This is a genomic window from Methylacidimicrobium tartarophylax, assembly GCF_902143375.2.
Lineage (GTDB): Bacteria > Verrucomicrobiota > Verrucomicrobiia > Methylacidiphilales > Methylacidiphilaceae > Methylacidimicrobium > Methylacidimicrobium tartarophylax.
Window position 1 is genome coordinate 1 of sequence record NZ_CABFVA020000015.1, and the last position, 47,523, is coordinate 47,523.

At 60.9% G+C, this 47,523-nt stretch carries 42 protein-coding genes and 1 tRNA gene; 16 read left to right on the plus strand and 27 right to left on the minus strand.

Annotation, left to right across the window (positions count from 1 at the left end; genetic code table 11):
* The 3 genes from MAMT_RS02210 to MAMT_RS02220 form a co-directional block, all read right to left on the minus strand.
* On the minus strand, positions 1 to 594 hold a 594-nt coding region (locus MAMT_RS02210; protein WP_281289090.1), incomplete at its 3' end, for an N-acetylglucosamine kinase.
* Positions 595 to 624: 30 nt separating this feature from the next.
* Entirely contained in the window at positions 625 to 1,299 is a 675-nt protein-coding gene (locus MAMT_RS02215) for a hypothetical protein (protein WP_142659317.1), read from the minus strand.
* Between the two features lie 8 nt (positions 1,300 to 1,307).
* A complete protein-coding gene (locus MAMT_RS02220; protein ID WP_142659318.1) occupies positions 1,308 to 2,573 on the minus strand; it encodes a M20 family metallopeptidase in 1,266 nt (421 codons plus the stop codon).
* Between the two features lie 170 nt (positions 2,574 to 2,743).
* Between MAMT_RS02220 and MAMT_RS02225 the strand changes: the two genes are divergently transcribed.
* Positions 2,744 to 4,312, plus strand: coding sequence for a TldD/PmbA family protein (locus MAMT_RS02225; RefSeq protein ID WP_142659319.1), 1,569 nt, complete (start codon positions 2,744 to 2,746; stop codon positions 4,310 to 4,312).
* A complete protein-coding gene (locus tag MAMT_RS02230; protein ID WP_142659320.1) occupies positions 4,309 to 5,643 on the plus strand; it encodes a TldD/PmbA family protein in 1,335 nt (444 codons plus the stop codon). Before MAMT_RS02225 ends, MAMT_RS02230 begins: the two co-directional genes overlap by 4 nt.
* 57 nt (positions 5,644 to 5,700) lie before the next feature.
* Here the strand turns inward: MAMT_RS02230 and leuS are convergent, their stop codons facing one another.
* The 6 genes from leuS to MAMT_RS02260 all read right to left on the minus strand — a co-directional run bounded on the left by leuS (position 5,701) and on the right by MAMT_RS02260 (position 12,659).
* On the minus strand, positions 5,701 to 8,172 hold the full coding sequence (gene leuS, locus MAMT_RS02235) for a leucine--tRNA ligase (protein WP_142659352.1): 2,472 nt from the start codon (positions 8,170 to 8,172) through the stop codon (positions 5,701 to 5,703).
* Between the two features lie 117 nt (positions 8,173 to 8,289).
* A complete protein-coding gene (locus MAMT_RS02240) occupies positions 8,290 to 8,616 on the minus strand; it encodes a HesB/IscA family protein (RefSeq protein WP_178086862.1) in 327 nt (108 codons plus the stop codon).
* Complete coding sequence (locus MAMT_RS02245; protein WP_142659322.1) at positions 8,606 to 9,325, minus strand: phosphorylase family protein; 720 nt, start codon at positions 9,323 to 9,325, stop codon at positions 8,606 to 8,608. The genes MAMT_RS02240 and MAMT_RS02245 overlap by 11 nt, the downstream gene beginning before the upstream one ends.
* Entirely contained in the window at positions 9,322 to 11,325 is a 2,004-nt protein-coding gene (gene shc / locus MAMT_RS02250) for a squalene--hopene cyclase (protein ID WP_142659353.1), read from the minus strand. Before shc ends, MAMT_RS02245 begins: the two co-directional genes overlap by 4 nt.
* A gap of 134 nt (positions 11,326 to 11,459) precedes the next feature.
* The gene (locus MAMT_RS02255) at positions 11,460 to 12,332 is read right to left on the minus strand and encodes a polyprenyl synthetase family protein (protein WP_178086864.1); all 873 of its coding nucleotides are present in this window, start codon (positions 12,330 to 12,332) and stop codon (positions 11,460 to 11,462) included.
* A 36-nt stretch (positions 12,333 to 12,368) separates the two neighbouring features.
* A complete protein-coding gene (locus MAMT_RS02260; RefSeq protein WP_142659324.1) occupies positions 12,369 to 12,659 on the minus strand; it encodes a hypothetical protein in 291 nt (96 codons plus the stop codon).
* 235 nt (positions 12,660 to 12,894) lie between these two features.
* On the opposite strand from MAMT_RS02260, the gene pstS reads away from it, so the two are divergent.
* From pstS to pstB, 4 genes are all read left to right on the plus strand, one after another.
* A complete protein-coding gene (pstS, locus tag MAMT_RS02265; protein WP_246186477.1) occupies positions 12,895 to 13,890 on the plus strand; it encodes a phosphate ABC transporter substrate-binding protein PstS in 996 nt (331 codons plus the stop codon).
* A gap of 97 nt (positions 13,891 to 13,987) precedes the next feature.
* Complete coding sequence (gene pstC / locus MAMT_RS02270; RefSeq protein ID WP_142659326.1) at positions 13,988 to 15,016, plus strand: phosphate ABC transporter permease subunit PstC; 1,029 nt, start codon at positions 13,988 to 13,990, stop codon at positions 15,014 to 15,016.
* Positions 15,013 to 15,924: a phosphate ABC transporter permease PstA gene (pstA, locus tag MAMT_RS02275; protein ID WP_142659327.1), complete on the plus strand. Its 912-nt coding sequence runs from the start codon at positions 15,013 to 15,015 to the stop codon at positions 15,922 to 15,924. Before pstC ends, pstA begins: the two co-directional genes overlap by 4 nt.
* Positions 15,921 to 16,748 (plus strand): phosphate ABC transporter ATP-binding protein PstB, encoded by an 828-nt coding sequence (gene pstB / locus MAMT_RS02280; RefSeq protein WP_246186478.1) that lies wholly within the window; start codon positions 15,921 to 15,923, stop codon positions 16,746 to 16,748. The genes pstA and pstB overlap by 4 nt, the downstream gene beginning before the upstream one ends.
* A gap of 31 nt (positions 16,749 to 16,779) precedes the next feature.
* Here pstB and MAMT_RS02285 read toward each other — a convergent pair whose 3' ends face one another.
* The 6 genes from MAMT_RS02285 to MAMT_RS02310 form a co-directional block, all read right to left on the minus strand.
* Entirely contained in the window at positions 16,780 to 17,853 is a 1,074-nt protein-coding gene (locus tag MAMT_RS02285) for a bile acid:sodium symporter family protein (protein ID WP_142659328.1), read from the minus strand.
* 59 nt (positions 17,854 to 17,912) lie between these two features.
* Complete coding sequence (locus MAMT_RS02290) at positions 17,913 to 18,683, minus strand: succinate dehydrogenase/fumarate reductase iron-sulfur subunit (protein WP_142659329.1); 771 nt, start codon at positions 18,681 to 18,683, stop codon at positions 17,913 to 17,915.
* Entirely contained in the window at positions 18,684 to 20,600 is a 1,917-nt protein-coding gene (locus tag MAMT_RS02295) for a fumarate reductase/succinate dehydrogenase flavoprotein subunit (protein ID WP_142659330.1), read from the minus strand.
* Positions 20,601 to 20,631: 31 nt separating this feature from the next.
* Positions 20,632 to 21,321 carry a succinate dehydrogenase cytochrome b subunit gene (locus tag MAMT_RS02300; protein ID WP_246186479.1) on the minus strand — a complete coding sequence of 230 codons (690 nt, stop codon included), beginning with the start codon at positions 21,319 to 21,321 and terminating at the stop codon, positions 20,632 to 20,634.
* A 76-nt stretch (positions 21,322 to 21,397) separates the two neighbouring features.
* Entirely contained in the window at positions 21,398 to 22,105 is a 708-nt protein-coding gene (locus MAMT_RS02305) for an HAD-IA family hydrolase (RefSeq protein ID WP_142659331.1), read from the minus strand.
* Positions 22,059 to 23,333 (minus strand): bifunctional folylpolyglutamate synthase/dihydrofolate synthase, encoded by a 1,275-nt coding sequence (locus MAMT_RS02310; protein ID WP_246186480.1) that lies wholly within the window; start codon positions 23,331 to 23,333, stop codon positions 22,059 to 22,061. Before MAMT_RS02310 ends, MAMT_RS02305 begins: the two co-directional genes overlap by 47 nt.
* Positions 23,334 to 23,540: 207 nt before the next feature.
* Here MAMT_RS02310 and MAMT_RS02315 point away from each other — a divergent pair, with 207 nt between their 5' ends.
* The 7 genes from MAMT_RS02315 to lepB all read left to right on the plus strand — a co-directional run bounded on the left by MAMT_RS02315 (position 23,541) and on the right by lepB (position 32,261).
* On the plus strand, positions 23,541 to 24,887 hold the full coding sequence (locus MAMT_RS02315; RefSeq protein ID WP_142659333.1) for a hemolysin family protein: 1,347 nt from the start codon (positions 23,541 to 23,543) through the stop codon (positions 24,885 to 24,887).
* Positions 24,884 to 25,600, plus strand: a complete 717-nt coding sequence (locus MAMT_RS02320) for a lysophospholipid acyltransferase family protein (RefSeq protein ID WP_142659334.1) — start codon at positions 24,884 to 24,886, stop codon at positions 25,598 to 25,600. Before MAMT_RS02315 ends, MAMT_RS02320 begins: the two co-directional genes overlap by 4 nt.
* A gap of 121 nt (positions 25,601 to 25,721) precedes the next feature.
* On the plus strand, positions 25,722 to 26,702 hold the full coding sequence (locus MAMT_RS02325) for an aldo/keto reductase (protein WP_142659335.1): 981 nt from the start codon (positions 25,722 to 25,724) through the stop codon (positions 26,700 to 26,702).
* Between the two features lie 58 nt (positions 26,703 to 26,760).
* Positions 26,761 to 28,278 carry a circularly permuted type 2 ATP-grasp protein gene (locus tag MAMT_RS02330; protein WP_142659336.1) on the plus strand — a complete coding sequence of 506 codons (1,518 nt, stop codon included), beginning with the start codon at positions 26,761 to 26,763 and terminating at the stop codon, positions 28,276 to 28,278.
* Positions 28,275 to 29,180: an alpha-E domain-containing protein gene (locus MAMT_RS02335; protein WP_142659337.1), complete on the plus strand. Its 906-nt coding sequence runs from the start codon at positions 28,275 to 28,277 to the stop codon at positions 29,178 to 29,180. The genes MAMT_RS02330 and MAMT_RS02335 overlap by 4 nt, the downstream gene beginning before the upstream one ends.
* Positions 29,181 to 29,307: 127 nt before the next feature.
* Positions 29,308 to 31,116: a translation elongation factor 4 gene (gene lepA, locus MAMT_RS02340; protein WP_142659338.1), complete on the plus strand. Its 1,809-nt coding sequence runs from the start codon at positions 29,308 to 29,310 to the stop codon at positions 31,114 to 31,116.
* Positions 31,113 to 32,261, plus strand: coding sequence for a signal peptidase I (lepB, locus tag MAMT_RS02345; RefSeq protein ID WP_142659339.1), 1,149 nt, complete (start codon positions 31,113 to 31,115; stop codon positions 32,259 to 32,261). Before lepA ends, lepB begins: the two co-directional genes overlap by 4 nt.
* Here the strand turns inward: lepB and MAMT_RS02350 are convergent.
* Both MAMT_RS02350 and MAMT_RS02355 read right to left on the minus strand, forming a co-directional pair.
* Positions 32,255 to 32,725: a universal stress protein gene (locus tag MAMT_RS02350; protein ID WP_142659340.1), complete on the minus strand. Its 471-nt coding sequence runs from the start codon at positions 32,723 to 32,725 to the stop codon at positions 32,255 to 32,257. The two genes, lepB and MAMT_RS02350, sit on opposite strands and share 7 nt — an antisense overlap.
* Positions 32,726 to 32,858: 133 nt before the next feature.
* Positions 32,859 to 34,538 carry a formate--tetrahydrofolate ligase gene (locus MAMT_RS02355; protein ID WP_142659341.1) on the minus strand — a complete coding sequence of 560 codons (1,680 nt, stop codon included), beginning with the start codon at positions 34,536 to 34,538 and terminating at the stop codon, positions 32,859 to 32,861.
* A 123-nt stretch (positions 34,539 to 34,661) separates the two neighbouring features.
* Between MAMT_RS02355 and MAMT_RS02360 the strand changes: the two genes are divergently transcribed.
* The 3 genes from MAMT_RS02360 to ileS are packed head-to-tail and all read left to right on the plus strand — an operon-like array spanning position 34,662 to position 40,383.
* Positions 34,662 to 36,572, plus strand: a complete 1,911-nt coding sequence (locus MAMT_RS02360; RefSeq protein ID WP_142659342.1) for a cytochrome c biogenesis protein ResB — start codon at positions 34,662 to 34,664, stop codon at positions 36,570 to 36,572.
* 56 nt (positions 36,573 to 36,628) lie between these two features.
* The gene (gene pheS, locus MAMT_RS02365; protein WP_142659343.1) at positions 36,629 to 37,669 is read left to right on the plus strand and encodes a phenylalanine--tRNA ligase subunit alpha; all 1,041 of its coding nucleotides are present in this window, start codon (positions 36,629 to 36,631) and stop codon (positions 37,667 to 37,669) included.
* Positions 37,670 to 37,719: 50 nt separating this feature from the next.
* Positions 37,720 to 40,383: an isoleucine--tRNA ligase gene (ileS, locus tag MAMT_RS02370; protein ID WP_246186481.1), complete on the plus strand. Its 2,664-nt coding sequence runs from the start codon at positions 37,720 to 37,722 to the stop codon at positions 40,381 to 40,383.
* Positions 40,384 to 40,387: 4 nt separating this feature from the next.
* On the opposite strand, the gene MAMT_RS02375 is transcribed toward ileS, so the two are convergent.
* From MAMT_RS02375 to MAMT_RS11745, 10 genes are all read right to left on the minus strand, one after another.
* On the minus strand, positions 40,388 to 41,116 hold the full coding sequence (locus MAMT_RS02375) for a L,D-transpeptidase (protein ID WP_142659345.1): 729 nt from the start codon (positions 41,114 to 41,116) through the stop codon (positions 40,388 to 40,390).
* Positions 41,117 to 41,192: 76 nt separating this feature from the next.
* Positions 41,193 to 41,264 (minus strand) — tRNA-Cys (locus MAMT_RS02380).
* A 50-nt stretch (positions 41,265 to 41,314) separates the two neighbouring features.
* Positions 41,315 to 41,998: a tetratricopeptide repeat protein gene (locus MAMT_RS02385; protein WP_142659346.1), complete on the minus strand. Its 684-nt coding sequence runs from the start codon at positions 41,996 to 41,998 to the stop codon at positions 41,315 to 41,317.
* On the minus strand, positions 41,995 to 42,678 hold the full coding sequence (gene pgl, locus MAMT_RS02390; RefSeq protein ID WP_142659347.1) for a 6-phosphogluconolactonase: 684 nt from the start codon (positions 42,676 to 42,678) through the stop codon (positions 41,995 to 41,997). The genes MAMT_RS02385 and pgl overlap by 4 nt, the downstream gene beginning before the upstream one ends.
* Positions 42,679 to 42,680: 2 nt before the next feature.
* Positions 42,681 to 44,237 carry a glucose-6-phosphate dehydrogenase gene (zwf, locus tag MAMT_RS02395; protein ID WP_142659356.1) on the minus strand — a complete coding sequence of 519 codons (1,557 nt, stop codon included), beginning with the start codon at positions 44,235 to 44,237 and terminating at the stop codon, positions 42,681 to 42,683.
* A gap of 104 nt (positions 44,238 to 44,341) precedes the next feature.
* Positions 44,342 to 44,767, minus strand: coding sequence for a DUF420 domain-containing protein (locus MAMT_RS02400; protein WP_142659348.1), 426 nt, complete (start codon positions 44,765 to 44,767; stop codon positions 44,342 to 44,344).
* The gene (locus MAMT_RS02405) at positions 44,764 to 45,459 is read right to left on the minus strand and encodes an SCO family protein (RefSeq protein WP_142659349.1); all 696 of its coding nucleotides are present in this window, start codon (positions 45,457 to 45,459) and stop codon (positions 44,764 to 44,766) included. The genes MAMT_RS02400 and MAMT_RS02405 overlap by 4 nt, the downstream gene beginning before the upstream one ends.
* Positions 45,456 to 46,256: an ABC transporter permease gene (locus MAMT_RS02410; RefSeq protein WP_142659350.1), complete on the minus strand. Its 801-nt coding sequence runs from the start codon at positions 46,254 to 46,256 to the stop codon at positions 45,456 to 45,458. Before MAMT_RS02410 ends, MAMT_RS02405 begins: the two co-directional genes overlap by 4 nt.
* Positions 46,246 to 47,232 carry an ABC transporter ATP-binding protein gene (locus MAMT_RS02415; protein ID WP_142659351.1) on the minus strand — a complete coding sequence of 329 codons (987 nt, stop codon included), beginning with the start codon at positions 47,230 to 47,232 and terminating at the stop codon, positions 46,246 to 46,248. Before MAMT_RS02415 ends, MAMT_RS02410 begins: the two co-directional genes overlap by 11 nt.
* Positions 47,233 to 47,302: 70 nt before the next feature.
* On the minus strand, positions 47,303 to 47,425 hold the full coding sequence (locus MAMT_RS11745; RefSeq protein WP_281289091.1) for a hypothetical protein: 123 nt from the start codon (positions 47,423 to 47,425) through the stop codon (positions 47,303 to 47,305).
* Between the last annotated feature and the right edge of the window lie 98 nt (positions 47,426 to 47,523).

Consider the following 47,523-nt stretch of genomic DNA (forward strand, 5'->3'; position numbering starts at 1 on the left):
CCGATCCTTCGAAGGATCGGAAAGGATGTGGAAGAAGAGCTCATCCAAGCCATTCTGGCCGGTCGTTTGCAGAAAGGACATGCCCAGCGGCACGACCTCCCCCGTGGCATCGAAGGCATCATAGATGCGCTGGAGCCCGATGTGGGCCAAGTCGTACGCGCTGCCCGGGTCCCCCAGGATGTGCCCCCAGCCTCCGGCTCGCGCCCAGCGCCCTTCCCGATACCCCAGAACGTTCGAGCCCGTTCCCGCGATGACGATAATTCCCTCTCCGGAGCCGAATGCCCCCGCAAAGGCCGAACGGGCATCTTCGGCGACTACGACGCGGACCGCCGATGGCCACAAGGCGCGGAGCATCTCGGCAATCGGCTGCCGCTGCTCCGGCAGACGACAGCCCGCAAAGGCTGCTCCAATGGAATGGATCTCCCCTCCAACCTCCGACCGAATTCCGGCAAGCAGCTTCCGGATCTCGTCCTCCTGCAGCAGGCTGACATTTCCTGGCCCGGCCAGGCCTTGCCGGCGCACCTCTCCTCCCGAATCCAGAAGAATCCAGGTCGTCTTGGTGCCTCCTCCTTCGATTCCCAGCGTGCCTTCCACAAGCTCCCTCCCGTTCCTCCACCGCCTGTCTCATCTTGGGATGTAAACGGTTCCTCCCCGAAAGGGAATGTAGGACTTCACAATCGCGTTAAAAGCGGAGAGAGATCTCTCATAGAAACCCTTGTCCTTTGCCCTGAGGACCACATAGTCGATCGTCGTCGCGCTCGGGATACAACCTACCCTCTCGAAGAGCGATTCTCCGCCCGACTTTGAAACCAGGCCGTAGATCTGTGCATGGAAACCTTTCCCGACTCGGGCCTCCTCGAGGGGCACGGCCTTGACCCCCTCTCCACGAGGGGGCGACAACGACTGCGCCATTTCCTCCAAGAGATTCTCGATTCGGCTGGGTCTGCCCGGCTCGGCACGTTTCGAGCCCGCCCAGATGAGCGTGGGGGTGTCTTTCGCCGTAAAACCGACTGGATAGAAGACCGGCTCCCATCGGCCCTTCCCTCGGGATTCCCGGTCGAGAATCCATCCCTCGGGCGCTTTCAGGATGAAGGCGTGCCCGGGAGCGTAGACGACCCCGACGCCCGCTTCGAATGGATGCTGTTGCGGGTAAGCCCGCGACAGGCAGACGACTGCCGATCCCACGAAAAGAAGAAGGAGGAAACACCACCATACGCGAGGAAATGCCTCTAGCGAGTTCGCTTGATCGCGTAAACCGGCTCCTTCCCTACCGCTTCCTCGGCTACGAAGGTTCCTCATCCGGCCGCCTATCCGCCTTCCCGGGAGCCCGGCACAAAATCGTGCAGGAATCGAGCGTATACTTTGGCGGTGGTCACGAGATCCGCAACGGAGATCCGCTCCTCGATGGCATGGATGTTTTTCCCTTCGACCCCGTAGCCGATCGTGTCAATCCCTCGTTTCCGCGCATAGTAGTGCATGTCGGTCGCGCCCCGGTTCACGGTGAAGCGCGCACGCCCTCCCCGCACCCCTTGCACCGCTCTTCGGAACGCCTGAGGCAATGCGGAGAGGGGAGAGAGAGCACACGGGGCCGTCGTGTGAATCTGCCGAATCCGAATCCCCATGCGGCATTTCGCAGCGGCCGATTGGATGATCTCGCGCAACTCCCGCTCGACCACGTTCAACTCCTCGGACGGAGTGAGCCTCCGATCGACCGTGAAGCTCGCCTCTCCCGGAATGATATTCACCTTTGCCGCCTTCCCGGGGCCAAAGACCCCGCCCAGGTTGACCACGGGCTCCAGTTCTTCGCCCGACGGAGTCACAAAGCGCTTGCGAGGATCAGCCAGAGTCCGCTTGATCTCCGGTTCGATGCGCGAGACAAGCGCGATCATCTCCTCGAAGGCATTCACGGTCCGGCTTGGATAGGCGGAGTGACCTCCTTTGCCGAGCACCGTCACTTCCCACTGAACGATGCCATTGTGGCCGATGCCGATCTTACCCGCAGCTCCCCCTTCGCAAACGACGGCAAAATCCGGGGTTCTCCTCCGCTGGCTGACGAGATAGCCTGTGCCGAGTTCTCCGCCGATTTCCTCATCGGCCACGAAAGCCAACTCCACGTTGACATGAGGTTTGAGCGCCGTCCGCCGCAACGCCTCCACCGCAAAGAGGCTAGCGACCAGGGAGCCTTTCATGTCGGCGGTTCCGCGACCGAACAACCAGCCACCCTCGCGCTTGCCCGAAAAGGGAGGATGTTTCCAAATTCCCGCCGCGGGAACGACGTCGTAATGGGAGTTGAACTGGACGGTCTTTTTCGCGCCAACGTCCCAGCGTCCGACCAGATTATGACGAGGAAAGTCCGCAAAGTCCGCCCGGAGAGTTTTGGCGACGATCTCCCGAGGCACCGTTACGATTTCCGTGGAAAGGCCCATCTCCCGAAGCTTGGCATCTAACCTCTCGACCAGATCCGTATAATGTTCCCCCGGGGGATTCACGGTCGGGATGCGCACGATCTCCGCGAGAAACGCACAGAGATCTTCCTCGTGTTCGGCAAGCCAGGTTTCCGCATCAGTATTCACTTCTTGTCTCCCTCCCTCTTTTTGTTTTACCACGACCGCCGGCAACGGCAGCCTTTTTCGCTGCGGGCGGCGCAGCCCGTCACCTGCCGATTCCTTGCCCAAGTAACGCTGCCCTTGCCGCGACCCAGGCGCTCTTGCTATGGGTAAATCGAGGATAGGTCCGGCATAGCATGAGCATCTCCCGCAGAAAATTCCTGCAAAGCCTGGCTGCCGGCCTCCTCGGGGGCGGCGCGCCGCTGGCCGCCGCAACGTCGGAAGGACGATCTTCCCGTCGGGAGGAGGCCGCCCGGCTCGCGGAGGCCGCGCTGGATGCAGCCAGAACCGCCGGTGCCGGATACGCAGACGTTCGCGTCCTTTTTTCCGAATCCGAAGTGCTCTCCGCTCGGGAAGAACGAATCGAGAACGTCGAGGTCTCCGCCAGCAGCGGTCTTGGGGTGCGGGTTCTTGTGAACGGCGTTTGGGGATTCAGCTCCGCAAGCGTGCTCGACCCAGCGCACGCGAGCGCGTGCTCGCGCAGCGCGGTGGAGATGGCGAAATCCAACCGTGCTCTGGCCACGCAACGGGTCGAGCTGGAGCGGGTCGAAGCGAGGATCGACCGTTGGCGCGTGCCGATCGAGCAGGATCCTTTCTCCATCCCCTTGGATCAAAAGGCAGAGGAGCTTCTCGGAATCAATGCGGCGGCCAGGGCGGCAGGCGCTCCTTTCTGCCGAAGCTTTTTCCTCTTCGTCCGGCAGGAAAAGTTTTTCGCCTCGAGCGGCGGCTCGTTTCTCGAGCAGCTCTTTTTCCGCACCTATCCGCGTCTCACCGTCACCGCAACCGATCCTGGTACCGGGCGCTTTGCCAACCGCTCTAGTTTCCTTCCGCCGCGGGCAGCCGGTTATGAATATATCCGTTTGCACGACTGGAAACAGGAGGCACGTCAGGCAGCCGAGGATGCGAGCCGAAAGCTCAAGGCCAAGCCTGTCGCCGCAGGCAAGAAGGACCTGGTTCTCCATCCCACCAACCTATGGCTTACCCTCCACGAAACCATCGGCCATTCCACCGAACTCGACCGCGCGTTCGGCTATGAGGCGGGTTTTGCCGGCACGACATTCGTCAAGCCCGCCGACCGGGGCCATTTGCGCTTTGCCAGTGAGATCGTCACGGTGATGGCCGACCGCGATCAGCCGGGCGGCCTGGCCACGGCGGCCTATGACGATGACGGGATGCCGGCTCGTTACGCCCGATTCCCGATCATCTCCCGCGGGAGGTTTGAAAATTTTCAGATGGCCATCGGCCAGTCCCGCTGGATCGGCCTCCCTCACTCCAACGCCTGCTCCTTCGCGGAAGGACACGCCTACTTTCCGATCCAGCGCATGCCCAACATCTCTCTACAGCCCTCGCAACAGGATGTCTCCCTCGAGGAGTTGATCGCAGGCGTCGAGGACGGGGTCTATATCGTCGGGGACGGAAGCTGGAGCATCGATCAGCAGCGCAAGAACTTTCAGTTCGGCGGACAGCTCTTCTACGAGATCCGGAAGGGGAAGCTCGGCGAGATGCTCCGTGATGTTGCCTATCAGAGCACGACCGTCCCTTTCTGGAATGCTTGCGATGGGCTCGGTGGGGTAAAGGAATACTGGCTCGGCGGAACGCTCTCCTGCGGCAAGGGTCAGCCGGTCCAGTCCGCACCCGTCTCGCATGGAGCCGTCCCCGCCCGCTTCCGGGGAATCCAGATCCTCAACACCGGGAGAGGCATATGATTTTGTCGGAAGGGGAGGCCCGGGAGCTCGGAACCAAACTTCTCTCCTATTCCCGAGCGGAAACCGCTGTCGCCGAAATTTCCGGCTGGAGCCGCCTCAATGTGCGCCTCGCCTGCAACACGGTCACGACGGACGGAGAGGACGAGGGCTTCCATTGCCGCGTCGAGTCCTCCTTCGGAAAACGGAGAGGGGAAGCAGCGGGAAACAAGGCGGATCCTAACGACCTTGCCGCGCTCGTCCGCCGTTCGGAGGAGGTGGCTCGCGTTTCTCCGGAAGATCCGGAATTTCTCCCCCCGCCCGGAGCACAGACCTATCCTCCCGCCAAGGGCTATTCCTCCGAGGCAGCCCGCCTTTCAGCAAAGGATCTGGCAGAAAAGGGGCAGACGGTCCTCGCCGCGGCGCAAGCCAAGCGAGTCGTTGGGGCGGCTTTCCTAGAATGCGAAAGCAGCTTTTCGGCCTATACGGCCACAACCGGCCTTTGGGTCTTCCAGCAGGCGACTCGCCTTCAATATACGGTCTCCGCCCGCACTCGGGACGGAGAGGGCGCGGGCTGGGCGGCGAGCGCAGCCTATTCTCCTAATGAGATCTCCCTCCCCGTCCTCGTCGAACGGGCAATGGAGAAGGCGCTCCGCTCACGCCATCCTCAACCTCTTGCACCGGGAAGTTACACCGTCCTGCTCGAGCCTTCGGCCGTATGCGACCTGGTCGGCATGCTCCTGTTTTCGCTCCACGCCCGTCCCGCGGACGAGGGGCGCAGCTTTCTTTCTCGCCCGGGAGGAAAAACGGCTTTGGGAGAAACGCTCTTCTCGGACCTGATTTCGCTCCGCTCCGATCCGGAAGACGCGGTGGCTCCCGGCTCCATCTATTCGACGGATGGTCTTCCGGCAACACCCAGGGTCTGGATCGACCAGGGCAAGCTCCAAGAGTTGATTCGCCCTCGTTTTTGGGCGCAAGAGAAGAAGGCCCCAACGATTCCCGAACCAACCAATCTGCTCCTGTCCGGCAGCGACCGCTCGACCGAAGAGCTGATCCAACGCATCGATCGAGGCGTGCTCGTGACCCGACTCTGGTATATCCGAACGGTCGATCCTCGCACGCTCCTGCTCACCGGGCTCACTCGCGATGGGACCTTTTGGATCGAGAAGGGGAAGATCGCCCACCCGGTAAACAACTTCCGTTTCAACGAAAGCCCGGTGACCCTTCTCAAGAATGCCCTGGCTCTCGGAAAGCCCGAGGCTACCGTAGGATCGGAGGTCGACGATCTCCCCGCTCGGGTGCCCGCGCTGGTCGCAAAGGAGTTCACCTTCTCGTCGGTCTCGCAAGCCTCCTAAAGAAGGCAGAGGGAGGTTGGACCTTCCGACCCGGGGACCGCAGGCTCACGGCATCGCCTATTTCCGGCCCAGCACGAAGTTCAGGAGCTTCCCAGGAACGAAGATCACCTTCTGCACGGGCTTTCCTTCGAGCCATAACTCGATCTCCGGTCGTTGGCGTGCCAGGGATTCGACTTCCTCCTGACCGAGATCCCGCGCCGCCGTCATCCGGCTTCGAACCTTGCCGTTGACCTGGATGACCCATTCCGCTTCCTCCTCGGTCAGAAGTAGGGGATCGGCTTCCGGCCATGGCCCATAGGCCAGGAATTCGGGATGACCCAGCACCGACCAGAGTTCTTCGCAGAGATGGGGAGCGAAGGGCGAAAGGAGCAAAATCAGCGTCTCGAGAGCGATCCGGGAGGGGACCGGCTGGCGCGTCAGGGCATTGACCAGAATCATCATCTGCGCGATCGCCGTATGGAAGGAGAGGCGCTCCAGATCCTCTGTGACCTTGCGGATCGTACGATGAAGAAGTCGCTGGATCGCGAGGGGAGCCTCCTCCGTCGAAATGTCCGAACGTGGCATCCAGCGGCCCTCGGCGTTCTCCTCCATCACCAGTCGCCAGACGCGAGCCAGGAAGCGGTGAGGCCCTTCGAGCCCTTGCGAAGACCAGGGCTTCATCTGCTCCAATGGTCCCAGAAACATTTCGAAGAGCCGCACGGTATCGGCTCCGTATTCCCGCAGCAGGCTCTCCGGGTTGACGATATTCCCAAAAGACTTGGACATCTTCCGGCCGTCTTCTCCCAGGATGATGCCCTGGTTGACGAGACGGTGAAACGGCTCGGGCGTCGAAGCCACTCCGATATCGTAAAGGAACTTATGCCAGAAGCGGGCATAGAGCAGATGAAGCACCGCGTGCTCTGCTCCGCCGATATAGAGGTCGACTCCTTCGGGTCCCATCCAGTATCGTTCCGCTTCCCGAGACACCGGTTCTCTGTCGTTTCCGGGATCGAGATACCGCAAGTAGTACCAGCAAGAGCCCGCCCACTGAGGCATCGTGTTAGTCTCTCTGCAGGCTCCGTCCGGTAGCTCCACCCAGCCCTTTTCCTGGGAGAGCGGAGCAAAGCCGCCCGCCTCGGGAGAAAACTCTTTTCGCTCCGGCAGGAGAACGGGAAGCACCGTCTCGGGAACCGGCTGCGCCTCCCCGTTCCGCCAGACAATCGGAAAGGGCTCTCCCCAATATCGCTGCCGGGAAAAGAGCCAATCGCGCAGCCGATACTGGACGGTCCGCTTGCCTAGACCCTTTTCCTCGAGCCAAGCCGTCATCGCCTTCTTCGCTTCCGCTGTGGGCAAGCCGTCCAGAAACTGGGAGGAGCAGGCGATTCCCTCTCCGGGAAAGCAGCGTGCTGGCAGAGATGCCGACTCCTTTGGATGCACGACCGAGCGCACCGGGAGACCGAAGAGGGAAGCAAACTCGAAGTCACGTTCGTCATGCGCCGGTACGGCCATGATCGCTCCCGTCCCGTAAGACAAAAGGACGTAATCGGCGATCCAGACGGGAATTCTCTCTCGGCTTGCCGGATTGATCGCAAAGGCCCCGATAAAGACACCCGTCTTCTCCTGGATGAGCTCCGTCCGCTCCAAGTCGCTCTTCTTGGCAACCTCCCGTTGATAGGCTTCCGCAGCCTCCCGGCATTCCGGGCGAGTGATCTGGGCAACCAGTGGATGCTCAGGCGCCAAGACCAGATAGGTCGCGCCGAAGAGCGTATCGGGACGAGTGGTAAAGACCTCGAGGGAACTCTCGCTTCCCTCGATCGGAAATCGGATGAGGGCACCTTCGCTGCGCCCGATCCAGTTCCGCTGCATCTCCTTGATCGATTCCGGCCAATCGACGAGATCCAAGTCGGCGAGAAGCCGCTCGGCATAGGCGGTGATGCGAAGCATCCATTGCCGCAGCGGTCGTCGCTCGACCGGGTGGTGGCCTCGCTCGGAAACCGGGCCTTCCGGTGAGGGGAGAATCTCCTCATTGGCCAAGACCGTCTGGAGCGCCGGGCAATACCAGACCGGCGCTTCGGCGACGTAGGCAAGCCCGCGTCGGAACAGCTGGAGAAAGATCCATTGGGTCCAGCGGTAGTAGCGAGGATCGGTCGTGTTGATTTCCCGCGACCAATCGTAGGAAAAGCCCATTGCCGCAATCTGCTCGCGGAAGTTGGCAATATTGCGTTCCGTGGTGATTCGCGGATGGATGCCCGTCGCTACCGCATGCTGCTCTGCAGGCAAGCCGAAGGCGTCCCAGCCCATCGGATGCAAAACGTTGAATCCGCACATCCGCTTGTAACGGGCCACGATATCGCTCGCAGTATAGCCTTCGAGGTGACCAACGTGCAGTCCCCGGCCCGAGGGATAGGGAAACATGTCGAGCACGTAATACTTCGGTTTTCCCGCACCCGGTTCTCCGGGATTGGCCGCACGGAAGACGCCACGATTCTGCCAGGCTCGCTGCCATTTCGCCTCGATGCGGTCGAAAGGGTAAGCCCTACGAGCTTCCATGACCGCCTCTACGCGATTTTCCACCGAAGGAAGCAAAAGGGATTTGCGCAGGCAAAGCCTTTGACGGCAGGAGAGAAGGAAATAAACACATTCCAGTGCGTACGGCTCCCTGACCGGCTATGCCTCGAAGGAGGTCCCGCAGCCGCACGTTCCCCGCGCATGGGGGTTCCGAAACCGGAAACCCGCCCCGGAAAGTCCGCCTTGATAATCGAGGACCGCTCCTTCCAGCCTCGCCACACTTTCGCGATCGACGGCGATCCGAATTTCACCATCCTGCCACTCGACGTCACCCGGTTGCGCCGTCGAAAACTCGATCCGGTATTCCCAGCCGGCGCAACCGCCCCGCAGTACGGCGATGCGTAAATGGGCAGCCCCCGGAACCGGGGCCAACCTCTTAATCTCATCCAGGGCCTTCGGGGTGATTTCGATGAGCCTAGTTTGCACTCGTTCCTCCACTTCCTTCTAAGCTATAGACTAGCTCCAGGAGCCTGCGTGTCAATCGATGCCGGGCCTCGGGAAGAAATCGGGCAAACCGCAGAAGGGGTCTAATCTCCGCAGGGTGGGTCGCCAGATGAAGCGCCAACGGGATGGGACGAATGCTTCCTCCCTGACTCTCCCAGGCTGCAGCAATCGCATCCACCGGGATCCGGTCTTCGAAATCGTCGGTGACCACGCGAAGGCTCACGAAAGGAATTCCTCTGGATCGGGCGATGTTCGCCACGGCATCCGTTTCCATATCGACGAGATCTGCGCCCGTTGCCTCCGCCAGCTTGCGCCGGCTCTCCGGATCGCCGACGACGGCATCGGCCGTCGCAATGCGCGCTTCCGGCACTTCCGCTCCGGAAAACCAGAGCGCCGATCCTGCATCCAAATAGTTGGAGGCTACGGCGATTTGTCCCCGCTTGATCTCGGGCCGCAGCGCTCCGGCATATCCCGCAAGGACGAGGAAACGCACGGGAAACTGCCCCAAGAACTGCTCGGTTCCCCTCGCCGCCCTCTCCCGACCCATACCGATGATGGCGACCGCGACCTCCTGCTGCCTGAGCCAGCCGGTGCAGAGCGAAGCCGCGGCTGCTTTTTCCCACCGCTTCTTTTCGAGCGCGGCGAGGAACTCCTTGGCCTCGTGCCTGACGGCGAATGCAATTCCGATCATCCGAGTCTGCCGGCGCTGGAGCGAGAACGAACCGCGATGGAAAGAGTCGCACGAACCCAATTCTCGGTCTGCTCCTTGGCCAGGGAGAGCGCTTGAGCATATTCGGAAAGGGCGAGGAGAGGCCAGGCATTCCGGTACATGTCGTATTTCAGGTAGAAAACGCCGGGGAAACCCGTCCCGGTAAGAAACTCCTCCGGCCATGAGCCGTCCGGATCCTGCTTTCGCAGAAGATAGGCAACGCCCCGCTGCAAGCTGGGACGATCGACTTCCCCACACGCGAGGATTCCCATGACCGCCCAGGCGGTTTGCGAGGCCGTGCTCGGCCCCCTGCCTTTGAGTTGTGGGTTTTCGTAGGAGTCCGGCGTCTCTCCCCAGCCACCATCCTCGTTTTGACAAGATTCCAGCCAGTCACGAGCCCGGAGGATCCACTGTTGATTCATGTCTTCCCCGATCGCCCGTAGCCCACGGAGGGACTGCCAGGTGCCGTAGACATAGTTGACTCCCCACCGTCCGAACCACGAACCGTCGGCTTCCTGGGTCTCCTTCAGAAACCGGATCCCGCGCTGAACAAAAGACTCGCTCCGTTTGATTCCCCTCATCCCAGCCAGCTCGAGCGCCCTGGCCGTAATATCCGAGCAGGGAGGATCGAGAATCGCATTGTGGTCGGCGAAAGGCACGTCTTCGAGCCAGGGACTGTTGACATCCTTGTCGAAAGCAGCCCAACCACCATTCCGGCACTGAAAGCTGATCACCCAGCGCAAGGCGCGCTCGATCACTTCCTGCTTTTTCTCCTCGTCGTCCGTTTCGATGCGCAACAGAGCAAGAAGCACCATCAGCGTGTCATCGACATCCGGATAATAGACATTGTTGTATTCGAACGCCCAGCCACTGCATTCCGGATGAGGGTTGTTCACGTACCAGTCGCCCCTCACCTGAATTTCCCGCTCCATCAACCAGGCAGCAGCCTTTCGAAGTTCGGCTCGATTGGCGGCCAGTCCGGATCTCCCCAGGGCCACTCCCGCAACGGCGGTATCCCAGACGGGCGACACGCAAGGCTGGACCCGAAAGTCGCGCTCCTCACCTTCGTCCACCTCCAGACCCTCGAAGTCGCGAAGTGCCTTCTGGTAGAGGGGATTCTCCTCCGGATAGCCTAATGCCTTGAGCGCGACGATCGCATAATGCATCGCCGGGAAGATGGCTCCGAGTCCATCCGATCCCTGGCCCATCCGTTGCACGATCCACTCCTCCGCCTTTTTCAAGGCGCGCTTGCGCAGCAGCTTCCAGGGAGAACGGTCCCAAATCTGGAGCAGCTTGTCGCACAATAAGAAGACGTTTCTCTTGGAAAGAAACTTGGTCGACCAGATCCAGGAGATCCCTTCCTGCTCTGTACCCGCAGGAAAGAGCTCGTGGAGCCGGAGGTGCGCAGGAAGCTGCCGGGTCGGCTTAAAATGGTGGATGATCGCCAGCGGGACAAGCATCGTTCGGGTCCATGCCGACATCTTGTAGAGATGAAAGGGAAACCAATTCGGGAGGAGCACGATCTCCGGCGGAATCACGGGAAGCTGATGCCAGGGATAGATCCCAAGAAGGGCGAGCCCCAACTTCGTGTAGGTCATCGACTTGGGAATGCCACCCAGCCGCAAGATCGTAGACCGGGCTCGCTCCATGACCGGATCTTCCGGAGCAAAGCCCGCAAGCTTGAGGGCGACATACGCTTTGATGGTGGCATTGAGCTCGCTGGGACCGCCGGGATAGATGTTCCATCCCCCGTCAGGAAGTTGCCGATCCAGGATGTGCTTCACGAATCGGGCCTGCTTGCGGTAGTCGACCTTGGCGAGCCAGTGCATCAGCAAGATCCGATCGCAAGCCAGGGTCACGTCGGCAAAAAGCTCTCCTACCCAATATCCATCGGGCTTCTGGGTGGAGAGAAGATAGTTTTGCGCTCGTGCGATCGCCAGACCGATCGCTTGCGGATGAGTCAACGTCTCCTCGATTACCAAGACGGGCTTCGTCTGAGCTTCTCTTTCGGAAGGTTGGGAATACAATTTTCCAGAGCGCATAGGAACGTCGGCTGATAACGTGCGAATCCCGTCCGCGTCAACCCAAAATCGAGACTTTCTGGTCCTTCCGCCGGTCAGCTTTCCCTCGAGAGCAGATGGCCGGCTAAATTAGCAAGAATGGTGCCCTTCTCTCCCAGGGGAGCAAGCGCTCCGTGGGCGCGTGCGGTGTACCGTCGGGCCGCGAGCCGGGCGCCATCGAGCCCCAGCAGCCGGGGATAGGTCGCTTTCACTGCCGCCAAGTCCTTCCCGGCACTCTTTCCCAACGTCTCCCTGGTCTGCGTCACGTCCAAAATATCGTCGATCACTTGGAATGCTAACCCGAGCGAGCGGCCGAACTCGGTGACCGCGCGCAGCGATTCGCGGCTCGCCTCGCCCGCCATGGCCCCCAAGCGGAGAGCAGTGGTAATGAGGGCGCCGGTCTTCCGCAAGTGAATGGCCCGAAGCTCACGGACCGAAATCTCCCTCCCCTCCGCCTCCAAGTCGGCCACCTGCCCACCCACCAGCGCCCGGCTGCCGGAAGCACGGGCCAGTTCGCCCACCACGACCCCCGGCCCATATCGCCCCCCGCCATAGCGGCAAGCGATCGCGAAAGCCTCGGCAAGAAGCGCATCCCCGGCCAGGATGGCAATGGCTTCTCCGTAGATCTTGTGGAGAGTCGGCTTCCCTCTTCTCCAATCGTCGTTATCCATGGCGGGAAGATCGTCGTGGATGAGCGAATAGGTGTGAATGCACTCCACCGCGCAGGCAAGCGGAAGCGCCGGAGCGTAGTCCCCGCCCACCGCTTCACACGCCGCCAAGCAGAGGATGGGACGCATGCGCTTTCCCCCGGCAAAGAGGCTATGACGGATCGCCTCATGCAGCGCTTGCGGCTTCTTGGTACCCGGGGGCAGGTAGTGCCGCAACGCCTCATCAATCACTCTCTTCCGCTCCGCCAGATAGACGGGCATATCTGTGTTCAACCTGCTTCCCTCCTCTTTTCCTCTCTAATCCCCGAAACGAATCACCCCATGCCACGCAGCGCCAATGGGCTCCTCTTCGAGCAAGCGCACCTGATTTTCGGCAAGGTCGGCAAGAGCCCGGTCCCACACCTCCTGGTCCATGGGCCGAGGCGATTTTTCCCTCCAGGACCGGGCCGCCTCTCGCCCAAGGACGACGGTAACGAGAAGCTCCGGATGCATCGACAATCCCGCAGCAACCCGGAGCCCCTCCGCCGCACGAGGACTTCGCGCCGGATCGGCTTCCACCACCACGAGAACCTGCTTCTCTATTCCCACTTTTCCTTGACGAAAAGGTGCGCCGTCTCCTCTTGTGGCATAAGCAGCCGTTCTGGGTCAATCGCCCAACAGACCTGTCCGTTCCCGGAGAGGGGAGAGACACCGGAGCGACTGGCCGCGAAAGAAGACGACAACCTTCCTGACGAAGACAACCTTGGGCTACCGATAGAGGTCGATTCCGTAGTGGTTTTTCCTTCGAATGAAGATTCCAGGTCCTTGGAGCCTTTTCCTTTTCTTGAGCTTGCTCCTCGCTTGGTTCGCACTGGCCCTCCCGGGAGGCGAATCGAAGCCTCTGATCAACGGTGCAGGCGCCTCCTTCCCCTACCCCCTTTATGCCCGCTGGTTCGCGACCTACGAGCGACTCGACGGTACGGTACGCTTCAACTACCAGGCAATCGGATCGGGGGGAGGGCAGCAGCTGCTGCTTCACCAGATCGTCGATTTCGGAGCCTCAGACAGCCCCATGCGCCCGTCCCTCCTGCAGACCGCGCCCGGCAAGATCCTCCACATCCCGATGATTGCGGGCGCCGACGCGCTTGCCTACAACCTTCCCGGCTCTCCCCCACTCCGTCTCACCCCAGATGTCGTCGCCGATATCTTCTTGGGTCGGATCCAGAACTGGAACGACTCGCGGCTTGCCGAGATCAATCCGGGGATCACGCTCCCATCGCTGCCTCTGGTCGTCGTCCACCGCTCGGACGGAAGCGGCACCACCTACATCTTCACCGACTACCTCTCCAAGATCAGTCGAGAATGGTCCGGAATCGTCGGGCGGGGTACGGCGGTCCGGTGGCCGTCCGGGATCGGGGCCAAAGGCAACGAGGGAGTGGCGGGGCAGATCCGCTCCCTCCCGGGGGCAATCGGCTATCTGGAGCTCGCGTTTGCCTTTCAAAACCGACTCCCTTTCGCGGCCGTGCAAAATCGTGCCGGGAATTACGTTCTCCCTTCGCCCGAATCGATTGCCCAGGCCTTGGCACCGACATCGCTTACGCCGGGTGACTTCCCCATCTCGATTGCCGACGCAGAGAACACCGGAGCCTACCCGATTGCCGGATTGACATGGCTGCTGCTCTACGAGAAGCCGTCGAATCGCCAAAAGGCGGAAAAGCTTCTCTCTTTTGTGCGCTGGTGTCTCACTGACGGCCAGGCGCTCGCCTCCTCGCTCGATTACGCTCCCCTCCCCCCTCGCCTCCGAGAACGGGTTCTAGCCAGCTTGCCGGAGATCCGATAAGAATGCGCGATCAAATGAAGGACGGCAGACCGCGTTACGATGCCCTTGAGGGCAAGCAGGGGCTTGGCTCTCCTTGGGGATGGGGAGGAAGGACAGGTTGAACCCCTTCCGGCGCAAGCCACCCTCGGACGAGCTTCCGCCCGACGCCGGCGCGAGAGCCTGGACCAGTTCCGCGCGCATCGGTCGAATCCTGGATCAGGGATTTGGGTTCCTGGTGGTAGGAGCGGGGATCTCCGTCTTGGCTCTCGCGGCTCTGCTCGGATGGGAGCTCTATCAGGGAGCGAAGGAGGCGATTCGCCGTTACGGCGCGGGATTTCTCGTCAGCTCCCACTGGGATCCGGTTGCTGGTCGATTCGGGGCTCTCCCTTTTTTGTATGGAACCTTTGTCTCTTCCGCCCTCGCCTTGCTCCTGGCCTTTCCGTTATCGGTCGCCACGGCCCTCTCTCTCACGGAATTCGCGCCCGTCCGGCTTCGCCGCCCTGTCCTGGCACTCGTCGATCTCATGGCCGCCGTTCCGAGCGTCGTCTGGGGACTCTGGGCCATGTTCGAAATGGTGCCGTGGCTGCGGCAGACCGCGTTTCCTTTCTTGCAGAAGTTTTTCGGCTGGCTCCCGTTTTTCCAAGGGACGATTTACGGAGTGAGCCTATTGGCCGGCGCCCTGGTCATTGCGATGATGATCACCCCCATCGTTACCTCCTTGGCGATTGAAATCCTCCAATCGGTTCCGCTGACGCTGCGAGAAGCGGCGTGGGCATTGGGAGCCACCCGTTGGGAAGTCATGCGCGTGGCCGTGCTCCCCTATGTCCGGAGCTCCCTTGTGGGAGCCGGGGTTCTCGGCTTGGGCCGAGCCTTGGGAGAGACGATGGCGGTGACCATGGTGATTGGGAACCGCCCGGAAATCCTGCTCTCGCTTTTCGCTCCCGGCTATACCCTGGCAAGCGTCCTGGTCAACGAATTTGCCGAAGTGACCTCCGAAGAGCACCTTTCCGCCCTCTTCGAAATCGGCCTCACCCTGGTCGCTGTGACCTTTGTCGTCAACTTCTTGGCCCGGCTGCTGATCCGTAGCGTGCCCTTCTTCTTTGCGCCCCGGCCGCTCCGCACCCAATCGATGGAGACGAACGGATGAGCCCTCAGCCGAACCCCTCCCATCCGAAGCCGCATTCACAAAAAGAAGCTTCCAATGAGGAAAGGGCGGATTCCCGCCACTTTTGGATTCGAAAAGTCGTCGACCGTTTTTTCCAGATCCTTTCTATTCTTGCGGCAATCGTCGTCATTAGTCCGCTTCTCCTTGTCTTCGTCTTCCTTCTCTCTTCCGGAGGCTCTTCTCTTACTTGGGACTTCCTCACGCAGCTGCCGAAGCCGGTGGGCGAGACCGGCGGCGGAATGGCGAATGCGATTGTCGGAAGCTGCATTCTGGTCTCCCTCGCCACCCTGGTCTCAACCCCCGTCGGCGTGCTCGGCGGAATCTGCGTCTGCGAATACGGCGACGCCCGCCTTCGTGCGGCCATCCGGTTTACCGCGGATGTACTCAACGGCGTGCCCTCGATCATCTGGGGTATCGTGGTCTACTCCTGGGTAGTCCTCCGAATGAAGACCTTCTCCGGCCTCGCCGGCGGGCTGGCCCTCTCCTTTATCATGATCCCCTTGATCTTACGAACGACAGAAGATGTCATCCGGCTCGTTCCCTCCGCCTACCGCGAAGCGGGACTCGCGTTGGGCCTCCGGCGCGGCCAAGTCATTCTCCACATCATCTTGGCGACCGCCCGAAGAGGGGTGCTCACGGGCGTCTTGCTCGCGGCGGCTCGTGTGGCAGGCGAGACAGCACCCCTCCTTTTCACCGCCTTCGGAAATCGCGTCTGGGCCGCTCACTTGCAAGAGCCGATGGCCGCGCTCCCGCTTCAGATCTTTACCTATGCGATTTCTCCCTATCCCGATTGGCACAGGCAAGCCTGGGCTGGGGCGCTGGTTCTGCTCGCTTTAGTCTTTTTCATGAGTATTGTAGTCCGCGCCTTGGCCAAGGGAAAATCCCAATGAGCGCGAGTGCCTCCGATCCCAAACGAGCAGTGCCCGCCTCCTCCGAAGGAGCGGATCCGCAGAAGCAGTCGCCGGCCTTTCAAATCGAAGATCTGCATGTCTGGTTCGGGAGCCGGGCCGTGCTCCATGGGATCTCACTCAACATTCCCTCCCATCAAGTGACGGGAATCATCGGACCCAGCGGGTGCGGCAAGAGCACCTTCTTGCGAGCGCTCAACCGGATGCATGAGTTTACTCCGGGCGCACGCGTGCAAGGGCGAATCCGCCTCTTCGGGGACGACATCTATGAGTCAAGCGGCGATCCGATCCTCCTCCGCCGCCGTGTCGGCATGGTGTTTCAGAAATCGAACCCCTTTCCTACCATGAGCATCCAGGAAAATGTCCTGATCGGCTTGCGGCTGGCCGGCACACGAAACCGAGAGCTTCTCGAAGAGCGCCTCGAAGAGGCGCTCCGCATGGCAGCTCTTTGGAGCGAGGTCAAGGACCGGCTGCATGCTCCGGGTACCGAGCTATCCGGTGGCCAGCAACAGCGGCTTTGCATCGCCAGGGCCCTGGCCGTCCGCCCCGAAGTCCTGCTCATGGACGAGCCATGCTCGGCGCTCGACCCGATTGCGACGGCACAGATCGAATCGCTGATCCGGGATTTAGGGCAGCGGTATTCCATTGTGCTGGCCACCCACAACTTGCAGGAAGCCGGACGAACGGCGGATCGTACCGCCTTTTTTCTGGAAGGCCGGCTGATCGAGTTCGGATCGACCAAGAAGCTGTTTACCAATCCCAGCCAGAAGCAGACCGAAGACTATCTGACAGGCCGCTTCGGCTAGCCCATCCAAGGCAGGATTCGAAGACGCTTCTTCAAATCTTTCGGCGCGGAACCCAGTAGCTGTAATACCATGCCGCGGTAATCTGCTGGAGGAGAGTGTAGAAAACGATGGGTAGAATCGCCAGCGGGTGGTCAGGAACCGTAAAGGCGGCCAAGACCAATCCACTGCCGTTATTGTTCATACCCAGGCCATAGACGAGCGCGGTCCTCTCCGGCATGGAGACTCGCAGAAGCCGTCCCAGCCAGTCTCCACATTGGAAACGGATCACGCAGAGAATGCCGGATCCGACCAAAAGCATTGCGAGAAAATCTGCGTCAAAATACCGGAATGCATAAGGGAGCGCCGCCGCGGCATTCATGTAAATCAGCCAGAGGAGAATCAGCTCGTTGGCGGGACGCAGGGCGGGGCGGATACGGGCGAAGAAGGCTTCTCCCGCGCGATGCCGGACCATAATCCCAAGCAAGGAGGGCAGAACCACGCAGAGGATGAGGAATACCCCCATTCCGCGTCCAGCCATCTCGCGAAGATCTTCCGCATAATCCCCCCCCACCATCGAGGCCACGGCGTGAAGAGAAAGAGATCCTAAAAAGGGACTCAGAACCGTAGAGCTCAGCACCAGGCCCAAGGAGAGGGCCATATCCCCTCCCGCATTCTGGCACCAAGCCGCCGAAGCTCCCGCGATGGGCATGGCGACAACAATCCCGAGCCCCATCATAAGGTTCTCCACTTCCTCCTGGTTGTGCCAAAGCCCGAGAGCGGCTCGCAGAGCGGCCAGAAAGAGAAGGGGGAGAAAGAAATTGACCAGAAGACTGGGGATCAGCGCGCGAAGGTTGCCGAAGAGTTCTCTTAACCTACCTCCCGGCACGCCGAATCCCCCGTTCCAGAGCAAGAGAAAAAGGAGAACGACGGGCAGAGAAATCGAGAAGGATTCCCCGAAGATCGGAATCGAGCCAAAGGTGAATTGCCGAATCCGCTGCCCAAAAGCCGGAGCGAAAGCCGCCAGCCCGTGGGCGGCGATCAGCGCCCAGAAGAAGCGGCGATGGAGCCAGTCCAGAAGCCAGCCCAAACCTTGCAGGGCAGGACTCCCTTCTTCCTTTTTCTCCATCACGTTTGTTTCTTTCCCGCTGGAAGCGGGGACGATCGGACACCCAGCGGGGGCAAAGCCTACCGGACCGGCTTGATCCAGCCCAGAAACTCCTTCGCCCGGGCGCGCCAATACGCCCTGTTGAGAACGGAGATCACCTCAACGGAAATGTTTTTCGGACAAACCGCCTCGCAAGCCCGTGTGAAGCTGCATGCGCCGTAACCTTCCCGATCCATCGCCCGGACCATCCTTAGCACTCGGAGGTCCTGCTCGATCTTCCCCTGGGGAAGAAGCCCTAAATGGCCCACCTTCGCGCCGACAAAGAGGACGGCGGAGCTATTGATGCAAGTGGCTACGCAGGCACCGCAGCCGATGCAATGCGCGGCGTCGAAGGCTTCTTCGGCTACCGAATGGGGGACGGGAACGGTGTTGGCTTCCGGGGCCTGACCGGTCCCGACGGAAATGTAGCCTCCGGATTGCAGAATCCTGTCGAATGCACTCCGATCGACGACTAGATCTTTGATCAAGGGAAACGCCCTGCTGCGAAAGGGCTCCACGGTAATCCGCTCTCCGTCCGCGAAGCTCCTCATGTAGAGCTGACAGGTGGTCGTTCCTGCTCCGGGTCCATGCGGCCGCCCATTGATCATCAGGGAGCAGCTACCGCAAATCCCTTCCCGGCAATCATGCTCGAAGGCGACCGGCTCCCTTCCCGCCCGCTCCAGATCTTGATTGAGCTCGTCAAGCATTTCCAGAAAGGAGAGGTCAGGGCGTACCTCCTCCCGAACGTACTCGACAAACCCGCCCTGTTCCGCCGGGGAGGATTGCCTCCAGAGCCGCAGCGTGATCCTCACCTACTTGTAACTCCTGGCGACCGGCTTCAGGCTCTCGAACCGGAGCGGCTCGGCCGCCCGCTCCGGAGCCTCTCCTTCTCCCCGAAAGAACCAGACAGCAACCTGGGCGAAGCGGGCATCATCTCGCAAGCATTCCCCTTCCTCCGTCTGATGCTCTTCCCGGAAATGGCAGCCGCAGGATTCTTCCCGAGAAAGCGCATCGAGGCAGAGGAGTTCGCCGAGCTCCAAGTAATCGGCGACGCGCGCAGCCCGCTCCAGCGCTTGGTTATAGCCCTCGCCCGAGCCGACCACCCGGGCATTCTTCCAGAAAGAGTCTCGGAGCTCCCGAATCTTCTCGATCCCCAATTTGAGCCCCTGGCCGTTTCGGACCATGCCACAATGCTCCCAGAGCAGTGCGCCAAGCTCTTTATGGTATTCCGCAGGACTCTTCGGCCCACGCAACGCGAGCAGCTTCGCGAGCCGCGCTTCCGAATTCCGTGCGCCGTCTCGAAAAGGAGCCGCGTCGATGGACAGACAGCCTGTCTTCTTCCGAGAGAGGTAATCCCCGATCGTGTAGGGCAGGATGAAGTACCCGTCCGCGAGACCCTGCATCAGGGCACTCGCCCCCAGTCGGTTCGCTCCATGATCCGAAAAGTTGGCCTCGCCCAGCACGAAGAGCCCCGGGACCGTCGACATGAGGTGGTAATCGACCCAAAGACCGCCCATGACGTAATGGATCGCGGGATAGATCCGCATCGGCTGCTCGATCGGGTTTTCTCCGGTTACTTGGCGATACATGTCGATGAGATTCCCGTAGCGCTCCCGGATCGCCGCGGGACCCAGCCGACTCAGGGCATCGCTCAGGTCGAGGTAGACGCCCAGACCATTGGGGCCGACGCCCCGTCCCTCGTCGCACATCCGTTTGAGCGCCCGGCTGGCAATATCTCGAGGAACGAGATTCCCGTAACTCGGGTAGAGGCGCTCGAGGAAATAATCCCGTTCGGCTTCCGGGATCAGGTTTGGAGGACGGCGATCATTCGCACGGCTCGGAATCCAGACCCGCCCGTCGTTTCGCAGCGACTCCGACATCAGGGTGAGCTTCGACTGGGAGCGGCCCGACGGCGGAATGCACGTCGGATGAATCTGGGTAAAGCAGGGGTTGGCGAAACCCGCTCCTTTCTGATAAGCCCGCCAAATCGCCGTCGCGTTGGAAAGCTGTCCGTTTGTCGAAAGTGCGAAGACATTGCCGTAGCCCCCGGTCGCCAGGACGACTGCGTCGGCCGAGCAAGCGGAAATCCGGCCGCTGACCAAGTCCCGCACGATCACTCCTTGGGCGCGGCCGTCGCCGACGACCAGATCAAGGATTTCGGTGCGTGGATGCATCTCCACCTGTCCCAACCCAATTTGCCGATTCAGAGCGCCATAAGCGCCGAGCAAGAGCTGCTGGCCCGTCGCTCCGCGTGCGTAAAAGGTGCGGGAGACCTGCACCCCTCCGAAGGAGCGGTTGGCGAGAAGCCCGCCATACTCCCGGGCGAAAGGTACCCCTTGCGCTACGCACTGATCGATGATCCGCGTGCTGAGCTCCGCCAACCGATAAACATTCGCCTCGCGGGCTCGGAAGTCTCCTCCCTTGAGCGTGTCCTGAAAGAGCCGATAGACCGAATCCCCATCGTTCCGGTAGTTTTTCGCCGCGTTGATCCCACCTTGGGCGGCAACGCTATGGGCTCGCCGCGGGCTGTCTTGAATACAGAAGCAGTCGACCCCATATCCGAGTTCGCCCAGAGAAGCAGCTGCCGAAGACCCCGCCAGCCCGGTTCCCACCACGATCACACGCATCCGCCGCTTGTTGGCCGGAGCAACCAAGCCGAGCCGATCGCGACAGGTCTGCCACTTGCGGTCGAGCGGTCCTTCCGGAATTCTAGCATCGGGCACGTTCATCGCCCTCTCTCCCTTCGTTTTTCCCCGCGGGTCACCGGACCCACCCTAGCACGATCGCCACGGGAATGGCGGAAAAGCCGAGGAAAAAGACCCAGCCTAGAGCATGAGCGAGCCACCGCTCCCAGGGGAAGCTCCTCCGGTTGACCAGCCCAAGGGTGCTAAAGATCCCGTCGATCCCATGCCGGATGTGAAAGAAGAGGCACCCCATGCCCAGAAGATAAGCCGCCGCGACCCAAGGGTTCCTGAGCCCTTCGACCATCATGCGGTGCACGTCGGGCACTGAACGCGATGTTTCCTTAAGATGGGCGGTAAAGCCATCGAAAGCGGAAAAGGGAGGGAGGTGCCAGGTGAAATGATAAAGGTGAAAGAGCACGAACAGGCCGAGCCCGATCCCTGTCAGCAGCATGGAACGCGATTCCCAACTCGCCCCGTTGGGCTTGTGCTGATCGTAAGGCACCGGCCGAGCCAGCCGGCGAATCTGGGCAAGCCGCACGGCGCAGGAGACATGAACGACGAAGGAGGCGAGGAGCAGGAGACGGACGGTCCAGAGAAGAAGCGGAACCGATTTGAGCAGGTAGGCGTACTGGTTGATATACACCGCCGGGAGAAAGATCTGCCAGTTTCCCAGCATATGCAGGCTGATGTAGCCGACCAGGAAGAGACCCGTGACACCCATGAGGATCTTCAGGCCGACCGTTGACAGGCGCGTCCGTTCCGTCACCGGGGGTTTCCTATCGCACAGCGAGCACGAAAACGCAAAGGAGATCTCACACGACCCGCCGGCCGGAGAACGGCTACTAGCGGCGCGCGGCTTTCGCCAATAGGAGAAGCAACCCCTGCAGATCGCTCTCGGGTCGCCGTACCACCCAGCTCGCATATCCGCAAGCCTGGGCTGCCGTTCCGTCTTTTTCCGGATCGTCGCCGACGAGAAGAAGCTCTCCGGTTGGGCATCCGAGTCTGTCGGAAACCAGGCGGTAGAGGCGCGGGTCGGGCTTGGCCGCACCCAACTCGGCACTCAAAAAGACTGCTGAGAAAAACTGAATCAGGCCCAGATCGGCCAGGACCCGCCGCGCCCGTCGATCCCAATTGGAAAGGATCCCCAGGCGCAGCCCCAAGCCCCGCAAATCCGCCAGCACGCTCCTTGTTTCCGGGTAGAGCCGCCAAGCGGTGCCGCGACCGTAGTACGCGTAAAGTTCTTCGACAATCTCTTGTTGCCTCTCCAAGCCCGGGCCGGAATCGAGCGCGGGAGCCAGGCTCTCCCGGATGATTTCTCTCCAGAATAGACGGTCGTCCCCATCCGATGGGACCGTGGCTTGCGGACGATAGCGGTAGCGCGATCGAGCTTGCCGGAATTGGTTGGCAATGATCTTGGGATCGACCTGGATCCCATGCCGGGCGGCTGAGGCCGCGTAGATCGCTCCCACGGGAGCTGCGGGCTCAAGAAGGGTCCCGACCAGATCAAAAAGAACCAGGCGTGGGAGAGTGGGGAGATTCGAGCAGCTCATTCGATTCGAACTCAGGAAGAAGATCCCAACATCCCGCCAGCACTTCGCCGACCAGGAAAAGAGAACCGGTGACCAGAATCGGGCCCAGGTCCTTCGCCAGCGCCCGCCTCGCCTCTTCCCACGAATCGTAAACTTGGCAGGGCAAGTGAGGAAAGCAGCCGGTCAGGCGAGCGGGAGAAAGCCCTCGTTCCGTCGACAGTCTGACCAAGCTGACTTGGCTCGCCTGCCGGGAGAGAATGTCGGCCACCGTCATGAAATCTTTGTCCGTCAAAACGGAAAAGACCAAGTGATAGGGCCGCTTCCCAAAGCTTGCTTTCCACGTCTGGACCAGGGCTTCGGCTGCCTGAGGGTTATGAGCACCGTCCAGGACCCAGAGAGGATCATCCTGCAAGACCTGGAAGCGCCCCGGCCAGCGAATGGTCCGGAAGCCGGAGCGAAGCGCCTTTTGGGGAAGCGGTTTTCCTGAAAACAAGGGCAATCGAAGCAGCGCGTAGGCACAGGCCGCATTGCGTACCTGATGGCTGCCCAAGAGACCCAAGACGAGCCGCTGGCCGTCGATCCGCGCCTTTTGGCAAAGCCCTCCGTCCTGGCAGGACTCCATCCCCAAGTCCCCGATCTCCCGTAAGGGACTGCCAACCCGGCGAGCGATCTCCCGGATCGCCTCCCGAGCCTCCTCTTGGCCCACCCCGATGATTGCCGATACGCCCGGCTTGAGGATTCCCGCCTTTTCCCGCGCAATCTCGACCAGGGTGGAGCCGAGGTGACGGGTGTGCTCCAGTCCGATCGTGGTGATGATGCAGGCTTCCGGGCGCACGATGTTGGTCGCATCGAGCCTGCCGCCCAGGCCCGTCTCCCAAACCACCCAATCAACCTGCCCCTCACAAAAAGCGAGAAGAGCCACCGCCGTCAGCACCTCGAAAAAAGTGGGAGCGAATCCCGGCTGCTTTTCCTCCAGGTGGCGGATTGCCACTTGAAGAGTCCGAATCCAGCGAGTAAATTGCGCCTTTGAGGCGATGACCCCGTCGATTTGAATTCTCTCGCGAATGGTGCAAAGATGGGGCGAGGTATAGAGACCGACGCGGTAACCGCCGGCGCGAAGCGCGGAAGCCAAGAAGGAAGCGGTCGATCCTTTGCCGTTGGTGCCCGCGATGTGAAGAAAATGCAAGCCGTTTTGCGGCGATCCCGCTTCTCGGGCCAGAAGCTCCATGTTCTCGAGTCCGAGCTTCATACCCCACCGGCGGCACCGACCGAGAAAGGCGAGCGCCTCCCGGTACTCCTCCTCCTCTGACGAGCCTCGCGGGCGACCAGAGCAGGGTGAGGCCGCAAAATTCATGACGAAGCCAAGCGACTAGCCGCCATTTAACGGAAAATAGTCTTTAACCCAAGGGAATTCGGGCGCACCACAAACTTCCACAACCGGAAAGATAGAGAAAGAATGGATACAGGGGGGGATTCGGGGTGGAGAGCCCTTCTGCTGCCGCTGTTGGTAGCGGCCAACGCATTTTTCGTCGCCATCGAATTCGCGATCGTCAAGGTTAGAGTCACCCAGCTCAAGCTCTTGTTGAAGAGCTCCGACTGGAGGCTGCCCTTCGCCTTGCGGATGGTGCGGCAGCCGGATCGTTTTCTTCCCGCGATCCAGATCGGTGTCTCTCTCGCGAGCATCGGGCTCGGATGGGCCGGCCAGCCGATCATGGCCGAGTGGCTCACTCCTCTCCTGCTCTCCAGCGGCCTGCCACAAGGGCCTTACCTCAACTCGCTGAGCTCCGTGCTGGGTTTTAGCCTGATCACCTTCGTCTCCATTGCGCTGGGTGAACTCGCCCCGAAGTTTCTCGCCCTGCAGCACTCTCAAAAGATCGTCCTTCTGCTCAGCCCTCCCCTGGTTGTCTTCTACTACCTCTTCTATCCGTTCGTCTGGATCTTACACCAGACGGCGGATTGTCTCCTCCGACTCCTCGGCTTCGCCCTCCCCAAGCCGGAAAGCGCGGGCCCTTCCCTTAGCCCCGAGGAGCTCCAGCAGATCCTCATTCATTCCCCACATCCTCACCCTTTTGATGAGCTGATCAACAAGATCATGGTCAAAGCGCTCCGGCTGCGCCGAACCCGGGCCGAGCAGGTCATGGTGCCACGGGAGCGAGCAGTGGTGCTCTGGCGGGATGCGCCGATCGAGGAGACGATCCGCGTTGCGCAGAGTTCCGGCTATAGCCGATTCCCCGTCTGCGGAGAGAATGCCGAACAGGTCGTCGGGATCATTCTTCTGCAAGAGCTTCTTTGGCAGTATATCGCCTTGGGGAAACAGACCACGCTGACTTCCCTTCTCCGTCCCGCTCTTCTCTTCTCGCCGAGTATTCTCCTGCCCGCGATGCTCGAACAGTTCCGCAAGGCGCGGACCCATATGGCCATCGTGGCGGATCCGGACAACCAGATGATCGGCCTGGTGACCTTTGAAGACGTGCTCGAAGAGCTCGTGGGCGATATTCGGGACGAGTTCGACATCGAAAAGAGCCCGATCTACGAATTGACCCAGGATTCGGCCACCGTGGATGGAGATTTGCCTTTACGGGATCTTGCGATCGAAACCAATTGGCCGCTGCCCACAGAAACAACGCAGACCGTATCCCAATGGTGCCTCGCGCAATGGGGTCGGCAACCGAGACGATTCGAAACCCTCCATGTCGACGGTTTTCGTCTGATCGCCGAAGACGTGATCCCGCAGAAATTTCGGCGCGTGCGGATCGAACGCCTCAAGGAAGAGTTTTCGGAAGCAGCCGGCGAATCGGAATGAGATCGGACCTCGAAGCGGAAGAGAATCGCCCAGAGGAACGACGGTCGCAAAGCCTGGGTTCCTGGCTCGCTTCCCGGCGTCGTTCTCTGCGCAGAAACCTTTCTCCGGTGCTCGGGGCTTTTCTGGTCCAGCGGTTGACGGAGACGCTTCGGCTGACCATCGAAGACCCCCAGGGGATCGTGAGCCACCCTCCCCAGGAGCCTCTGATCTTTGCGTTCTGGCACAACCGGCTCCTGGTCATGCCGGCGCTCTACTCGCGCCACTTTCCCGGACGCAGGCTCGTGGCGCTCGTCAGCGCGAGCAACGATGGGGAGCTTCTGTCCCGGCTGCTCTCCCAATTCGGATTCGAAGCGGCTCGAGGCTCTTCTTCGCGGCGAGGGAGTCTCGGTTTCCGCACCATTCTCCGCTTGGGACGGGAGGGACGCGATATCGCCGTGACTCCCGACGGACCGCGCGGACCTCGATACCGGCTGCAGGACGGCATCTTGCAAATCGCCCAACTGCTGGGGCGCTCCATTCTTCCCATCACCTGCTCCTTCTCCCGAAAGTCGGAACTGCGAAGCTGGGACCGGTTTCAGATTCCGCATCCGTTCTGCGCATGCCATATCCAGGTAGGGGCGCTCATCGCTCCGCCAAAAGACGGTTCTCTTACAGAGCTCACGGCCTGCCGTCTTGCCCTGGAAGAGGCGCTCAGCCGCGACGCGACCGGCTGAAGCGGAATCCTCAAAAAGAGGCCCTCTCCCGAAAGCCCTTTCGTTGCACGGAAGTCGAGATTTTCCTAACATAAACATTAAGGGTTTTGAACGAAGCCCCCCCAAAGAGGAATCAAGCCGCATGGAATACACGTCGCTGCCAGGATTAAACAAGCGGGTTTCGCGTATCGGCCTGGGTACATGGGTCATCGGCGGCTGGATGTGGGGAGGGTCCGAGGAGAAGGAGGCGATCGCCGCGATCGAGGCAGCGGTCGACGCCGGGATCTCCTTTCTCGACACCGCACCGGTCTATGGATTCGGGCGTGCGGAGGAGATCGTCGGGAAGGCGCTTCGGCGCATCGGCCGCGATCGGGTTGTTCTCGCCACCAAGGCCGGACTGGAATGGAACGATCAGGAAGAGATCCGTCGGAACTCCAGTCCGGAGCGGCTCCGCAAAGAGATCGATGGGAGCCTGCGCCGGCTGGGAGTCGATTCGATCGACCTTTATCAAATTCACTGGCCCGATGCGCGCGTGCCGATTGAGGCGACGGCGCAGGCTCTGCTTTCTTTCCAAGCCGAAGGAAAGATCCGGGCCCTCGGGGTGAGCAACTACTCCCCGAGCCAGATGGAAGCCTGGCGAAAGGTCGCTCCTCTCCATACCGACCAGCCTCCGTACAACCTCTTCGAACGCGGGATCGAAAGGGATCTGCTGCCCTATTGCCGAGCGAACGGCATCGGAGTGGTAACCTACGGCGTGCTCTGCCGTGGCCTGCTGACCGGTAAATTTTCCGCAGACCATTCCTTTGCGGAGGGAGACCTCCGACGCATCGACCCGAAGTTCCAAGGCGACGCATTTCGGCGTTATCTTGCCGCTGTCGACGACTTTCGCCCCTTGGCCCAGGCTCATGGATGCACGCTGGCACAATTTGCGGCCCGTTGGGCTCTGCAGCAGCCGGGAATTTCGGTCGTGCTCTGGGGAGCGAGAAGACCAACGCAGATCCTGGAGGGCGCCAAGATATCACCTTCTCCCCTCTCGGATCGTGATCTGGGCGAGATCGACCGGATTCTCAAGCGGCGGATTCCGGAACCGATCGGGCCTGAATTCATGGCTCCAGCGCTTTGATCGGCACCCAGCGTAGGTCCCCCCTAGTCGGCATGGTTTCTGCTATGATAGGGATAGCATGCAATCGGCATTTCCGGTCGATTCCGGCGTCGAACCTCGCGAGGAGAGTTGCCTGCCCGGTCCCCTCTACCCACTCGATTCGGAGTTCGACGAGATGGTCGATGCGGAGATGCAGCCGCGATTTCCCTACCGTGGGCTCTGGAAATTTCTCGGGAAACTCTCCCCCGAACTCTGGGAAGAGCGACAGAGGATCGCTGCCCAAGAGCTTTTTCGCGGCGGAGTCACGTTTGCCGTAGATTCGAAGAACGAGAGTCGCGTCTTTCCGTTTGATCTTTTACCGCGAATCCTTTCCGCCTCGGAATGGCTCCACCTCGAAAAAGGCCTGATCCAGAGGGTGACTGCTCTCAACTGCTTCCTTCGGGATATCTACGCCCAGGCCCGGATCTTGAAGGAAGGGGTCGTTCCCGCCGAGCTAGTCTTGGGCTCTTCCCACTTTCGGAAGGAAATGGCGCAGGTTGCCATGCCCCACGGAATTTATGCAATGATCGTGGGTTCCGATCTCCTGCGGCTGCGGGATGGCTTCGTCGTCTTGGAAGACAATTTGCGGGTTCCGAGCGGGGCTTCCTACATGCTGACGAATCGGCGCGTCCTGCGCCGAGTCTTCCCTTCTCTCTTCGAAGCCGCCCCGGTGGCCTCGATCGAGCCCTATCCCACCCTTTTGCGAGAAGCGCTTTCCGCGCTTCGCCCCGAAGGGGCCAGGGACGATCTCACCGTCCTGCTGACTCCGGGCATCCACAATCCCGCGTACTTTGAGCACGCCTTCCTGGCTCACGAAATGGGCATCCCCTTGGCGGAAGGAAAAGATCTGGCGGTAATCGAGGGGAAGGTACAGCTCCGAACCTCTTCCGGATGGAAGGGGGTGGGAACCATCTACCGACGTCTCAACGACGATTTCCTCGACCCGGTTGCCTTGCGCCCGGAATCGCTCCTGGGCGTCCCAGGGCTCGTAGCCGCTTGCCGCGCGGGCCGGGTGAATGTGGTCAACGCGATTGGCACAGGAGTGGCGGACGATAAAGCAATCTACCCATTCGTTCCTTCCATGATCCGGTATTATCTGGGAGAAGAACCCATTCTGCCCAACGTAGAAACCTTTCTTTGCGAACGGCCTGCGGAACGAGACCATGTTCTCGCCAACTTGAGCAACCTGGTCGTCAAGGAGGTAAGCCAAGCGGGAGGATACGGCATGCTCTTCGGACCGACGAGCAGCGTCCAGGAACGCGCCGCCTTTCGAGAAAAGATCCTTGCCCAACCTCGCAACTACATCGGGCAGCCTGTCCTTTCTTTCTCCCAAGTCCCTTGTTGGATCGAGGGGCGGCTCCAGCCCCGGCGGATCGACCTGCGTCCGTTTGTTCTTTTCGGGCCCACTCCCACCGTCATCCCCGGAGGGCTCACCCGGGTCGCCCTGCGGGAAGGCTCCTTCATCGTAAACTCCTGCCAAGGCGGCGGCAGCAAGGATACCTGGGTACTGCGAGCCGACAAGCACGAGGGAAGGGCACAAAGCCTCGCAAGGCCATGATCTTTCGCAAGGCAAGCCACTTCTATTGGCTCTCGCGCTACCTGACTCGCGCGCTCGACACGATCCGGCTCGTGGACGCTTATTGGCCTCTTTGCTGGGACGGCGGCAAAGGAAGGGGGGAAGCCTGCCTGATCCGACTGCGTCGGGCGTTGCGCATGGCGGTTCCCGGCCCCATCTTCGGACCGGCAGGCGAGCTCTTCTGGTTCCTGGAGGCCGAGGATAATCCGCTGTCGATGAGGAGCTCGATCGAGGGCGCTCGGCTTAATGCTCGACACCTGCGGGTAGAACTTCCGGAAGAGCTTTGGGAGGTGCTCGGCCAATTTCCAGCCGGGCCACCGGTTTCGCCTGTCCCCATCGGCGATGTTCCGATCCCTCGCGCTCAGTTCCTCCAACGGGTAGAGGGAATCAGCTCCATCTACGAAATCGCCCGATTCTCGCTGGAGCGGGGTGCTCCCCAGGATTGGCTCGTCCTGGGCCAGGGGATCGAAGGAATGGGAAACCTCGCCGCAGCTCTTTGCGCACTCGCTCCGGACGACTCGGGAAGCCCCGCTCCCTCCTTGGAAGAAAAGACGGCGGTTCTCCGCGGATTTTCTTCTCTTCATGCCTACCGAGAGACCAGCGGTCCCTGCTACGAGGAAGAAGCCGTCTTCCGGTCTCTTCTGGGAGACCAACGGCTGCCCAGGAGCTTTGCTGCCCTGCTCTCCTCCACTTCTGCTTCCCTGGAGCGGCTGGAACAGAAGAGTTCGCACGCTCTCGCCTCTGCTTTCACGGCTGCCGGTGCGCTCGGCGCGGCTCTGAGTTCCCTGGGAAGCACCCCGAAGAAGAGGCTTGGCTATCTCTTGATGGAGCTTCAGATCGGCTGCAATCAGCTCCACCAGGAGATCGAAAAGGCACTGGTCTAGCCGCCATTTCTCCCAACCTTTCTCCTGCGGCGCGGCACCGGCCCGCCGGAGGAGAAAGCTTGAGAGAGAGCCGGTTTAACTTTTGCGCCATCCTCTTTCCCCCTTATAAGAGGGAAAGAACGACCGCATGTTTCCTCCATCCCGCATTCGCAACTTTTGCATCATCGCTCATGTAGATCATGGAAAGACGACCCTCTCGGATCGCCTGCTCCAGGCTACGGGCACGATTCCCGAACGGCAGATGCAAGATCAGCTCCTCGACTCCATGGACCTGGAGAGAGAGCGGGGGATCACGATCAAGGCTCATCCCGTGACGATGCGCTACCAGGCCGCGGATGGAGAAAGCTATCAACTCAACCTCATCGACACGCCCGGCCATGTGGATTTCTCCCACGAGGTTTCCCGAAGCCTCTCGGCTTGCGAAGGAGCGCTCCTGGTGATCGATGCCGCGCAAGGAGTCCAAGCGCAAACGGTTGCCAATGTTCATCTGGCCGCGCGACATGATCTCCACCTAATCCCGGTCATCAACAAGATCGACCTGCCGACGGCCAATCCAGCTTCGGTGAAACGCCAACTCGAGGAGGTCCTCGCCATTCCGGGAGAAGAAGCCGTCCTGGCGAGCGCCAAGGCGGGGATCGGAATCACCGAGATTCTGGAGGCGGTGGTTCATCGGATTCCTCCCCCGCAGCCGATCGACGACGGGATCATCCGCGCCCTGGTCTTCGACTCGGTTTTCGATCCCTACCGTGGAGTGGTCCTCTATGTCCGCGTCCGCTCGGGGGAACTCTCCCGCGGCCAGAAGATCCTCTTGATGGCCACCCAGGGGGTTTACGAAATCAAAGAGGTGGGCATCTTCTGCCCCAAGATGACCTTGCAGGATCGCCTCAAGGCGGGAGCGACCGGCTATGTGATCGCCAACATGAAGAGTCCGCACGAGGTGAAGGTCGGCGATACGCTCACTTCCGCGCTCCGTCCCGCTCAGGAACCGCTCTCCGGTTTCCTGGAAGCCCGGCCGATGGTCTTCAGCGGCATCTATCCACTCAATCCGGCGGATTTTGAAAAGCTCAGGAGCGCTCTACTCAAGCTCCAGCTCAACGATCCCGCCATCGTCTTCACCCAAGAGAGCTCGGCGGCGCTGGGATCGGGCTTGCGCTGCGGCTTTTTGGGACTGCTCCATATGGAGATCGTGCAGGAGCGGCTGCGGCGCGAACACGATGTCGAGATTCTGGCCACCTATCCCAGCGTCGTCTACCAGGTGAAGCTCACGAATGGGACCCAGGTCGAGATCGACAACCCGCTGCGCCTCCCCGATCCTTCCCTGATCGAAACAATCGCGGAGCCGACGGTGCGCGTTTTTCTGCTGATTCCTACGGAACGAATCGGAGAGATTCTGCAACTGGTGTTGGATAAGCGGGGAACCTGCGAGTCGACCGAATCGGCGGGGGAGAACCGCGTGATGCTCCGATGCCGCCTCCCCTTGAGCGAAATCCTGGTCGATTTCAACGATCGGTTGAAGTCGCTCACGCGAGGGTATGGGTCGATGGATTATGAGCCCGCCCCCTACCAGACCGAAGACCTGATCAAGCTCGACATCCTCGTCAACGGAGAACCGGTCGATGCCTTTTCCTGCATCGTGGCGCGCAGCCGGGCCGAGGCGCGGGGAAGAGCGATTCTCGCCAAGCTGCGGGATTTCATCCCACGGCATCTTTTCAAGATCGCGATCCAGGCTGCCGTCGGAAGCAAGATCCTCGCACGTGAGGATATCGGTTCCGTCGGGAAAAACGTTACGGCGAAATGCTACGGAGGGGACATCACCCGGAAGCGGAAGCTCCTGGAGAAGCAGAAGGAAGGCAAGAAACGAATGAAGACATTTGGCCGTGTCGACATCCCGCAGGAAGCATTTCTGCAGATCCTAAAAACGGAGACCGGGACATGAGATCCTCGCCTTTCTCGTTCTCGGCCAAACGAGAACTCCGTCGCCTCTGCCGGGATCTGGACCACCTGAGGAAGGCCATTGGACGGCTGCGCGTTCGTCAGAAAGACCTGCTCTCCTTGGATGCACAACAAGAGGCGGAAACTTTTGAGAGGGAGGTCGCCTCGTTTCTTTCGAATCCGCAAGCCTCCGGCACGACCGCTCCTCTTCTCTTCGACCGAGGAGAAAAGCTGGCCACGCGGCTCTTTCCGCCGAGGCGTTGGGCGGGGCTGCGAGAAAACGTGGAGATTTTCCTGGTGGCGATCGCGGCGGCGCTGGCCATCCGAGCCTATTTCCTCCAGCCGTTCAAGATTCCCACCGATTCGATGAAGCCGACTCTCTACGGGATTCAGACGATCGCCCGGGCGGAGCCACCTCCCTCGGCTCCCGTTCGTCTTCTCCATCTGTTCCTTTTCGGCAGGCAATATCACTATCTGCGCTTCTCCCGCGACGTGTCGCTCGTCGGTTTGGTCCCAGGAAAGTTCTTCGTCGAATACACCGATCTCCTCTTCGAGGACGGAGAGAAGCGGCGCGTCTGGGTGCCGGCCCCAATCTTGATCTACAAAATCGGCCTCCAGTCCGGTCTGTTCTTTCGGGCGGAAGAGCCCATCTTCAACTTCATGACCGTGGCAGGGGACCAGGTGTTGGTGAACAAGGCGGTCTACAACTTTCACCCCCCGCGGCGCGGTGAGGTCTTCGTCTTCCGGACCGCCGGCATCGAAGGCATCGAAGCGACCATGCGGGAACACGGCCTCGATGGATCGCTCTTTTACATCAAGCGATGCGTCGGAGTTCCCGGCGATCGCCTTCAGATCGACCCGCCCTTTCTGCGCATCAACGGGAGCACGACTCCTCCGAATGCGGCCATGGCGCGCGTCGAGGCCGGACGCAACGGCTACCACGGCTATGTCGTCCTCCCGGGCCAACAGTATCTCTTATCCCCGGAAGAGCAGGTGGTCGTCCCCAAGGACGGTTATTGGGCGATGGGCGACAATAGCCCTGATAGCCAAGACAGCCGCTTCTGGGGACCCGTTCCCCGCTACGATCTTGTGGGAACCGGCTCCTTCGTCTACTGGCCTTTTAGCCCGCGCTGGGGCTGGATTCACTGAGCGGGCGCTTCGCCCTCGGTCCGCACCAGAAGGATCGGCGCTTCCGTGAGCCGCCGAACCGGCAAGGAAGTGCTTCTGCCGAAGAGTGCCCCCAAGATCGTGTGCGCGTGGCTACCCATGACGATCAGATCGGCGCCTTTTTCCTTCGAAGTCCGAACGATCTGGCTGACAGGATCCCCAAGAGCGAGTTCCACCTCGACGGAAAGACCTTGGCTCCGCAGTTCTTCAGCCCGGTCTTCGAGATATTGCCGCGCCCGATTCATCGCTTCGTCTTGACGCAGCGCAATCCGCTCGCCGGATTCGAGCGTCCACTCCTCGATTCCGGCGAGCGGGAAAGCCGGAAGGGGTGAGACATGCAGAAGGACGAGCCTCGCTCCCGAAAGCCGAGCAAACTCGCGGGCGTGGCTTAAGACCGCTTCATCCAACGGACTCTGCTCCAGCGGCACCAATAGGCAGTGATACATAAAGAGAAGAGATCGACGTCAACTTCGTTAGTGTATTCGCAGCATTACCATTCTTCCGCCAAAAAAAACAGCCTTTAGCGAGACTCACTCCGCGCCCCCAGTCTCTCCTGCGAAACAGTTGGGCAAGGCAGGCTTAAAGCGCGCCCACGATCCGACCGTCCTCATCAATGTCGATTTGCAGCGAGGCGGGATCCTCCGGCAGCCCAGGCATGGTGAGGATCTCTCCACACAGAGCGAGCACGTAGCGCGCTCCGGCCGCAAGGCGAACCTCCCGAACGGGAAGCGAGTGCCCTTCGGGCGCTCCGCGGAGTCGGGGATCGGCGGAAAACGAGTACTGAGTCTTGGCAAAACAGACGGGCAACTTCCCAAATCCTTCCTCCTCCATACGGGAGAGCGCTCGTCGAACGGATGGCTTGGCCGTCACCTCTCCGGCTCCGTAGACCTTTTCGGCAACGGAGACCATTTTCTCCCACAGGGGAGTCTCGTCATCATAGAGAAAACGGAAGCGGGAGGGGGTCTGCTCCACCGCCTCCAGCAGCTTTCGGCCGAGCTCTTCGGCTCCCGCCCCTCCTTCGGCCCAGTGTCGGCACTCGGCGGAAGGCACACCCATATTCCTCGCTCCTTGCTCGACGCACTGCAACTCGGCGTCCGTGTCCGTCGCAAACCGATTCCAGGCGATGATCACGGGCAGTCCAAAAAGGTCGCGCATGATCCGCACATGCCTGCGCAAATTGGCGAGCCCCGCTTCCAAGGCCCCAAGGTCTTCCCGATCGAGGGCATCCAACGGAAGACCGCCATGCAGCTTGAGCGCCCGAATGGTTGCGACGATCACCGCCGCGGACGGCCGCAAACCCGATTGACGGCAGAAGATATCGACAAACTTTTCGCCGCCGAGATCGCTTCCGAAACCCGCCTCCGTGACCACCCAGTCCGCGAGGCTCAACGCCGCTTCGGCAGAGATCACGGAGCTGCATCCATGGGCGATGTTCCCGAATGGTCCACCATGAATGAAGGCGGGAACCTGCTCGAGCGTCTGCGCCAGGTTCGGAAGAAAGGCGTGTCGGAGCACCGCCGCCATCGCCCCGGCCGCCCCCAGATCCCCGGACGACACCGACCCGCCGCCGAGGCGTGCACCGACGCGAATCTGCGACAAGCGAGTGCGAAGATCGTGATAATCCCGGGCAAGACAGAGGATCGCCATCACTTCGGAAGCGGCGACAATTTCGAATCCTTCCTGCCTCACCCACCCTTTACGGCCATCGAGACCGACAACGATCCGCCGCAAGGCCCGGTCGTTGATGTCGATCACCCGCTTCCACTGGAGGCGGCTCGGATCGAGGCGAAGCTCGTTTCCCTGATAGAAGTGATTGTCCGCGAGAGCCGAAAGTAGGTTATGAGCGAGACCGACCGCTGCGAAATCTCCTGTAAACTCGAGATTGATCTCCTCCCGGGGAATGACCTGCGCCCGGCCCGCTCCCGTCGCTGCTCCCTTTCGGCCGAAGATCGGTCCGATCGATGGCTCGCGAAGGCAGACCGCCGTCTTTTGCCCGAGGCGTTGCAAGGCATCGGCCAAGCCGATTGCGGTTGTCGTCTTCCCTTCCCCGGCTGGAGTGGGCGTGATGGCCGTAACCACGACCAATCGGCCTTTCGGCCGATGGCGCAGGCTTTTGAGGAGAGACCAGCGCAGCTTGGCATATCCTTGCCCGCAAAAAAGAAGGGCTTCCTTCGGGATGTCCAGCCTGGCCCCGATTTCCTCGATCGGGACGACCCGAGCATGCTGTGCGATGGCAAGGTCGGTGAACGGATGGCTCATAAAGTTTCTCCTCAATGGCCTCTCGGCCGGTTCTTTCGCGAGCGCATTTCTCCTTGGCTTTCCCGCGCTTCTCCCCCTATCATATTCGCCTCCAAACACGCGATAGGCTTCCCATCCGTCCGGGTGAAATTTTTCACTTCCCTCTCCGATCAGGCGCGCCAGGAGCTCATCGCCGAGCGTAAGCGCAAGTCCGCTTTTTGGAGAGTCGTTCATGCGCTGGGTTCTCTTCCGCTGGCTGTCGGCCTTCTTCTTAGCCTGGCTGCGGCCTGCGCAGCGGCGACCTTGATCGAGTCGCGCTTCGATTCGGCGGTGGCCCAGCACTACGTCTATCGCTCTCCATGGTTCCTCGGCTGGTTGGTCCTTCTCTGCCTCAATCTCTTCTCCGTCACCCTCACCCGAATCCCCTGGAAACGACGCCACCTAGGCTTCGTAGTCACCCATTACGGAATCATTCTCCTACTGACGGGGGCCATGATCGGACGGCTTGGCGGCTTCGAAGGGTTCGTCCACCTGCGGTTGGGAGATCCTCCCGAAGATCGTGTGACGCTCAATCAAACCGCTCTTTTTCTGGAAGATCCGTTTCGCCGGGAAATCTTCCGGGTGGCCTTTCCTGCGGAGCTCTGGCGCCCCAGTCTTGACCATCCGCGCACGCTCGCCATTCCGGGGACGGACCTCCGCTTGGTGATCGACGATTTTTCCTCCGACTTGATTCTCGCCGAGGAGGTCGTTTCCTCCTCCGATCCTTCCGCCGGAGGCGGAGCCACCCTCCTCCTGCAGAGCCGGATGGCCGGGCAAAAGACTCTTCTGGCACTTCTGGAGAAGGAGCCTGCCCACCAGACCCAGGATTTCTTTGGCCTCGCCAAGATCCACTGGCTCACCGAACCGCCCACTTCTTCTCCCGGGCGATCGCTGCATGAGGCCGAGGTGATCTTCGCCCGCGCTCCCGAGCAGCCGATCACGCATGCCGTGGAGGGGGTCCCTTCTCGCTACCGCTTTTTCCTCGTCCCGGACGATCAGAGTCAGCAGATGCTTCTGGTCGCGATCTCTCCCTCGGGAGAAAAGAATGCTTGGGAAGTCACAAAGCATTTAGGCAAGCCGCTCGACTTGCCCGGCGGTGCGCAAGCGCTTTTGACCGGATATTGGCCCAACTTTGCCATGAGAGAGGGGAAGCCGACCTCTCTCTCGGAGAGTCCCGACAATCCCGCCGTCTTGGTGCAACTCAGCTGGACGGAAGGCGAGGGCTCCTCGCCCGGCCTTTCCTTATGGAAATCTTCTGAAGGCGACCGGATCGGCTATCGGGCCTTCAATCGCCGGGGCCAGATCTCCGCAGAGGGGGCTGCCAACCCCGGCCAGATGTTTTCTCTGGGATGGGCCGACTGGGAGGCTGCGGTTCTCCGCTACGAGCCTCGCGCGTCGATTCAGACGACCGTTCGCAAACGGGAAGCCGGCACGGCCTTCACGATGGCGATCGGATCGGGCGTCCGCGGCCGGGTGGAGGATCCCAAGAACCAGCTCCAATCCTCTCCTCTTTGGATCCTCTCCGGTCTCACCCAAACCTTCACGATGCAAGGGATTCCCGTTCGAGTGGCCTACGGGCTGGAAAGCCGGCCTCTCCCCTTCCGGATTTCCCTGGAAAAGTTCGTTGTCCCGCGCGAGGAAGGAAGCGATGCGCCCGTTGACTTCCAGGCCACGGTCCGCTTCACCGATCCGAAAACGGGCGTGCAACGCCTCGAGACCGCTCACATGAACTCTCCTGCCATTTTTCCAGGGAGTTTCTGGCGCTCCGCTCTTGGACGTAACTACAAATTTTCTCAGGCTTCCTGGAATCCCCGGGATCTCCACGAAACTACCCTTCAAGTTCTCTATGATCCGGGCTGGCCGTTCAAGTGGATCGGCTCGATCTTGATTTGCGGAGGCATTCTCCTCATGTTCCTCCATCGTGGAGACAGACAGAAGGCAGGTCCGATTCCCACGGTTCTCCCGCCCGAAGAGGTTGCCTCGGAGCAGGGTGCCGGCGCTGCGCCGGCTCGGTAGCGGGCAGGCGCAGCCCGTATGAGATCAAAAAGTTCTCGCAGCAAGGAGAGTGGTCTGTGGAAAAGAAATGGCAAGAACGAGAGAACGAGCTACGAGCAGCACTAGCAACTGCCGAGACCGAGGCCGCTCTCGAAGGGATCCGCCTCCGCTACTTCGGCCGAAAAGGAGAACTTCCTCGCCTGCTCGCCTCCCTCTCTGCTCTTCCCCCCGAACACCGACGCGAGAAGGGACGAGAGATCAACTCCTTCAAGGAGTGGGCCGAAGGGGCGATTGCAGAAAGGCGGGCGGCACTGGCGCCCGTTCCTCCGAGAGGCCCTTCCCTCGATGTGAGCCTGCCGGGCCGTCCGGTGTCCGAGGGATCGATTCATCCGATTTCCCGCATGTCACGGCGCATCGTAGAGGTGTTCCGCAGGCTGGGCTTTGCCTTGGCCGACGGCCCGGAAGTCGAAACCGAATTTTACAATTTCGACGCGCTCAACACCCCTCCGGACCATCCGGCACGCAACGAGCAGGATACCTTTTTTCTGAAGGATTCCCCTCTCATTCCCGCGACTCCTTCGAGAAACGGAGGGCGGCTCTTGCTCCGCAGCCAGACGAGCCCGGTGCAAATCCGCGTGATGGAGAAGCAGAGGCCGCCGATCCGTATCGTGGCTCCGGGGCGATGCTACCGCCGGGATGAAATCGACGCCACGCACTCGATCGCCTTCTTCCAAGTGGAAGGACTCGTCGTCGATGAAGATCTGAGCGTGCGCGACCTCAAGGGAACCCTCGAACTGGTCTTCCGGGAGCTGTTGGGCCGCGAGACCCGCTTTCGCTTTCGTCCTCACTACTTTCCCTTCACCGAGCCCAGCTTCGAGATCGATGGCTTTCGACCCGGCCGGTCAAAAACGGGAAAAGAGTGGCTCGAACTTTGCGGGTGCGGAATGGTCCACCCGAAGGTACTCTCGGGCACCGGCATCGATCCCGATCGCTACTCCGGCTTCGCATTCGGATTCGGCATCGAGCGGCTTCTGATGATCGTCGAAGAGATCCCCGACCTCCGGCTCTTTACGGAAAACGATCTCCGCTTCCTGCGCAATCAAAGCTCTCCGGTCTAGACCTCATGGATTACCGCGACACGGTCCTTTTGCCGCGCACATCCTTTCCGATGCGCGCCGAGTTGCCCAAACGGGAGCCGCTCCTGCTCGAGCGGTGGCGCCGGGAAAATCTTTACGAGCAGATCCTTCAGGCACGGAACCAGGGTCCTCGGTTCATCCTGCACGACGGCCCCCCTTTTGCGAACGGAAACGCCCACCTCGGGCACGCCCTCAACAAGACGCTCAAGGACCTCGTTCTCAAGTCCCGGAACATGATGGGCTTTTTTGCTCCGTACATTCCCGGCTGGGACTGCCACGGTCTTCCCATCGAGACAAAGGTGATGGCGGACCTCCCTCCCGAGGGACGGGACCCGCTGACCATCCGGAAACGCTGTGCGAGCTATGCTCTCCATTATCTTGGAATCCAGCGCGAGCAGTTTGAGCGGCTCGGGATTTTCGGTGACTGGCAGCGGCCCTACCGAACATTGGATCCCGCTTACGAGGAAGGGGTTCTGCTTCTCTTCGCCGACCTGGTAGAGAAAGGATTGGTCTTCGAGGGACTCCGCCCCGTGTTCTGGAGCACCGGCTGCCGAACCGCGCTCGCGGAAGCCGAAGTGGAATACCAACCACGAACCGATCCCTCGATCGATGTCGAGTTTCCCCTCCTTCCGGAGAGCTGCCGGGAGCGCGGTCTACCGGAGGAGACCAAGCTCCTTGTCTGGACGACCACTCCGTGGACGCTGCCCGCGAACCTTGCCGTCGCCCTGAATCCTGATCTCCCATACGGGCTTTACGTCGCCGGCGACCGCCATCTCCTCGTGGCGATCGACCGAGCGCACGCTCTGCCTGGATTGGAGAATGCGCCCTGCGTGCGCCGCTTCCGGAGAGGCGAAGAACTGCGCGGGCTCCGCTACCGCCATCCGCTGTTGGCGCGCACCGGCCTAGTCTATCCCGCCCATTTCGTGACGGGGGACAGCGGCACCGGATTCGTTCACATCGCACCAGGTCACGGCATGGAAGATTACCTGCTCGGCCAGGAACATGGACTGCCTCCGCTCTCCCCCGTCGACGATGACGGGCGATTCACCGAAGAGTGCGGCCTTCCCGAGCTCGTGGGCCTCACCGTTTGGGAAGGCAATTCCCGCATCATCGCCCTGCTCCAGCAGGCCGGCCTGCTCTGGGCGGAGCGCGCCTATCTCCACGACTATCCCCACTGCTGGCGATCGAAAACCCCTATTATCTTCCGTTCGGTCCGGCAATGGTTCATCCACGTAAAAGCGTTTCAACCGGAGGCTCTTCGCCAGATCGACGCAGTTGCATGGCTTCCCCCTCGGGCGCGCAACCGTATCTACAGTGCGGTCGAGAGCCGTCGGGACTGGTGTATCTCCCGGCAGAGATCTTGGGGCATCCCGATTCCGGTGTTTTACCGACAGGATGGGAGTGCGGTGCTGGAACCGGAAGTGATCCGCAGAATCGCGCGGATGGTAGGGCGAAGCGGAACGGATCTCTGGTATGCGACCGACGATGAGACCCTCGCCCGGAAACTCGGCCTGTCGGCGGGGCTGCGGAAAGGAACTGACACGCTCGACGTCTGGATTGACTCCGGTTCGAGCCATGCAGCCGTTCTAGCTCCCCGAGGCGAGTTTCCCGCAGACCTCTACTTGGAAGGAAGCGACCAGCATCGTGGCTGGTTCCAGTCCTCTTTGCTGCTATCGGTCGCTCGAAGCGGCAAAGCTCCTTACCGGACGGTCTTGACCAATGGCTTCGTCATGGATCTCGACGGGAGAAAGCTCTCCAAAATGGCGGGTGCCCGCGGTCTCTCCGACTTCGTTGCGCAATACGGCGCGGACACCTTGCGACTCTGGGTGGCAAGCGCAGACTACCGGGATGACGTCCCCTTTTCCCAAGAGATCCTCTCCCGCATCTCCGACAGCTATCGCCTCTTGCGAAACGCGTTTCGCATCCTGCTGGCCAACCTGCATGATTTCGAGCCCTCCCGGCACCAGGTCCGCGAGGAAGAGTTTCCGGAACTCGACCGATATATGGCCGACCGGCTGCGCGGTCTGGTTCGAATCGTAATCGAAGCCTACCGGCGCTACGAATTCCCGGCCGCCTACCATGCGCTCACCCGCTTCTGCTCGACCGAGCTTTCCGCTTTCTACATCGACCTGCTCAAGGACCGCCTCTACTGCGAGGACCAGGACGGACCCGCCCGACGCGGCTCGCAAACTCTTCTCTACCGAATGGCGGAACACCTCTTCCGCCTAGCCGCGCCCATGATCCCGTTTACTGCCGAGGAAGCTTGGCAATCTCTCGGAAAGAGTGGCTCCATCCACCTGGAGCTCTTTCCACCGGAAGAGTCCCCGCGAGGGGACCTCCCCTTCTCCGAACGCTGGACTCGAATTCTGGAGCTCCGAAGCCTTGTCAACGAAGCCTTGGAAGGCAGCCGCCGCGCCAAGGAAATCGGGAAGGCCTTAGAAGCCGAAGTGGAAGTGCAGACTCCCCATTTCCGTGCAAGGGACGAAGGACTACTCGCCGAGGTCTTTCTCGTCTCCCGAGTGCGCGTACTCCAGGCAGCGCCGGTTTTGATACGGGTCAGGCGAGCCACGGGCCGACAGTGCGCGCGCTGCTGGAAATATTCGGAAGAGGTCGGGCGGACCGACCCGGATCATCCCGATCTCTGTCCACGCTGCACCCGGGTGGTCCGGTCAATGGAGCAGAGGACGAGGACCTAGCCTCCTAGCTTCCCCACGGCCTAAGAAACGCCTCGTCCGAAATCAGGAAACCGTTGGCAGGGTCGGGCTCCCGAGAGTCATCAAACCTGGGAATACTCCGACCCACCGTCTCGTCCTCCGGCTGGCTTCTGCTGATGTGCACGGGTGTTCCCACTTGGACGAGCCGGTAGAACTGGCCTGCCGCCGCCCCATGCAGCCGCAGACAGCCGTGCGTGCGGGGTTGCAACCAGACAAAGCCCTCGTGAAAGCCGTATCCGGGGAGAAACTCTACCCAGTACGGCATAGGATATCCGACGTAGTGCCATCCGGAACCCGGAGATCCGCCCCTTCCGCTTTCGGTGGGGACGACACGGTCTCCGTTGACCCAAAACCCGTATGAGCCCGACCGTTTCCTCTCCAGTTTCTGGTTGACTCGAAACGACCCCGTCGGAGTCTCATGCCCAGCCTTTCCCACGTTGGTGGAGGCGGCCCAGACCACCTGCCCCCCATCCAGAACGTATACCGCCTGGTTTTGGAGGGAAACCTTGACGACCCGGTTGGACGGAATGGCGCCCTCGGGAACGGCGCCCCACGCTACCTGACCGCTACTTCCTCGATTCGCGGTGTTCCCGTGGTTTGCGCATCCCGGAAGAGCGAAGAAGCATCCCAAGAGAAAGAGCGCAATCCCCACACGCCTCTGCCAGCCTTCCCGCGAAGGCGCATTCCCGTTGGTCTCGTTGGGAGAGGCGCTCATGAGAAACCATTCTATACCTATGCGAAGCGCGCAAGCCGAGTCAAGTCTCGTTCCCGTCGTCACTTACGAGAAAGGGAGGCGGGGGTGGGAATTGAACCCACGCATGGGGCTTTTGCAGAGCCCGGCCTTACCACTTGGCTACCCCGCCGGAGAAACACACCCCCGCCGGCTCCGGCAGAAGAGTGAAACTAACGTAGTCTACGGGCGATCGGCAAACAAGAACTCATAATCGCGGAGATACTCGGCGAAGACAGTATTGCCGTACATCACCCGAGCGGTCTGCAACAGATCCTTGTGATCCCTTGGCTCCCGCCCGCCGCGACCTTGGAAAATAGCCGCCTTTGCAAAATAGTACGCCGGATTTGCTTCGTCAAAAGGGCTCAACCGTGCCAGAAGTCGCTCCGCCGCGCCCAAGTCGCCTAGCATGACTTGGCAATAGAGCATCTTGAGAATGATGTCCTTCTCGCCCGGCTCCTGTAGAAGCGCCTCGTTGTACAGGCGGAATGCCTCGGCAAAACGCCGTTGCTCAAAGGCGAGATCCCCGGAGACGAGCAGCGCCGGGCCGAACTGCGGCTTTCGCCGAAGGGCCTCGCCAACGTTGATTTCTGCTCCCGCGTAGTCCTTTTTCTTGAGCAAGATCTTGGCCGTTAACACCAAGCCGCGCGGATCGTCCGGATCGATCCGACGCGCCTGAACGATCGCCTCCTGGGCAGCCCGCCAGTCTTGTCGATGAAAGGCGACGAGCGCATCCTGATAGGCCTGCGCGAAGAGCGCCTTTTTCTCGTCCGAGGCAGCCCAGCCCGCAGTCCTGCTAAAAAGAACTCCAAGGACGGCAAGGAGAATCCCAGCCGATAGGCGAGAGATATTCCAAGTCCCTCTCATCCGTCGCGAACCCAGTAGAGCCGCTGGTCGACTGCCTGAATGCGGCCTGCCGGGAGTGTCTTGTCGCCGGAAAGCAGCCGCTCGACGATCTTTTCCTTTGCTCCTCCCGCAACGAGAAACCAGATGGAGCGGGCCGCATCAAGACAGGGATAGGTAAGGGTCAGCCGGAGCGGACCCTCTCCTCCCGGAGGGGAATTCGGAACGGCATAGGAAGCCCGCTCTTCGAGTGCCGGGCTGCCCGGGAAAAGGGATGCGGTGTGTCCGTCCCCTCCGAGTCCCAGTAGCACGAGATCAAAAATGGGGGGATCGCCCAGCTCCCGCCGCAAGGCGCTGTCATACAGCCGTGCTGCCTCCGATGGCTCCACTCCTCCGTGCCAACTTCTCAGCAGAAGGCGTGCGCCCGCGGAAGCCCCCAAGCTACTGCGGATCATCCCTTCATTGCTCCTCGGATCGGTGACGGGCACCCAGCGCTCGTCGCCGATCCACCAGTCGATTCCCTCCCACGGCAAATCGAGCCCTGCCCAGTGACGATAGAGAGGGATCGGAGTGCTTCCGCCGGAGAGCGCGACGCGAAACCGCCGAGCCAGAGGCCGGTTTTCGGAGAGCATACCCTGAAACTCGCTCGTAAGGCGATTGAGCCAGGCTTCCTGCTCGCGAAAGGAAAAAATAGAGATCGCCATGCCTACTCCCGTACCGATTCTTCCTCCTCACAGGGGGAATCACCCCATCGTCGTCCCTCTCGGCGTAAAAGCTCCTCTGCCTCCACCGGTCCCATGGACCCGGGAGCGTACAGCGGGAGCCGATCGAGTTCCTCCTCGCGCCACGCCCCCTGCACCGCATCGATGATCCGCCAAGCCTGCTCGACCTCGTCGGATCGGGTAAAGAGGGTGGGCTCCCCGATCAGAGCATCCAAGAGCAGGCGTTCGTAGGCCTCCGGAAAGTAGTGATCCCGCTGGCGGTAGTAAAAGTCCATCCGCGCTTCTTCAATCAGAGGTTGCGCCGGCACCTTCGTGTTGAACAGCAGGTGTATGCCCTCGCTCGGCTGGATGCGGATCTTCAGCCAATTTCGAGCGATGTGCTTCAGGCTGTGTGCGAAAAGGACGCAGGGAGGACGGTTGAAGACGATGCAAATCTCCGTGTACTGGCGGCTGAGCGCCTTTCCGGTGCGCAGATAGAAGGGAACTCCCGACCAGCGCCAGTTATCGATCTCCAGACGTAGACAGACGTAGGTCTCCGTCAACGAGCGGCGGGAAACGCGATCCTCCTCCCGGTAAGGTCGAACCGTCTTCGCCCCCAATATGCCGGGGCCGTATTGGGCGCGCACACTGTTTCTTTGCACCTCCTCCGAACTCGGCGTCGGGACCGAACGGAGCACCTTCACCTTTTCATCCCGAATCGCTTCCGCCTCCAGGGAAGCGGGAGGCTCCATGGCAATCAAGGTGAAAAGTTGCATCAGGTGATTCTGCAGCATGTCTCGGGAAGCGCCGGCCATGTCGTAGTAGCCGCCCCGGGAGCCGATCGTCTGGGTTTCCGCCACGGTAATCTGCACATGGTCGATGTACCGCCTGTCCCAAAGCGGCTCGAAGATCGAGTTGCCGAAACGGAAGTAGAGGAGATTTTGAACGTTCTCTTTTCCCAGGTAATGGTCGATGCGGAAGATGCACCGCTCGGGAAATACCTGGTGGAGAGTCTCGTTCAGACACCGGGCCGAGGGAAGATCGGTCCCAAAGGGTTTTTCCACGATGAGCCGCCGAGAGCCGTTCACCCCAGGTCCCGCATGAAGACCTGCCTTGCCGAGGTTTTCCGCCACCACTGAGAAAAAATTGGGAGCGGTCGCTAAGTAGAAGAGATGATTCTGCCCAAACAGATTCGCTTCGGGCAATGATCGAAGGCGTTCCGCCAGCCCCTGATAGTCATCGGGGTTCGACAGGTCGCCCTTCTGGTAGTAGATATGCGGCTCCAATGCTGCCCAGACCGCGTTGTCGATGGGCTGGGTATGGGAAAAATCCGCGAGAGACTGCCGAAGCACCTCTCGAAACTGCTGCTCGGATTGCTCCCGCCGCGCAAAACCTACAAACGCCATCCCCTCCGGAAGATGTCCGTTCTTCTTTAAGTGATAGAAGGCAGGAAGAATCTTCCGATGAGTAAGATCTCCGGATGCCCCGAAAATGACGACCGCGGTCGGAGGAACCTTGCCCCCCATCGTCTGTCCAAGCAATACCGGCTGGCGAACCGTCATCATCCCCTCTCCAGTAGAACTTCCCGTCGGTAAAGTACCGCCTTCCCCTTGCCTCTGTCGAGCAACCGGTACCGCCTGCACACGGTCCCTTCGGAACGGCCCCTTTACTTACGGAACCAGTGATAGAGCATGAAATAGACGAGCACCCCGGTGACCGACACATACATCCACGATGGCCAAAGAAGCCGGGTGACTCGGGCATGCGCAGCAAAACGCCCCTTGGCTGCAAGGTAGAGCGCCGTAAGGATCGCAGGAAGGTTCACGACTGCGAGCACGGTATGGGTGCTGAGAATGGTAAAGTAGAGTGGTCGCGACCAGTCGTGGCGAGGAAAGGCGGTTGCCCCGTGAATCGCATGATAGAAAAGGTAGCAGGCCAGGAAGACCATCGAGGTGGCAAAAGCCGCCACCATGTAGTTGCGATGATAGGCGATCTGCCTCCGCTTGATCGCAACGAACCCGGCCATCAAAAAGCAGGCCGTCAGGGCATTGAGGCTCGCGTTGACCGCAGGGAGATCCGAGACCGGAATCACCTGTCTCCTACTGGGGACGGAGGCACCGTCGCTCTCGCTGCCTCGGGCTGCTCGTCGAGGAGTTGCCGAATGTCCTGGGCCACCCTTGCCGGGGTGCCGGACTTCAATCCGTCATAATACGAACGGATGCGTCCCGCCTGATCGACGAGAGCGAATTGCGTCGAGTGGAAAACGGGTCCCTCTTCGGCCGGACGGCTCGGTGGATTCTCCCCTACGGCAAAGGCAAAGCTTTCCGAGGCCAAGCGCCAGATCTCCTTTACGCCGCCTGTGAGGAAGACCCACTTGGCCGGATCGGCTCCATGAGCATCGGCGTAGCGTTGCAACACCGTCGGCGTATCGGTCCCCGGGTCGACCGAGATCGAAACCAACCGGACATTCGGCAGATTCGCCACGAGATCTTGAACTTCCTTCATCCGGAGGGTCTCCGCCGGACAAGGACCCGGACACGAGGTATAGATAAAATCCGCCACCCAGACCTTTCCTTGGAAGTCTTCCCGAGTCACGGTCTTCCCCGATTGATCGGTCAAGGAAAAGGGCTGGACCCGGCGCAGCACGGGCAGCGAAGCGGCCCCCTGCTTTCGATGAAGCAGCGCGTAATAACCCAGACTCAGGAACAGGGAAAGAACCACGGCCGTCGCTAGGCCGAAGGGAATCAGACCGATACCGAAGCGCGGCCTCGCGGTTTCGCTCATGGATGCTTCACTCGGACCCGGTCGGTAATGACGACTGCCGCCAGTCCGACCGCAGCGGTAAAGAGGAGAGTGATGGCTCCAAAGAGCCAAAGGGGAGCGCTCGACCGTCCCGGCCAGAGCGCCGCTCGCAAGAGTTCCAGCCCATAATAGAGAGGATTGGCATGAATGATCGCACGCATCCAGCCGACTGATCCGTTCGGAGGAAAGAGCGCTCCGGAGAGAAGCCAAAGCGGCATCAGCAAAAGGTTCATGAGAGCATGATAACCCTGAACCGAGTCGAGCGGCCAAGCAAGCAGATAGCCGATCCCGGTGAGCGCGAGTCCCAAGAGGCAGAGAGTCACGACGACGAGCGCAAAGGAACCCAGAGAGAAGTGGAGGCCCAAGGGGAGGGCCAGCAGATAGATCAGCAGGCACTGGAGGACACTGAGGGTCATTCCCCCCAGGAGCTTCGCTGCAACCACCGCCGACCGCGGGACAGGAGCCACGAGCACCGCCTGCAAAAAGCCTTCCCGGCGGTCTTCGATCAAGGAGATGGTCGAGAAGATTGCGGTGAAGAGGACGACCAGAAGCAGCATTCCCGGGAAAAAGTAGGAGAAGTAGTCGCCGGAGCCGGTTCCGCCGGTCCGAAAAGAACTCCCGACTCCCGAGCCGATCAGGAACCAGAAGACCAGCGGGGTACCCAAAGCACCCACGACTCGGTTCTTCTGCCGCAGGAACCGGACGACCTCCCGGTTCCACAGCGTATAAACGCCCAAGCCGAAGCTGCCGGAAGCAATGCTACTGGTTCTAGGTTCCATGCGATTCCTCGGTTTGGCTTTCGAAATGATGTCCGGTCAAGTGAAGAAAGACATCCTCCAGGGAAGGCTGGGAGACGGTGAGAGCGGTGACATCCGCGCCGAATCGCTGCAAGAGGCTGGCGGCATCCCGCATCACGTCCTCGACCGACTCCTCGGAACGCGGCTCGATCCGCAGCGCCCCGTCGACCCGGCGGACCATCCGATCCGCCCAAAGCTGCTTGAGCGCTCCCTCCATTTCCGAAAGCTTGGGCGACCGGATCGAGAGCACCGATCCCGGAATGAGTTCACGGAGCCGGCTCGGCGTTTCCCACGCCACTCGTTTCCCTCGATCCAAGATCAAGAGACGATCGCATCGCTCGGCCTCGTCCAACAGGTGAGTCGTCACGAGAATCGTCAGCCCCTTCTGCTCTTTGAGTGCGAAAAGATGACGCCAGAAGTCCCGCCGCGCTGCCGGGTCAATCCCCGTGCTCGGCTCATCCAAAAGCAGCAGTTCCGGCTCATGGAGAAGCGCCTTGGCGACCTCGACCCGCCTCTGCTGTCCACCCGAAAGGGTCTCCACCAGGTCGCGCGTCCTCTCTTCCAGGCCGAAGAGCCGGAGGAGTTCCTCGATCCTTTTTCGCAATCCGCTTCCCTGCAACCCATAAAGATGGCCTTGGTGAACCATGTTTTCGGCCACCGTCAGCTTCTTATCGAGGCTGGGCGATTGGAATACGATGCCCATCCGCCGTCGTGCGGCCGCTGCCTGCGCAGGATAGGCAGAGCCAGCCAGGGTGATCATCCCTGCAGGGGCCGCGTAGAGAGTGGAGAGCAGTCGAAAGAGAGTCGTCTTTCCGCTTCCATTCGGCCCCAGGATCCCGATGAGAGCCCCCTTCTCCACCTGAAAGGAGACGCGGTCAAGGACGACGCGGGTCCCGTAGGAATAGGACAACTCCTCCACACGGAGGGCGATCTCCTTGGCGACCGTTGTAGCCTGCATTGCTCCCCAGCCTTCCTTTTACGGTCCTCGAAGCAGACCTGCCTGCCTCGCCGGAACAGATTCTCCACCCCTACCGCACGTCCGCATCCATCCTCGGGCGAAGCACGCCATCCCGCCGCGCTTCCCTGCCCCTTTGCACCGGATCGAAGGCGAGAAGTGCAGGCCAGACGCGAGCGCAGTCATTCCCATTCATCTTGAAAGAGAATCCGCCATCCTGTCAAACGTCCAGAAGTCAGGACACTTTCGCCTGTGCCTGGAGGAGTCCCAAGATGTCGCCCGCTGCGCGGGCGG

Bases quoted from the DNA above. Each gene is read 5' to 3' on its own strand.
- MAMT_RS02245 (WP_142659322.1), bottom strand. From the start codon at position 9,325: ATGATCGGAATTGCATTCGCCGTCAGGCACGAGGCCAAGGAGTTCCTC.
- zwf (WP_142659356.1), bottom strand. From the start codon at position 44,237: ATGACGGTTCGCCAGCCGGTATTGCTTGGACAGACGATGGGGGGCAAG.
- MAMT_RS02325 (WP_142659335.1), top strand. From the start codon at position 25,722: ATGGAATACACGTCGCTGCCAGGATTAAACAAGCGGGTTTCGCGTATC.
- pstB (WP_246186478.1), top strand. From the start codon at position 15,921: ATGAGCGCGAGTGCCTCCGATCCCAAACGAGCAGTGCCCGCCTCCTCC.
- MAMT_RS11745 (WP_281289091.1), bottom strand. From the start codon at position 47,425: ATGAATGGGAATGACTGCGCTCGCGTCTGGCCTGCACTTCTCGCCTTC.
- MAMT_RS02225 (WP_142659319.1), top strand. From the start codon at position 2,744: ATGAGCATCTCCCGCAGAAAATTCCTGCAAAGCCTGGCTGCCGGCCTC.
- MAMT_RS02310 (WP_246186480.1), bottom strand. From the start codon at position 23,333: ATGAAGCTCGGACTCGAGAACATGGAGCTTCTGGCCCGAGAAGCGGGA.
- MAMT_RS02230 (WP_142659320.1), top strand. From the start codon at position 4,309: ATGATTTTGTCGGAAGGGGAGGCCCGGGAGCTCGGAACCAAACTTCTC.
- MAMT_RS02255 (WP_178086864.1), bottom strand. From the start codon at position 12,332: ATGCCCGTCTATCTGGCGGAGCGGAAGAGAGTGATTGATGAGGCGTTG.
- MAMT_RS02350 (WP_142659340.1), bottom strand. From the start codon at position 32,725: ATGTATCACTGCCTATTGGTGCCGCTGGAGCAGAGTCCGTTGGATGAA.
- lepB (WP_142659339.1), top strand. From the start codon at position 31,113: ATGAGATCCTCGCCTTTCTCGTTCTCGGCCAAACGAGAACTCCGTCGC.
- MAMT_RS02295 (WP_142659330.1), bottom strand. From the start codon at position 20,600: ATGAACGTGCCCGATGCTAGAATTCCGGAAGGACCGCTCGACCGCAAG.
- MAMT_RS02385 (WP_142659346.1), bottom strand. From the start codon at position 41,998: ATGAGAGGGACTTGGAATATCTCTCGCCTATCGGCTGGGATTCTCCTT.
- MAMT_RS02215 (WP_142659317.1), bottom strand. From the start codon at position 1,299: ATGAGGAACCTTCGTAGCCGAGGAAGCGGTAGGGAAGGAGCCGGTTTA.
- MAMT_RS02405 (WP_142659349.1), bottom strand. From the start codon at position 45,459: ATGAGCGAAACCGCGAGGCCGCGCTTCGGTATCGGTCTGATTCCCTTC.
- MAMT_RS02355 (WP_142659341.1), bottom strand. From the start codon at position 34,538: ATGAGCCATCCGTTCACCGACCTTGCCATCGCACAGCATGCTCGGGTC.
- MAMT_RS02335 (WP_142659337.1), top strand. From the start codon at position 28,275: ATGATCTTTCGCAAGGCAAGCCACTTCTATTGGCTCTCGCGCTACCTG.
- MAMT_RS02330 (WP_142659336.1), top strand. From the start codon at position 26,761: ATGCAATCGGCATTTCCGGTCGATTCCGGCGTCGAACCTCGCGAGGAG.
- MAMT_RS02305 (WP_142659331.1), bottom strand. From the start codon at position 22,105: ATGAGCTGCTCGAATCTCCCCACTCTCCCACGCCTGGTTCTTTTTGAT.
- MAMT_RS02415 (WP_142659351.1), bottom strand. From the start codon at position 47,232: ATGCAGGCTACAACGGTCGCCAAGGAGATCGCCCTCCGTGTGGAGGAG.
- MAMT_RS02285 (WP_142659328.1), bottom strand. From the start codon at position 17,853: ATGGAGAAAAAGGAAGAAGGGAGTCCTGCCCTGCAAGGTTTGGGCTGG.
- MAMT_RS02315 (WP_142659333.1), top strand. From the start codon at position 23,541: ATGGATACAGGGGGGGATTCGGGGTGGAGAGCCCTTCTGCTGCCGCTG.
- leuS (WP_142659352.1), bottom strand. From the start codon at position 8,172: ATGGAAGCTCGTAGGGCTTACCCTTTCGACCGCATCGAGGCGAAATGG.
- lepA (WP_142659338.1), top strand. From the start codon at position 29,308: ATGTTTCCTCCATCCCGCATTCGCAACTTTTGCATCATCGCTCATGTA.
- MAMT_RS02375 (WP_142659345.1), bottom strand. From the start codon at position 41,116: ATGAGCGCCTCTCCCAACGAGACCAACGGGAATGCGCCTTCGCGGGAA.
- ileS (WP_246186481.1), top strand. From the start codon at position 37,720: ATGCGCGCCGAGTTGCCCAAACGGGAGCCGCTCCTGCTCGAGCGGTGG.
- pstA (WP_142659327.1), top strand. From the start codon at position 15,013: ATGAGCCCTCAGCCGAACCCCTCCCATCCGAAGCCGCATTCACAAAAA.
- MAMT_RS02320 (WP_142659334.1), top strand. From the start codon at position 24,884: ATGAGATCGGACCTCGAAGCGGAAGAGAATCGCCCAGAGGAACGACGG.
- pgl (WP_142659347.1), bottom strand. From the start codon at position 42,678: ATGGCGATCTCTATTTTTTCCTTTCGCGAGCAGGAAGCCTGGCTCAAT.
- MAMT_RS02410 (WP_142659350.1), bottom strand. From the start codon at position 46,256: ATGGAACCTAGAACCAGTAGCATTGCTTCCGGCAGCTTCGGCTTGGGC.